This is a genomic window from Xanthomonas sp. F14, from assembly GCF_014199865.1.
Genome location: NZ_JACHOM010000005.1, coordinates 115,012 through 170,825 on the forward strand (window position 1 = coordinate 115,012; position 55,814 = coordinate 170,825).

Below are 55,814 nucleotides of genomic sequence, written 5' to 3' on the forward strand. Positions count from 1 at the left end.
TGCCGGCCTGAGGACCGGTGGGCCTTGCGGCCCCCGCGCACCGCCCGCCATAAAGCTGGCCGGCATGCGCCCGCGACGATGCGGGCGATAAAAAAGCGCCATGCATCGATCGATGGGCGCTGGTGCGCCTCAGGTTACGGGACGCCAATCCCGGTCGCCGAATGTGCGGCGACGTTGGAATACTCGCTCCGCTGCTAGGAGCGTGTCAACGGGAAAATCCGCAACGCTATAGCAATAGTCTTGAGGCAACACACTTCATAGCGGTGGCGGTGCGGAAACGATTGGTGAGTGCCGCGATCCTTAAGGCAGTGTTGGCCGACATAAGCGTATGCCGGCGCGAATTGCGCCGTCGTTCCGTGTAGCAATGTCTCAAGTCCAGCAGTGCCAGCCTGACCGAATTACGCCACGAGCAGCGGCGTAATCTCGTCCCACCGCAAGACCACGCAATGCTCAAGACCCTCCGTTGTGGCGAATGCGCCCGCCTGCTGTGCAAGGCCGGCGTGGATGCACCTGTGGCTGTCCGAGTGCGCGCGCGTGCTCAAGGAAGGCGCGCCGGTGCTGCTGGTCACCGACGCGCTGTAGATCGCCGGCGTTGCCTGGCGCGACATCACTGTGTGGGACAAGACCGAAGGCGTGCGGCCGCAGTTGGGGCGCTGCTGGAACCAAGCCGAACACACCGTGTGGGGCAGCAAGGGCAACATGCCACTGGATCGCCGCGCGCCTGTGCTGCCGGGGGTCATCCGTGAATCGGTGCGCAAGGCTGACAAGCATCACCTGACCGGCAAACCCACCGATTTGAAGCGGCAGCTGGTCAAGATCTGCGAGACAGGCGGACGAATCCTAGACTCCTTCGCCGGCAGCGGCACGACACTGGTAGCGGCCGAGCTTGAGGGATACGGCTGGACCGGTGTGGAGATGACTAGCCACTATGTGGGCTATGCGTCCGAGCGGTTAGGCTACCTGTAAAACTTACTGGAGCTGAGAATTCTCGGCTCCGATTTCGTTGCGCCATCATCAACCTGTTGTGCATCAGTCCAAGCAACCGCCCAGACCATCATTGCGATAGCGGCAGCCAGATCCAAAGCGCGACGAGGGTGACCAATAGAACGGGCGGCGTCAGTATCAGTCCCACCTTCATGTATTGGCCCCACGTGATTCGTTGGCCCTTTCCGGCTAGGACATGCAGCCATAGAAGCGTCGCGAGCGAGCCGATCGGGGTGAGCTTAGGACCCAAATCATTGCCCACGACGTTGGCATAGATCATCAATTCGCGGGTAGCATCGGGAACGTTGGCCCCATCGATGGCGAGCGCGCCCACCAGCGTTGCCGGCATGTTGTTCATGATCGAGGCGAGTCCCGCCACTGCGAAGCCGGTGCCGATCGTGGCCACAAAGCTTCCTTGCGCCGCCAGCCACTCAAGGACCGCACTTGCCGCTTTAGTTAGCCAAGCATTGCCGAGTCCGTAGACCACCAGATACATGCCAACCGAAAACAGCACGATCTGCCAGGGCGCTTCGCGCAGGATCTTCGTCAGCTGCATCGTGGCGCCTCTGCCGCCCGTCGCCCAGCGGCCAGCAATTGCCATCAGCATCAGCGCGGCCGCGCCCGTCACCAGAGCGATGGGTACACCGAGCGGCCCGGTCACGAAATACGCCACAAGTAGCAACGCGAGAAGGGGCAAGGCAGCACGGAAGACCGCCGTGTCACGTATCGCCTCACGCGGCGCTTCGAGATCGCTGACCGGATACGTGCGAGGAATGTCGCGCCGGAACCAGAGCCACAGCACGATCAGTGTCGCTACGACCGACACTAGATTTACCGGCACCATGACCATTGCATAGCGTCCGAATGACACGTCAAAGAAGTTCGCCGTGACAATGTTGACCAGATTCGAGACAACGAGCGGAAGGCTTGCCGTGTCAGCGATGAAACCACATGCCACCGTGAACGCGAGCGCGCCGGCAGGTGGGAAATTCAGGCGCAGCAAAATGGCGAGAACAATGGGCGTCAGCAAAAGTGCCGCGCCATCGTTAGCGAAAACCGTAGCGATCGTGGCGCCTAGCAGAACGATCAGTGGAAACAGTTTCCGACCATTGCCGCCGCCCCATCGAGCCACGTGCAGTGCTGCCCAGGCAAAGAAGCCGGCCGCGTCCAAGATGAGCGAGATGATGATGAGGGCGACGAAGGTAAAGGTCGCATCCCAGACGATCCCCCACACGGTGCCGACGTCGTTCCACCCGACGACGCCGGTAGCCAAAGCGACTGCGGCACCGGCGAGGGCCGACCAGCCTATGCCAATCCCGCGCGGTTGCCAGATGACGAAAACAAGGGTGACGATGAAAATCGCGAGGGAAAGCATGCAGCGCTCCGCAGTGGTCAGATGGAGCGCTGATTTACGCGCTTGGACAATTCTTCAGCGTTTTCAATTCGCTCAGAATAGCGATCGGTCAGATACGCCGAGCGGCCACGCACAAGCCAGGTGAATTTGACCAGTTCCTCGCAAACGTCGACGACGCGTTGATAGTAGGCAGACGGCTTCATCCGCCCGGACTCATCGAACTCCTGAAACGCCTTGGCAACGGATGACTGGTTCGGGATCGTGAGCATGCGCATCCACCGGCCGAGCACGCGCAGCTGGTTCACAGCGTTGAAGCTTTGCGAACCGCCGCAAACCTGCATGACGGCCAGCGTCTTGCCCTGCGTCGGGCGCTTGGCGCCCTCGGTGAGAGGAATCCAGTCGATCTGCGCTTTCATGATCCCTGTCATCGCGCCATGGCGCTCCGGACTGACCCAAACCATACCCTCCGACCAGTAGGCGAGCTCGCGTAATTCACTCACCTTCGGGTGGTCTGGAGCCGCCCCGTCGGGCAGCGGCAGGTCGTGCGGATCGAAGATGCGTACGTCGCAGCCGTACCAGCGCAACAAGCGGCCAGTTTCCTCTGCCAGCAGCCGCGAATAGGAGCGCTCGCGCAACGAACCGTACAGGATGAGGATGCGGGGCGGATGTCTGGGGTCGCCGGGCGTGGCCAGTGCGTTGACGTCGATTGGGGTGAGGTGTGTCGGATCGATGCCGGGTAGATCCATGGCAACGCCACACATCACTTCGACGCTCCGCCTGTTGTCACCGCTTCGCCGTCTCCTTTCGTAAAGGACGCGACCGGGTGGGCCAGCAACGTGAGCACTTTCTCGGATGGCCGGCAGAGCGCCACGCCCCGATCGGAAACGACGATGGGACGATTGATAAGGATTGGGTGCGCGATCATCGCGTCCACCAGCTGTTCGTCAGTGAGGGCAGGATTGTCCAAGCCCAACTCCGCGTACGGGGTTCCCTTCTGGCGTAAAAGATCGTGCGGCGCGATGCCCATGGCGGCAATTAGCTCGACCAGCTTCTCGCGCGTCGGCGGGGTGTGCAGATATTCGATGATCTCAGGGTCCTCGCCAGACTGGCGCATCATCTCCAAGACGTTCCGGGACGTGCCGCAGGCGGGGTTGTGATAGATCGTCAGCATCGCAATGATCTCCTTGAGCTGGGCCGTGTCAGGCCGACGGGCATAATGCTGAGGAAGGCTCAAACGCAGGTTTCCGATGCGCAACGAGTCAGGGCCACACCACAGATCTCTGGGTTGCCCGAGCAGCAGTCCTCGGTGAGAAACGAGAGCAGCTGGCGCATGTCCTCGTAGCTCGCCGCATAAAGGACACGTCGCCCATCGCGCCAGGAGCGCAGCAGGCGAGCACGCTCCAGCGTTGCGAGGTGAAAGCTCATTCGTGTTGGGGGGATCGTAAGCCGCTCGGCAATCTCCCCTGACGGCATGCCGTCTGGGCCTGCGCGAACAAGCATTCGGAATGCGGCCAGTCGATCGGTGTGTGCGAGAGCAGAGAGGGCTGCAACAGCGGAATCGTCTTTCATTGCGCTACTCTACAAATATAGTTGCAAAGTGCAATAGTTGGCTCAGTTTGCGCCTGCACGGCGGAGGCCGGTGCCGCGCACCAACCGCCGTAGGACCAGTGCATCAGGGATTGGCCGGGGGCCACCGGCTGTGGCAGGGGCTTCAGCCACAGCACTTGCGGATACGCTTGAGCACATGCGCATCGACTTCCAGCCTTGCTGGGCGGCAAGGTTGAAGCGCTGCCTACCTAGCGCGCCTGGGCGTCCCACAACCCCATGAGCTGCGTGATCGCGGCATCCATCGCCTTGAAGCTCATGCCATCCCGGGCCAGCGTGGATAGCCCGAGCAGGAAACTGTCGAACACGCAGGTCAGTGAGGCGGCGTCCACGGCGGGCCCGAGTTCGCCGCCGGCGATGGCGCGGTCCACGCAGGCGCGGATGCCGGCGCGCGTGCGTGCGCGCGAGTGCGTCAGCGGTGTGCATAGTGCCGAGAGCTCCGGCGACGGCGCGCTCATCACTCCCAGCGTGACCATGCAGCCTTTCGGGTGGCCGCGCTCGCACTGCATCTTGGCGGAGCGGCGCAGCGCAAGCTCCACCGCCTGCCTGGGACCGAGCGCGGCGTCCCACAAGCAGTGGGTCACCTTGGCGTAGGTCGCCAGGTAGCGGTCCATGCACTCCTTGAAGAGCGCTTCCTTCGAGCCGAAGGCGGCATAGAAGCTGGGCGCGGTGATGCCGCCACCAATCGCGGCCTTGAGCTGGCTCAACGAGGTGGATTCGTAGCCCTGTTCCCAGAACAGGTGAAGCGCTTCTTCCACCGCGGCGTCACGGTCGAAGCTGCGTGGCCGTCCCATTTGCGCCATGGCGCCCTCCGATCTCTACATCAAGACTAATCGATACAGATGTCGTTGACAACGCAGCCAACCTGTAGATATATATATCGAGCGATACATATGTAGGCACTCAGTGGTGCCGCCGGCAGGTCTCAGGACGAAGACCTGTTTTTTTGGTCTTTATGTGTATCGATCGATATATATGTAGAAGCCTGGCCGGCATTCCCCTCCCCAACGAAGGACAGCGTGTGACCTCTCCAACTGCATCCACTGCCAGCGCGATCCCGCCGCCATTGCCCGTCGCCGCGCTGTTGGCGCTGGCCATGACCGGTTTCATCTGCATCGTGACCGAAACCCTTCCGGCAGGACTGCTGCCGCAGATGTCCGCAGGCCTCGGTATCAGCCCGGCACTGGCCGGGCAGACGGTGACCGCCTACGCGCTTGGGTCGGTGATTGCCGCAATTCCGCTGACCATTGCGACCCAGCAGTGGAGGCGGCGTAACGTCCTGTTGCTCACCATCGTCGGCTTCCTGCTGTTCAACTCGGTCACCGCACTGTCGACCAGTTACGCGCTGACCCTGGTGGCGCGCTTGTTTGCCGGCGCAGCGGCAGGCCTGGCGTGGAGCCTGCTTGCCGGTTACGCGCGGCGCATGGTGCAGCCGGACCAGCAGGGCAGGGCCATGGCGATTGCGATGGTGGGCACGCCGGTTGCGCTTTCCCTCGGCGTGCCGCTGGGCACCTGGATGGGCGGCATACTGGGCTGGCGCAGCGCGTTCGCCGCGATGTCCGGACTGACGCTCATTCTGATCGTGTGGGTGCTGCTGAAGGTGCCCGACTACCCCGGCCAGTCCGCAGCGCAGCGGGTGCCGCTGCGCAAGGTGCTCGGCACGCCCGGCGTGCGCCCGGTGCTCGCCACCGTGATGGCGTGGATGCTGGCCCACAACATCCTGTACACCTATGTGGCGCCGTTCGCCGCACACGCGGGGCTGGCACATCGCGTGGACGTGTTGCTGTTGATCTTCGGCGTTGCGGCACTGGTCGGCATCGGCGTGGCGGCAAAGTTGGTGGAGCAGCACCTGCGTGGCACGGTGTTGATGTCGTTGGCGACGTTCCTTGCGATCTCTGTGGTGCTGGCATTGCTGCAAGACGTGCAGCCTGTGGTCTACGTCTGTGTGGCGGTGTGGGGCCTGACCTTTGGCGGCGCGGCGACCCTGCTGCAGACCGCGCTTGCCGACAGCGCAGGCGAAGGCGCCGATGTTGCGCTGTCGCTCAACGTGGTTGCCTGGAACAGCGTCATCGCTGGCGGTGGCGTGGTGGGCGGCGTACTGCTGGACCAATGGGGCGCGCAGACCTTTCCGGTTGCCATGGCCTTGCTGCTGGCAATCGGGCTGCTGATTGCATGGCGTGCCCGACAGCACGGCTTTGCGGCGGGCGCGCGCTCGCCGGTTGCCGGTCACTAGCGCTGCCCTGCCTGATGTCTTCCCGGCTGCGTTCGCCTGGTACCCAGCGAGCGCAGCCGCAGGCAGCTGCCGGCATTGCAGGTGTTTATACGTTTCATATACGATTCGTATATTCACGACATTGGAGCTTGCATGGGCATCGTCAATATCGATGACGAACTGCACGATCAACTGCGCCGCGCGTGCACGGTGACCAGCCGGTCGATCAACGCGCAGGCCACTTTCTGGATCAAGGTCGGCATGCTGTGCGAGATGCATCCGGAATCCTCGTTCCAGGACATCGTGGCGCAGGAACTGCGCGCGGCAGGCGTGCGGCCGCAATCCCTGAAACCGGCGCGGACATGATCAAGCAGCCGGCGGAGATTGCGTTGATGGCCAACGCCGGTGCGCTGCTGGCGCAGGTGTTCCATGCGCTGGATCAGCTGCCGCTGGCAGGCCGCAGCACGCTGGAACTCAACGACTTCGTCGAGCGGATGATTGTCGACGAACTGGGCGCGCGGCCGGCCAGCAAGGGCCAGTACGACTTCCCCTTCGTGCTCAACGCCTCCATCGATGATGTGGTGTGCCATGGCGTGCCCGCGGCCGCGGACGTGCTGCGCAACGGGCAGATCGTCAATCTGGATATCACGCTGGAAAAGGACGGCTATATCGCCGACTCCAGCACGACGTATCTGGTGGGCGAGGTGGCGTATCCGGCGCGGCGGCTGGTGCAGGCCACCTATCAGGCGATGTGGAAGGGGATTGCCGCGGTGCGTCCGGGCGCGCGGCTGGGCGACATCGGTCATGCGATTGCGCGGCATGCGCGCGAGCAGGGCTATAGCGTGGTGAAGGAATATTGCGGGCATGGCATCGGCCGGCAGATGCATGAAGAGCCGCAGATCCTGCACTACGGGCATGCCGGCACCGGGATGCAGCTGCAGGAAGGCATGGTGTTCACCATCGAGCCGATGATCAATCAGGGCAGGGCGGCGATCCGCGCCGAGCCGGATCAATGGCCGGTGCATACGCGCGACGGCAAGTTGTCGGCGCAGTTCGAGCACACCGTGGCGGTCACGCGTACCGGTGTGCGTGTGCTGACCTTGCGCCCCGGGGAAACGCCGCTGTGTGCACTGGGGTGAGCGCGCCGTCCCCCGGCGCGTGGCCTGCGCCCGCTGCCGCCGCTGTGTTCGTTGCGTGCACTGCCGCGGCCAGACTGCGGCAGGTCAGCCAGTTTGCTGCACACTAGGCCGCATCGCTGACGTCTCCCGTGCGCCGGCACCCTGATCCGGCGGAGCGCTGGTCTTCCATGCAGCCACTTCCTCACAACCCCACGCACGCCGTGCACCCGGCGGCAGCATCCTGGCGACGGCCGCTGGAGTGGTTGCGCCGGCAGTTGCGCGCCAACGATCTGTGGTTCATCGGGCTGGCAGCCGTGGTGGGGCTGATTGCGGCGGCACTGATGGTGGTGCAGGCCGGCATGGCGCATGCGCTGCAGGCCTGGCTGTACGCGCTTGCACCGGGCGAGCGGCTCAGTACCGCCGAATCGATCACCGCCACCCAGTTGCTGGTGTTGCCGTTGGGCGGCCTGCTGGTGGGCCTGGTGGCCTTGCTGGCGCGGCGGCGCAAGCGGCCGCTGGTGGATGCGGTGGAAGCCAACGCCCTGCACGGCGGGCGCATGTCGATGCGCGACAACCTGATCGTTGCGGTGCAGACGCTGCTGTCCAACGGCTTTGGCGCATCGGTGGGGCTGGAGGCGACCTACACGCAGATGGGCGCAGGCGCCGGTTCGCAGCTGGGCCGTGTCCTGCGGGTACGCCGGGCCGACATGCGCACGCTGGTCGGTGCCGGCGCGGCAGGCGCGATCGCCGGTGCGTTCGGGGCGCCGCTGGCCGGTGCGTTCTACGCGTTCGAGATCGTGATCGGCGCCTATACGCCGTCGGCGCTTGCGCCGGTAGCTGCGGCGGCGCTGGCCGGCGCGTTCATGGCCAACGCGCTCGGTGCCGCGCCGTATTCGTTGCCGGCGGCGGTCGCCTATCAATTGCAGCCGCGTGACTATGCGATCTACATCGCGCTGGGGCTGACCTGCGCGTTGATCGGCATCGCGGTGATGCGGCTGGTGGCCGGTATCGAACGCGCCGTGGGGCGGATCGAGCTGCCGATCTGGGGACGCCCGGTGGTGGGCGGGTTGCTGCTGATTCCGTTGGCGATGTATTCGCCGCAAGTGCTGTCGTCGGGACATGGCGCCCTGCATCTGGACCTGACCAGCAGCAGCACGCTGCAGGTATTGGCCGGTTTGCTGGTGCTCAAATGCATCGCGTCGGGCATCTCGCTGGGTTTCGGCTTCCGTGGCGGCCTGTTCTTCGCTTCGCTGTTCATGGGCTCGCTGGTGGGCAGCCTGTTTGCGGTGTTCCTGAACCTGCTGGTCGGTGCCGCGGCGGTGGACATCACCAGCGCTTCGTTGGTGGGCATGGCCGCGTTGGCGGCAGCCATTGTCGGCGCGCCGATGACGATGGCCATGCTGATCCTGGAAGGCACGCACGACTTTGTACTGGCGAGCGCGGTGATGGTGGCGGTGCTGGTGGCCAATACCGTGGTGCGCCAGGTGTTTGGCTATTCGTTCTCCACCTGGCGCCTGCATCTGCGTGGCGAGAACATCCGCAGCGCACGCGACGTGGGGTGGGTGCGCAATCTGTCGGCCGGCAAGATGATGCGCAAGGACGCCAACCACACTGCGCACGACACCACGGTGAGCGAGTTTCGCCGGCGGTTTCCATTGGGGTCCACGCAGCGCGTGGTGCTGGAAGACGCCGCCGGCCATTACGCCGGTGTGGTGCCGCTGGCAGTGCTGTATGCGGACAACGTGCAGGCCGATGCGCCGGTGAGCGACTACGCCAAGCACCGCGATGCGGCATTGCTGGCAGACACCGACATCGTGGCGGTCATGAAGGTCTTCGACGCTACGCAGGCCGACGAGCTGGCGGTGATCGATGCACAACGCAAGGTGCTGGGCGTGTTGTCGGAAGGCTTCGTGCGCAAGCGCTATGCCGAAGAACTGGAAAAGCGCGAACGCGAACTGATGGGCGAGCGTGTGCTCGGCGACGACTGAGCCACGCGCTGCCGGCAGCGGCTGAAGCGACGGGGCGCATGCTGGCCCGGTAGATCTACCGCGTGCAGACGGTGTCTTACGCAACGCCCTGCGCCCGCGACGCATGCAGCTTGCCATCGCCAGCGGCAGCATGCGATGCCAGCACGCAGCTTCCAGCGGCCTGTGCGTTGATGTTGCTCATGCATTGGCAGCGTTGCTCGGCTCGACGCGCGTGCGCAGCAGCGCGCCATCGGGTTGTGCAGACCGACCTCAGCGCGTTAGCATGCAGCCTCGTCCAGAGCGATTTCCTCCGACACATGACACCACCCTGACCTAAGGCATCACGCGCTCGCAGTTGCTGCGAAGGTCCAGGTGTTTGACGTTCATGTATTCGCGCCGTGTGTTTGCCGGTGCGCGGAGTCGTTTCAATGTCCAGAGTTTTCTCGTTGCGCCAGCAATGGCTCGGCAACGTGCGTGGCGATGTGCTCGCCGGCATCGTGGTCGCGCTTGCGCTGATTCCCGAAGCCATTGCCTTTTCGATCATTGCCGGCGTCGACCCCAAGGTCGGGCTGTACGCGGCGTTCTGCATTGCGGTGGTGACCTCGATCGCCGGTGGCCGGCCCGGCATGATTTCGGCCGCCACCGGCGCAATGGCGTTGTTGATGGTGGACCTGGTCAAGGACCACGGCCTGCAGTACCTGCTGGCGGCCACCGTGCTGGCCGGCGTGCTGCAGCTGATCGCCGCGGCATTGCGCCTGGGCGCATTGATGCGCTTTGTCTCGCGCTCGGTGATCACCGGTTTCGTCAATGCGTTGGCGATCCTGATCTTCCTGGCGCAGTTGCCGGAGCTGGTCGGCATGCCATGGCCGGTGTATGCGGTGTGTGCAGCGGGCCTGGCCATCATCTATCTGCTGCCGCGCTTCACCACGGCGATTCCCTCGCCGCTGGTCGCCATCGTGGTGCTGACGGCGGTGTGCGCGTACTGGCACATCGACATCCGCAGCGTGGGCGACATGGGCCGTCTGCCCGACAGCCTGCCGGTGTTCCTGCTGCCGGACGTACCGCTGACGTGGGACAGCGTGCGCATCCTGCTGCCGGTGTCGACGACGCTGGCCGTGGTGGGCCTGCTGGAGTCGTTGATGACCGCGCAGATTGTTGAAGACCTCACCGATACCCCGTCGCAGCGCAACCGCGAATGCGCAGGGCAGGGGCTGGCGAACCTGCTGGCCGGGTGCTTCGGTGGCATGGCCGGCTGCGCGATGATCGGGCAATCGGTGATCAATGTGCGCTCGGGCGGGCGCGGGCGTTTGTCGTGCCTGGTGGCCGGTGTCGTCCTGCTGCTGATGGTGGTGTATGGCGCGCCCTGGGTGCGCCAGATCCCGATGGCGGCGTTGGTGGCGGTGATGATCATGGTCAGCATCGGCACCTTCAGCTGGAGCTCGCTACGTGATCTACGCACGCACCCGGGGAGTTCGTCGGTGGTGATGCTGGGCACCGTCGTGGTCACGGTATGGACGCACGATCTGGCCCGCGGCGTGCTGGCCGGGGTGCTGCTGTCGGCGCTGTTCTTTGCGCGCAAGGTCGGGCGCATGTTGCAGGTGCAGGCCAGCGAGCGTGACGACGGAGTGCGCGTGTATGCGGTGCGCGGCCAGGTGTTCTTTGCATCGGCCGGGCAGTTCGTGGCCAGCTTCGATTTCCCGGGCACGCCGCCGAAGGTGCTGATCGATCTGAGCCACGCGCACTTCTGGGACATCAGCGCGGTGGCGGCGCTGGATCGGGTGGTGCTCAAGCTGCGCGCGCACGGCGCCGAGGTCGAGGTGATCGGCGTGAATCAGGCCAGCGATACGCTGATCGAAACCTTAGGAACCCATCGACGCGATGGCGCGCGCCTGCAGCTGGGGCACTGAGCCCGGCTGCTCGTGCGCAGCCAGCGCGGCCGTCGGCGCCGCCGCGTGGCGTGCATGCTCGTCCAGCAACGCGGACAGGCGACGATGGCAGTCGCGGAAGGCCAGCGCGGAGGCGGGCATGTCGCAGGCATCGAAGGTTCCGGCTTCGGCCTTCCAGGCGGCGAGCAGGTCTTTCAGGTCGCTGATCAGGCTCGGCATGCGGGCGACTCCGTGGGCGTTCTCATCACTACGGCCACAGGCGCCGGCCGGATGCAGTCGCGCTCGTTCGCCTCACGCGTGGCCGCACGGGCGCGCTGCCATCGTGCAGGACACACGTGCGCGTCACATCGGCGGGAGGAGGGTGGCCGTGCGGTCTTTTACCGCTGGAGCAGACCATGAGCAACGACGAAAACGGCAACCGCGGCGTAGACGATCCGACCCCGCCCAATGGCATCAAGGCACCGGGCAGCGACAACACACCGATCCAGGAAGGGCCTGCACAGGACAGCGAGATCGATGACGACGATGGCATCGAAGACCCGGTCGAGGACGATGACGACCTGGGCGCGGAAGACGACGAAGACGAAGACGACGACCAGTAAGCGCGTGGCAGCGTTGCACGCGGCCGTGCAACGCTGAACCCGGCAGAGGGCACCGGTTGCGCGGCATGTGCTGGCTGTGGCCGGCCATGCTGCCTAGACTTGCGGATTGCCCATCCTGTGACATCCATGGACACCTCCCTGTCGCCATTGCCCAGCATCGCGCTGGGCCAGTACCGCCACTTCAAGGGCGGCCGTTATGAAGTGCTCGGCGTCGTGCGCTGCAGCGAAACGCTGGCCCCGCTGGTGCTCTATCGCCCGTTGGACAGCGACGTCGGTCTGTGGGTGCGGCCGTATGCAATGTTCATCGAGCAGGTCGAGGTGGACGGCGTTGCGCGTCCGCGCTTTGCGCGGGTCGAGTAGGCACGGCTTGGTCTGCCCGACGTTACTTGGTTGTTGGCGAGTACGTTGGCAATGACCGCCGCCGCCGATGCTGCGCCTGTCACCACGCCCGATGGCCGGTATCTGATCGTGCGTGGCCGGCTCTGGCGTACCGCCAACCCGCATCTGCGCGAAGACGTGCGTGCCGGGCTGGTCGCCGCTTTGATGGACGCGCGACGCGCGGTCAAGGCGGCCAAGCGCGACGAGGATGCCGGGCGGCTGGCTGCAGCGCGTGCGGTGGTCGACCGTGCCAAGACGGCGCTGGGAGAGCGCGGCCCGGTGTGGTGGAGCGATGGTGCCAAAGACTTCAATCGGCATCTGGTCAAGAACACGCCATACGCGGACTGGTTTGCGGCGCTTGCCGCGCCCGAGGCCTGAGTGCGCGTTGCGGCGGGCCAGGCGTGGTGCTGCCTGCAACCAAAAGGCCCGGGAATCCCGGGCCTTGTCTGCTGGATCAACCGCCCAGCGGTGTAGAGCGGCTGAGCAGGCTGCTGCGCTCAGCGCCAGGTGGGCACGGCCGGTGCCCGACATCGGCAAGGGCCATTCGGACACTCCGGTGCCGGACGCGCCGTTCGTACCCACCTGACGACTGCTCGCAACATGGTGTCAGCCGCTCTTGATCGATGTGGCTGGAGAAGCGGGCAGCCGGCCTCAGCCCAGGTCGCAATTGCTCGGCTGCGGCCAGGTGGTGGCGGGCAGCATGGCCTTGACGGCGGCCGGTGCGGTGATGCCGATGGTGCTGGCGCCGTAGAGGTCTTCCAGTTCGTCGATGCTGACGATGTAGCTGTCCAGCGAACCGAGGTTGGCGCTGTTGGGAATCAGCCAGCTGATCGCGCGGGTGCCGCCGCCCGGGTTGGCGGTGATGATCGTCTTCCAGAAGAAGTCTGGGGTGCGGATGCCGTGGCTGCTCAGGAAGTAATCGTTGGTCGTGTCGCTGTAGATCACACCGCCGTAGACCTGCACGCTGGCGATGTCGCGGTAACACTCGGCCACGTTCTCGGCGCGTACCCAGATGCCCTGGTTGAAGCTGGACACCTGCGGGACGATGTTGGACATCAGGTTGGCGCGACGGATGTAGGTCGCGTTGTAGTCCATGTGGTTGGAGGTCACCAGGTGCCCGCGATCGTAGCCGGTGCGCACGCTGGCGTAGGAGGCCGTGGAGGTCTGGCCGGCGCAGCCGCTGGGCAGTTCGGTGTCCAGATTGAAACTGGACGGGCGCGCGGCCGAGCCGGTATCGGCCTGCAGCACGTACTCGTAGCGCAGCGCGGTGTGGTTGGTGCAGTCGTAGCGCAAGGTGTAGCCGCCCTTGTTGAGGGTGACGACCTGGGCATTTGCGCTGGCACTGGCAGCGGTGAACAGCAGAACGGCGAAGAAAGTCCGGAAGCGCATGGGCAGTGAATCTCCTGGAAAATCAATCGGACGCACGACGCCTTCGCCGGCTGCCGGGGGGCAGATCGACGCTCAGCGGAACGCGCGCTGGAAGGGGGACAGTTGGCTCGCTGTTTTTAGCGAGCGCGACAGCTATCGCATGCAAATGTTGCTTGGTGGTGACGTAGGCGTGAGGAATGTGCGGTCACGTCAGTTTTTCCGGCAAAAATGTGACCGGTCTCGCGCATTGGGCGGCATACGGGCTGACAGGCGATAAGCCCCCGGTTATGCCTGGAGCGTGCGGATGTGCTTCCGCGCCAGGGTTTGTGCGATGACGCATAGCTGCGCCATCAGCAGAGCGCGGTTGCTGTTGTCGGACAACCGCCCGCCTCGCGGTCGGGATACGCCAGCACACATCGGCAGGCGACACCGCAAGACGTCAGGTCGGGAGCAGCGCAGTGCCGTTCGTCGGCGCAAGATGCGCGCCTTGCGACGCTGCCGTGCCTGCGCCGCGTTTGCCGCTGGCGGACACAAAAAACCCCCTTCTGCAGTCCACGCAGAAGAGGGCGTCAAATACGTCGCGAGACGATCTGCTGGGTCGACTATGCGACCTCTTTTTCCAGCTGCGGTGCGCTGGCAGGCTGCAGCTGGAACAGCGAGACCAGCTGGGTCAGGGTGCTGGACTGCTTTTCCATCGCCCGTGCCGCGGCCATGGCTTCCTCCACCAGCGCTGCATTCTGCTGGGTGGTTTCGTCCATCTGGATCACCGTCTGGTTGACCTGTTCGATGCCGGCCGATTGCTCGCTGGATGCGGCGGTGATCTCACCCATGATGTCGGTGACCCGATTCACGCTGGCGACGATCTCGGTCATGGTGGTGCCGGCCTTGTGCACCAGCACCGAGCCTTCGGCCACCTTGCCCACCGAGGCGTCGATCAGCTCCTTGATCTCCTTGGCCGCAGCGGACGAACGCTGCGCAAGCGTGCGCACTTCCGAGGCCACCACCGCAAAGCCGCGGCCCTGTTCGCCGGCACGGGCGGCTTCCACCGCCGCGTTCAAGGCCAGGATATTGGTCTGGAACGCGATGCCATCGATGACGCTGATGATCTCGGCGATCTTCTTCGAGGAGGTTTCGATGCCCGACATGGTGCCGACGACCTGGCTGACCACCTCGCCGCCCTTGGAGGCCACACCGGCTGCATTGCGTGCCAGTTCGTTGGCCTGTCGCGCATGCTCGGCGTTCTGCTTGACGGTGGAGGTGAGTTCCTCCATCGAGGCGGCGGTTTCTTCCAGGCTGGCCGCCTGCTGTTCGGTACGCCGCGACAGGTCCTGATTGCCGGCGGCAATTTCACCGGCCGCAGTATCGATCTCCGACGAGGAATGCTGGATGCGCCCGACGATGTCGGTCAGGCGGTCCACCGTGGTGTTGGCATCGTCGCGCATGCGCGCGAACACGCCGGCAAAGTCGCCGTGCATGCGCGTGGTCAGGTCGCCGCTCGCAATCGCCTGCAATACCTGCGACACCGCGCCCAGGCTCTGGTCCGAGCTGCTCATCAGGTGATTGAGGTCCACCACGATCTGGCGGAAATCATGCTCGAACGCGGTCTCGTCGCCACGCGCGCTGAAGTCGCCTGCCGCCGCCGCCGATGCCAGCCGCTTGATCTCGCCATTGATCGACAACAGGCTGGCCCGCACATCGTTGATCGATTGGCTGATCACCGCCTTCTCGCCCGGCAACGGCTCCAGCTGCTGCGACAGGTCGCCGGCGGCATAGCGCTCGGTCAATGCGACGATCTGCATCGTCACCGCGATATGGCTGGACACCAGCGCGTTGCTGGCCCGCACCATGCTGCCGAATTCGCCGGGGAATTCCTGCTCGGCGATACGGTGACTGACCATGCCGGCTTCATGCTTGTCGCCCATGTCGGTCTGCGCCTGGATCACGCGACGCAGCTGGCGCTGCATGCTGTCCATCGCCTGCAGCAGCTGGCCGACCTCGTCGTTGCGGTCGATCGAGATGCTGTTGTCCAGCTTGCCCGACGACACCGCATGCGCAATGCCCACCGCACGGTTCAGCGGCTGGGTGATGGCGCGTGCCACGATCCAGCCGAAGGCGATGCACAGCACCGCACCGACCAGGCCCAGCACCAGCCCGCCGATGCTTGCCGCCACCGAGCTGTCCACCGCTTCCTGCACGGTGCCGCGGAAGCGTGCATCGGCACGCTTCTGCATGGCGGTCAGGGTGGTGCGATAGGTTTCCAGTGCCGGTGCCATGGCGCTCATCTGCGCCGCATCGGGTTCGCGCTGTTCCACGAACGCGGCGGCCACGCCGTGCGCCAGGCTGTAGTACTGATCGAACTCCTTGCCCAGGCGTGCCAGCTCCGTCGCATTGGCGGGATCGGATTTCTGCAGTTTCACGTAGGAGGCGTGGATCTCGTCGGCCACCGGCTTGGTGGCCGCCAACATGTCGGCATCGCCGGCGGCAGCGGCGCCGTTGAGCCCGTTGATGAGCTTGTCCAGCGCAGCCACGTTGCGTGTCATGGCGTCGAGCATCGGAAAATGCACGTCGCGTACCGCTTCCAGGCGGTCGTTGTTGCGGTGAAAGACCAGCGTACTGAAGGCCACATAGCTCGATAGGCAAAGGATCGCCACCGCGGCCGGCATCAGGATTTTCCAGAACAACGGTAGCGACAGGATGCGTCTCATGACTTGAGTCTCGAGCAGGTGGCGGGTCACGGCTTCAGGACGACCTTGACGTTGGCGTCGACTGCGCTGGCACTGATGTAACCGATGGCGCCGGGCGTGGCGGCAACGGCCTTCTTGACCGCATCGTCGCCACTGACACGCTTGGGACGCTGTGCCTTGCCGGTGAACATCAGCTGCGACCAGTACGACTTCAGCTGTGCCGCGTCGCGCGCGGCGACCTTCTTGTAGAACTCATCGCGGGTGGCGACGCCTTCTTCCTGATCGATCGGCACCGCCGCGCCGCCACCGGGCAGGCTGTTGGATTTGGCCAGGAAGATCTGCGACACCTGCGCGGCGCTGAGGCTGTCCGGGCCGCCCTTGGCCGACATCACCACCACGACATCGGCATTGGCGCAGAACGCGCTCAGCGACAACGCGGCAAGCAGGGAGACTGCAAAACACTTGGAAATGGTCATGGGGGCTCTCTTAGAACACGAAGTCGACGGAGGCCGACAGCAGGTTGTAGCTGCCGCCCGGACGGAAGCCCGGCTGGATGTTGTTCAACGATCCGAACGAACCCGCGTTGTTGTTGATGTGGCTGGCCTGCAGCTTGAACGCGACGCTTTCACGCGCGTCCCAACGCAGCGATGCGGTAAAGCTGTGACGGCCGCTTTCGGCCTGCGCCAGTGCGCGCGTCATCACGCCGACCGGATCCTGGCCGGCCGCGATGGTCGGGCCCTTGCGATCGACGTTGGCATAGGTGATCGACGGCGTCAGCGTGCCGAAGCGACCGCCGACACTGAGATAACCGGAGGTGGTCTTGCCGTTGAGCGAGGGCGAGTAATCGGCGCGGATCACTTCGCTGCGCAGGAACCAGTTGCCCGGATCGTAGGCGTAACCCAGGCTGGCAAAGCTGCCGTCCACGCCATAGGTGGTCAGACGATCGGCCAGTGCGGGATTGATGCGCTGATAGACCGAGAACAGGCGATCCAGCGCCGGTGTATCGAAATCGGTGGTGCCCACGATGTAGGCGGCGCGGAACGTGGACGCACCCGATTCCAAGCCCAGCGCCAGGCCGCGCATGGCGTACACATCGGCCTTCTTCGAATTGATGCGGCCGTAGAAACCCTGCACGCTGACCACACTCTCGCCGGCGTTGATGGTGTACACGCCTTCGACGCCGTCCATCGGCAGCAGGTAGTTGTAGACCTCGTACGGCGGACGCACCCACGGGGTGGCGTAACCGACGCGCTGGTACTCGGACAGCATGTACAGCGGCGCAGTGATGCGGCCCAGGCGCGCGGCGAACTGCGGGCCGAACTGATACTTCACATGCGCCAGCGTGACCTTGGGATCGTAATCGCCGCGTTCGGCGTACTCACTGGTCACCTGCAACACGCCGGTGAACTTGTCGGTGAAGTTGGCATTGACCTGGCCGGCGATACGCGAGTCCGGACGTGCCGAGGTGGAGTGGCTGGCACCGGCACCTTCCACGGTCTGGATGTCGGGCGTGAAGTCGGCCTGGTCCTCGGTCGAATGCACCACGCCCAGCGTGCCGAAGCCGCTGAAGGAAAACATCGAGTCCTGCTGCGCGTAGGCGCAGGTCGACGACGCCAGGGCGATGGCGCCACTGAGAAGCTTGACGGTCAATTTCATTGAGAATCTCGGCTGAGTGGGTGATGGACGCAGCGCCATGAGAGGCGCGCGGGCAGAACGGTAATGAGCGTCGCAACGCCCTGGATTGCGGTAGCGGCCGTCTGCATCATTGCTTTAGCGAGATTTTTACAACTTGGAAAAACCGGTTAAGAAAGCAAAGCGCCACAAGAATCTGACGATAGTTTTGCCCTATCGAGGCGCGCGATTTAGGTGCTTTGAACAGCTGGGATGAATATCGGCGGACATAATCGTCCGCATCGCAGGCCTGCCGATGAGTAGCGCAGCCGGTGAAGGGCGAGGTAAGCAAAAAACCGAGTTTTTCCCGGGGGAAATTGACAAAGAGGCGTTTGCTCCGAAGTGCGCGCGCAAAAAAAAGCCACGCACTGGCGAGCCAGGCGTGGCGTTCTCTGAGTTATTTCGCGTGGGTGTGCCAGTTACTTTATCGCCGGTGCGATGCGGCCGGCGAAGATTTGCTTCGGCTGCATGCAGACGCGACGAGATACAGTCGGCAAGTTACTGGAAACGTTTACTGCTGCCGTGTCGGGAGTTTCACCACGACCTTGATCTCGAACCGGAAGCCGGCCAGCCAGGTCACGCCCACTGCGGTGACGGTGGGGTAGGGCGCCGGGCCCCAGTAGCTCACCCATCTGTCCCACATGGCCTCGAACACCACGTCGGGGTCGAGCATGAACAGCGTGACGTCGACGACGTCCTGCGTGCTGCAGCCGGCTGCGGCGAGGATGGCATCGAGATTGGCGAAGGCACGGGCGATCTCTGCCTCCAGCTCCGGCTCCGGCGAGCCGTCTTCGCGGCTGCCGACCTGGCCGGCGACGAACAGCAAGCCATCGGCGCGGACTGCCGGCGAATAGCGGTGGCGCTCGTACAGCGCGTGCCGCCCCTGCGGAAAAACTGCTTCACGTGTTGCCATGGTGACCTCCATCGGGTGGCGAATCGGAACAGGCAGGCAGCGTAGGTGCTTGCCTGCGCGCGATAAATCGGCGATGCCGACCAGCACTGTTTGTAGAATCCAAACAATCTTGGAGTCGGGAGTGGCGATGGACCGGTTCGACGCGATGCAGGCGTTTGCGCGGGTGGTGGAGACCGGCAGCTTCACCAAGGCGGCCGAGACCTTGCACATGAGCCGGGCCAGCGTGACCCAGCTGGTGCAGCAGCTGGAGGCACGCCTGCGCGTGAGGCTGCTCAACCGCACCACGCGGCAGGTGCATGTCACCGCCGATGGCGCGGCGTACTACGAACGCGTGCTGCGGCTGCTGGCGGACATGGACGATGCCGAGACCAGCCTGTCCGATGCGTCGGCGCTGCCGCGCGGCCGCCTGCGCGTGGATGTGCCCAGCCCGCTGGCGCGCCTGATCCTGATGCCGGCACTGCCGGCCTTTCATGCGCGTTATCCGGATATCCAGCTGGACATGGGCGTGAGCGATCGCCGCGTGGACCTGATCGGCGAGCACGTGGATTGCGTGGTGCGCGGCGGCACCATCACCGATCAGTCGCTGATCGCGCGCCGCGTGGGCGACCTGCAGGCGGGTGTGTACGCGGCGCCGGTGTATCTGCAGCGGCTGGGCATGCCGGCACATCCGCGCGAGCTGGAAAACACCCGGCATCGCTGTGTGGGCTTCATGCGCTGGCGCAGCAGCAAGACCGTGCCCTATGTCATGCAGCGCGGCAGCGAGGCGGTGCACCTGCAAGGGCGTTACGTGGTGGCGTCCGACGACGGCAATGCCTATCTGGCCGCCGGGCTGGCCGGCATGGGCGTGCTGTGGTTGCCGGTGTACATGGCCAGGGCGCACGTGGCCAGTGGCGAACTGGTGCCGCTGTTCGAGGACTGGCGGATGGAGTCGATGCCGCTGTCGATCGCGTTCCCGCCCAACCGGCATGTCAGCGCCAAGCTGCGTGTGTTCATCGAGTGGGTGAGTGCGTTGATGGCCGAGCATGCGCCAGTGGAAGCGCCGGCGCTGCGCTGAGCGCGCTGCGTGGCGTGGCTGATGTGGTCGTGGTCGTGCACGCAAGACACGGGGGCACGCACGCATGATGGAGTGCGCAGTGCGTGGTGAAGCGTCCTGTCTGCCGACATGCAAGCGACGTTGCTGCCGGTATCGATGCCGATGCCGATGCGGTTGCGGTTGCGGTTGCCGTTGCCGTTGCCGTTGCCACTGGCCTTGCGCAATGCGCGATACGAAAGAGGCTCAAGCCGCATTGCCGATCCCACAGCGTGCAATCGGCAATGCGCAGGGTCACTCCGCCAGCTGGCGCCGCACCGGATAACGCCAGCCGTTGATCGCCGCATACGGCGAGCGCGCATAGATCCATTGCAGCCGCGCATCGCCATCGGCGCGGAATGCGGCATCGTCTGCGAGCTTGCGTTCGAAGGCGGCGCGCAGGGCGGCGTCGCTGCGCAGCACGCGCTCGCTGAAGTCCACCAACTCGGCGCCGTACAAGCCGCTGTCGGGGCTGCCGGCATTGCGGAAACGTCCGCTGGCCAGCAACGAGTCGCTGCTCTGCGGCTCCAGCAATGCGGCCGCCAGCATGCGCATCGGTTGATCGGCAGGCACGCGGACGCTGCCGGCGGCGAAGGTTTCTTCCACGGGCCCGGCGTGCGGCGTTTGCGTGCCGGCATCCTTCACTACGCGGATCTGCTGCACCTGGAGCTGGCGCGGCTGCTGCAGGCGTTCGTAGCGGATGCCGTGCGCCTTGAGCAGTTCCACCACATCGTCGTTGCCGGGCGGGATCCACCAGGCGAGCGGGTAGCGCACCGCCTGGGTCTGGCGATAGCCGATCACCGGCAGGGTCCAGGTTTCATCGCGGCCCTCCCAGCGCAGTTCCTGCCGCCCGGATACCGGCGACAACGCGCGGGTGTAGCTCACGCCCTTGAACGGCACCTGGGCGATCGGCTGTTGCAGGCGTTCCCAGGCCACCATCAGTTCCTGCGGGCGGGCGGCGCGATCGGCGCGCTTGGCCGCATCGATGTTGCCTGCATCGCGGGCAACCACGCGCAGTGCTGCTTCCAGCAGCACATAGTCGCCCAGCACGCGCTGCCGGTACGACTTCAGGCGATGGTTCTCCACCAACACGGTGGGGATGCCGGCGAAGTCGCCGTAGCCGGTGGAATAGCGCGGGCCTTCCGGCGCGTAGCGCAGGCCCGAGCGCGGCTCGTCTTCGTCGATCAGGCTCGGGTAGATGGACGGTTCGTGGCCCTGGCTGCGCAATGCGGTATTCACCGCCGGCGTGAAGCGTTGCTGCAGCCAGTCGGCAGTGGCACGCGAGCGCGCATAGGTGCCCCAACCGGCGAAGGTAAAGGTGATGTCGTACTGGTGATCCAGCCCACCGCTGACATGCAGGTCGATGTAAAGCGCCGGATCCAGGCGATGCAGCAACGCGACCATCGCGCGCGTTTCCGGCGCTTCCAGGTTGAGGTAATCGCGGTTGAGATTGATGCCGCGCGTGGTGGTGTTCCAGCCCATCTGCTGCGGGCCACGCAATGCGGCGCCGATCAGCGGGCCGCGCTGCTCGTGACCGTCGGCATTGAAGATCGGCACGAACACCAGATCCACCTGGTCGAGCAGGTGGTCCTTGCCGCGTTGCGCGATATCGCGCAGCAACATCAGGCCGGCATCCTTGCCATCGATCTCGCCGGCGTGGATGCCGGCCTGCGCCAGCACCACCGGCTTGCCGGGCGCGCCCTTGTGCGCGCGGACCAGCAGCAGGTCACGGCCCTCGCTGCTCTTGCCGAACACCTCCAGCGACAGCAGCGGCGAGGCGGCGACCAGGCGTTCCAGCCACGCACGCGTTTCGTCATAGCTGGGGGTGCTGGCGAAATCGTTGCGCTCTGCCGGCGTGCTCCACGGATCGTCCGGTGTGACGATCAACGCCTCGCTGGCCCCATGCCAGGCGCGTACCGGCGGCAGCGGTGCGCTGGTATCGATGGACTGCGCGCTGGCCTGGGCGGCAGTCAACAGGGTTGCGGCGAGCAGGCCGGCAGCGGCACGTATGGTGCTGCGGCTGGCAGGTCCGGCGGCGTTGCCGGAAGCGGGTGCGGGAGGGGGCGAGGCGTGCGGGGCAGAGGGGCGCGTATCGGAAGTCATGTGGGACGTACGGGATCTCGATTGCAGGGAGAACGTGGCAAGGCTTGCTGCTCCTGGGTGGCCGTACCGGCGGCGGCGTTCGACGGCGCGATGCCGCATCGACGCGTTGCACCAGGCTGCGTGCGTCGGAGGGCTGGTCCCTGGGCGCGCGGTGCAGGGAGTTCCTGCTCCGGTACTGCAGCAACCAGCAGGATATTTGCGTAATACAGTAACATTTGACGGGCCGCGTTCGCGTCGACGGTCGCGCAGCCGCAGCGGCCAGCCTGCTTCCTGTGGTGCTGTCGTCCAAGCGGGATCGCACCGCGCGTCGCCTCTTCGGCGGGCGCTTGCGCGGCGTCGCCCGGTCCCCTGCAAGCGTTGAAAGCAATGTGATAACGTATCATTTCGTTAAGCCATTGCCTTGCCATGCTTTCCAGTTCTCAAGCCGCCCCCGCCATTTCGATCAGCAACCTGCACGTGGCCTACCGCGACCGCGCCGTGCTGCAGGGGCTGGATCTGCAGGTCGCCGCCGGCAGTGTCTACGCCTTGCTGGGCGGCAATGGCGCTGGCAAGTCCTCCACGCTTTCCAGCTTGCTCGGCTTCGTCAAACCCACCTCCGGCAGCCTGCGGGTCGATGGCATCGACCCGGTCGCCGACCCTGGCGGCGCGCGTGCGCGGCTGGCCTATCTGCCGGAAAACGTGGCGCTCTACGAGCACCTGAGCGCGCTGGAAAATGCCGACTATCTGCTCGCGCTGGCCGGCCAGCGCCGCAGCCAGGCCGAGATCGGCCAGGCGCTGGCCGCTGCCGGCCTGCAGCGTGAGGCCTGGCGCCAGCGGCTGGCTGGGTTTTCCAAGGGCATGCGCCAGAAGGTGGCGATTGCAGTGGCCACGCTGCGCCAGGTGCCGGTGTTGCTGCTGGACGAGCCCACCTCCGGCCTGGACCCGCGCGCTATCGGTGACTTCAACCGCTTGGTGAGCAGCGTGCGCGAACGCGGTGGCGCGGTGTTGATGGTGACCCACGACCTGCTCGGCGCAGTGGATGTCGCCGACCGGATCGGGTTCCTGGAACACGGGCGCATTGCCGAAGACATCGGTGCCGGCGACAGCGGCTTCGACGTGCGCAGCTTGCATGCGCGTTTTGCGCGTGCGCAGGATCGGGCTGCGTGAGTCCGGTGCTGTTGGTCGCGCGCGAGGAACTGCGTTTCATGGCGCGCAACCGTTCCGCTGCCATCGGTGTGGTGCTGCTGATGCTGCTCACGCTGGTGGCGGCATTGACCGCCGCGCATCATCAGCGCGAGGTTGCCGAGTTCCGCACACGCCAGCAACTGGCCGCGCAGCAGGCCTTCGAAGCGCAGCCGGACCGCCACCCGCATCGGGTGGTGCATTACGGCCACTTCATCTATCGCCCGTTGCCGGCGTTGGCCGCCTTCGATGCCGGCGTGGACGCGTTCACCGGCAACAGCATGTTCCTGGAAGGCCATCGCCAGAACACCGCCAACTTCGGCGATGTGCGTCAGAGCTCGCTGCTGGTGCGCTTCGGCCAGCTCACCCCCGCGTTCGTGTTGCAGGTGCTGGCGCCGCTGCTGCTGGTGTTTCTCGGCTATGGCGCGGTGGCGCGCGAGCAGGAGACCGGGACCTTGCGCGCGCTGTTGCTGCAGGGTGCCACGCGTGGGCAATTGTTCGGCGGCAAATATCTCGCGCTCGCGGTGGTGGCCGCTGCCTGCCTGTTGCCGGCCCTGGTCGGGTTGCTGCCGATCGCGTCGTTGCCGGGTCAGGCGCTGCGGGTCGCGCTGCTGGTGCTGGCGTATGCGGTGTATCTGCTGGTGTGGTGCGCGTTGGTGCTGTCGGTGTCGATGCTGTGCCGGCGCGGCCGCGATGCGTTGCTGGTGTCGCTGGCGGTGTGGGTGTGGCTGGCCCTGCTGGTGCCGCGCGTGGCGCCGGATGCGGCCAGTGCGGCGTACCGCCTGCCGACGCGGCTGGAGACCGATGTGGCGATCCAGCGCGACCTGCGCACGCTCGGCGACAGCCACAACCCGGATGACCCGCACTTTGCGCAGTTCAAGCAGCAGACACTGGCGCGCTATGGCGTGCAGCGGGTGGAAGAGCTACCGGTCAACTACAAGGGCCTGCTGGCGCTGGAAGGCGAGCGGCTCACCGCGAGCCTGTTCGAGCGCTATGCCGCGCGTGATTCGGCCATCCAACAGCAACAGAATCTACTGGTGCGCACGTTCGCCTTGCTGAGCCCCACGGTTGCGCTGCGCGAGCTGTCGATGACGCTGGCAGAAACCGACCTGCGTGCGCACGAGCGGTTTCTCGACCAGGCCGAGCATTACCGCTACACGCTAGTGCAGCAGCTCAACCAGCTGCAGGCCGATGCGGTGAGCATGGCCGACGACACCGCGCAGGATGCCGGTGCCGACCAACGCAAGCGCATCTCCTCCGCGCATTGGCATGCGATCCCGGTGTTCGCATTCCAGCCGCCGGCCACCACCGAGGTATTGCGCGCCGCGGGCGCGGCGCTCGGCCTGGTCGGTGCCTGGCTGCTGGCGGCGCTGTGCATGCTGGTGGTGGCCGGCCGGCGTGTGGGAGTGGCGCGCTGATGCTGCTGTGGAAATACGAACTGCTGCTGTTGCTGCGCGCACGCGCCGCGCTGGCCGGCCTGCTGTTGCTGGCGGTGTTGACCGTGTGCAGCCTGCTCTCCGGCCAGCACCTCATCGCTGCGCAACGTGCCAACATCGCGCGCATTGCAGCGCTGCAGCAGGAGGACATCGCAGCGGTGCAAGACTATGTGGCGCGCTCCAACGACGCCGGCAGCGCGGCCTACTACAGCTTTCATCCGACCTGGGATGTGCCCACACCACTGGCATTTGCTGCGGTGGGCATGCGCGATGTCTCGCCGTACATCCTGCGTGTCCGCGCGCTGGGCCTGGAAGCGCAGATCCACGATGGCGACAGCTACAACCCGGAGCTGGCACTGGCCGGGCGCTTCGACTACGCCTTCGTGCTGGTGTTCCTGTTGCCGTTGTTCGTGATCGCGCTGCTGTTCGATCTGCGTTCGGGCGAACGCGAGGCCGGGCGTGCGCGCATGCTCGCCGCATTGCCGGGTGCGGGCACCGCGTTGCTGGTGCGGCGCGTGGCGGTGCGTGCCGCTGCGGTGCTGGTGTGTCTGAGCGTGCCGTTTGTGATTGCCGCAACCCTCAATGCGGTGCCGCTGCTGCAACAGCTCGCGGTGCTGGCATTGACCTGCGCCTATCTGCTGTTCTGGGTGCTGCTGTCGGTGCTGGTCGGGCGCCTCCACTGGCGCCCCGCCGCGCATGCCACCGCCCTGGCGACCTGCTGGGTGGTGCTGGCGCTGGTCGCACCGGCGCTGGCGCATGTGGCGATCAATCAGGCAGTGCCGGTCAACCAAGGCAGCGAGATCGCGCGGTTGCAGCGCGAGGCGGTCAACCACGCCTGGGACATTCCGCGCCAGCACACCATGCGGGCCTTCTACGCGCAGAACCCGCAGTGGGCGGACTCGGCGCCGCTGACCGGCGCGTTCCACTACAAGTGGTATTTCGCCTTCCACGAAAACGGCGACCAACAGGTGGCCCCGCAGGTCGGGGCGTATCGCCAAGGTTTGCAGCGGCGCGAGGCACTGGCGCAGCGCGTGGCCAGCGTGTTGCCGCCGGTGGCGTTGCAGGCTGCATTGACGCGCCTGGCAGGCACCGATCTGCGCGCGCAACTGGCGTACCAGGAACGCATCCGCGCCTACCACCAGGCACTGCGGACGTTCTATTACGGCTATCTGTTCCGCGACCGCCCGTTTACGCGCGAGGACTTCGGGCGCGCGCCACGTTTCGATGCAAGCGCCGATCCTGCGTCATAGCGGCAGCTGCGATTCACCCTCCGCCTGCGTTGTCCACGCTGCGTCGCTGGCTGACGACACCGACTGGCGACAGTCGCCCCTGCGCGTTTGATGGACCGCGCCAGCGCCGGGCGGATGCGAACGACCCGCGCACTGGCTGCGATCATGCTGGACAGGTGCGCCATGCTGGTTTCAGCCAGCCGCCGTGTGCGTGCAGCGCCAGCGCGACTGACTGGTTGCGCTAGCTGCGCCGCGTGGGGGCACGCTTGCTGCGCTTCTTGCCCGGCGCCACCGGCGCGGCATCCTCGCTGGCCAACGCGCCACCGCTGTGCAGCTGTTCCAGCCACGACAGCGCGTCGACATAGCCGAGGAAGTGCTGCAGATAGCCCGGTGAGCACTCGCGCATCAGGCTGATGCAGCGATGCACCAGCACGCTGGAATTGAGCGGGCCGGCGTCCTTGGGGGCGTCCTGCAGCGACTGCCGCACCTGGCTGGCAGTGCGCACCGTGGTCCAGGTGCGGCGAAAATCCTCCAGCGCCGGCAGCTCGGGGAACTGCGTGGCTTCGGCGCTGGCGGTCTTTCTGCTGTCCACTTCCATCAACGCGGCGTGGCCTGCCATCCGGTCGGCTAACGCGCCAAGCGCGCTGCGTTGCGACGGCTGTGCGGCAGCGCTGGCGACACGGCGGCGCGCGGCCTGCTTCACCGTCGCCGCGTACGCATCGACCAGCTTGCCCAGTTTTTCTTCCAGCACCTCGCGCACCGGCTCGGCCTGTGTGCCGGCACGCGCGGCCAGCGTTTCCATCAGGTGGAAACGCACCGGATCCAACTGGTCGGCGCCCTGGCTGCGCCAGCGCTGCAGGCGCGCGTGCGCGGATGTCGCCTGCGTGCTCATCGCGTGCCTGTGGCCGCTGTCGGCTTGGCGGCAGAAGACGCACGCGAGGTGGACGGGCGCGCAATCGGTGCGATCTCCACACGGCGGTTCCTGGCGCGGCGCGTTTCATCGGCATTGGAATCCACCGGCTGTTGCGAGCCGAAGGCCGCGGCAAACACCGATGCGGCCGGCACGCCTTCGGCGATCAATGCACGCGTCACCGTGAGTGCGCGTTGGGCCGACAATTCCCAGTTGTCGGCGTAGCGCCGGTTGCCGCCCAGCACCGGGCGGTCGTCGGTGAAGCCGCTGACCATCAGGATCTCCTCGCGTGCCGCCAGGTATTCGGTCAACGGCGCGGCCAGCGTCTTCAGCACCTCACGGCCTTCCGGCTGCAACTGATCGGAATTGAAGGCGAACAGCACATTGCCGCGGATGCCGATGCGGCCGTCGACCAGGGTCACCCGGCCGGCGGCCAGCGGCGCCGCCAGTGCCTGCTCCAGCGTCTTGCGGCGCTGCGCTTCGGCCTGACGCTGTTTGACCTCTTCGTCCAGGCGGCTGGATAGCTGCAGCTGCACGCCGATCACCCCGACCAGGATCAGCACGAACGCGCCCAGCAGCACCGACATCAGGTCGCCGAAGGCGGCCCAGATCGGTGTGCCCGATTCGCCGTCGATGTCGATCTCGTCGCTCATGCCGCGCTGGCCTCGCCGGCAGCGGCCTCACCGGCATCGCCGCGACCGCGATCGAGCTGGCGCAGTTCTTCGATGATCTGCTTCTGCGACAGCATGCTGAGGTCGACCACCTCGCGCGCCTGCGCCACGTAATACGCCAGTTGGTCGTCGCTGCGGGCCAGCGAGGCATCCAGTGCGCTGGCAACGTGCTGCAGGCGCTCGTTGAGCTCGCTGGTGGAGCCGCTGAACAGCTGCACCGCCACGCCGAAGGCTTCGCCCAGGCTGGCCACTTCCACCGCGCTGCCGCTGACATGTGCGGCCACCGCGCCGAGCTTGCCGGTCTCGCTGCCGATCTGCTCGGTGAGCTGGGTGCCCACGCGTTGCAGCAGGTCGGCCGAGGTGGTGACCAGCGCATCCACCGCTGCGCGTTGTTCGGTGGAGGCGTGGTTGACCGCGTTGAGCAAGGTATCCAGGGTGGCGAGCAGCTTGCTGCGCTCTTCCAGCATCGCGGTGTCGCGCACCATGCTCTCGGACAGGTTCTGGCGCAGCTCGGCCACCACATCGGCGGCCGCCTTGGGCGCTTCGGAGGCGATCTGCATCAGGCGCGCCACTTCGCTGATGGTGGCACTGGCCTGTGCCTGCGCCTGCGTGGACAGCTCGCTGGCGGTGCTGGCCAGGGTGTCGCAGATCGCCTGCTGTTGCTGGGTGACGCGCTCGCCGGTGCGCTCCCACTGCGTGCTCAGGTCTGCGCTCATCGCGCTGAAGCGCTCGCTCCACAGCGCCAGGCGCTGGGTGTCGCGGGCTTCCAGTGCGGCCTGCAGCTCGGTGTGCGATTGCTGCAGGGTGCCGACCAGGGCGGCGGCATGCGCGTCGAAGCTGGCAGTGGCGGCTGCCAGTGCGCGCTGGTGCTGGTCGGCCAAGGCGGCGCTGGCGTCCTGTTGCTGCGCCAGCGCGGCGTTCCAGGCGCTGGCAGTCTCGCTGCTGGACTGATCCATGCGCCTGGACACCGCATCGACCAGGGCGCTGGAGCGTGCATCGAAGGTGCTGGCGAACTGGGTCAGCGTGCCCTGCAACTCCTGCGTCAGCGCGTGGTTTGCACGTTGCTGTTCGGCCACCGCCGCGGTCCAGGTGGCGGCGGCAGCAGCGGTGCTGCTTTCGAAGCCGTTGCTCAGTCCATCGAGTTGCTGCTGTACGGCCTGCTGCACGCCGTCCTGCAGCGCGCTGCTCTGCTGGGCGAGCTGTGCGAGCGTGGCCTGCAATTGCGCGTTCAACGCCGCGCCTGCGCGCTGCTGCTCGGCGAGCACCGCGGCCCAGTGCTCGGCCGTGGCGGCGTTGCTGCGTTCGAACCCGTCATTGAGCGCGGTCAACTGCTGCTGCACCGCGTGGGTCACGCCATCCTGCACCGCGATGCTGCGCTGATCGATCTGCGCCAACGTGGTCTGCAACTGCTCGGTCAACGCGTGCTGCGCCCGGTCCTGCGCGGCCAGCACGGCCTGCCAGTGCTCGGCGGCCGTCTGCGCACTGTGCTGGAAGCCGTCGTTGAGCGCGTGCAACTGCTGCTGCACGGCGGTGCCGACGCCGTCCTGCACGTCAGCGGTCTGCTGTGCGATCTGCTCCAGCGTGGTCTGCAACCGCGTGTCGAGCGCTTGCTGCGCGCGTTCCTGTGCGGCGAGTGCGCTGGTCCAGTGCGCGGCCGCGGCACTGGCGCTGTGCTGGAAGCCGCTGGTGATGCCGTCCAGTTGCTGCTGCACGGCATGGGTGAGGCGCTCGTGCAAGGCGGCGGTGTCGCGCGCGATGCTGGTCATGGTCGCTTCCATCGCCGGCTGCAAGGCCGCGCCCACCGCGCGTGCGCTTTCTGCCACGCCGCTCTGCAGCGATTGCTCCATCGCCGTGGCTAGGCGCGCATACGCCGCCTCGCTCCGGGCGTGGAATTCGGCCTGCTGCGCGGCCAGGCGTTCATCGGCGGCGATGCTCTGCTGCTCGATGCTGTGCATCAGCGTTTGCAGGCGATCGATCAGCGTCGGCATCAGCGCGCTTTGCTGCTGCTGCAACTTGAACACTTCGCCACGCTGGTGCGCGTCCGAGTGCGGATGCAGTTCGGAGGCGATCTTCAGGTCCAGCCGCTGCACTGCCTGCAGCCGCTCGCGCCGGCACAGTGCCGACAACAGCCCCAGCATCGCGGAGGTTGCAACGCCGGCGATGGAGGTGCCGAACGCAAACGCCAGGCCTTCCACCGGCGCGGCCAACGAGCCGCGGATGGCCTGCAGGTCGGTGGCGCTCTGCAATGCGAAGCCGGTGCCCTTGAGCGTGGCCATCATGCCGAGCAGGGTGCCGAGCATGCCCAGCAACACCAGCAGGCCGACCAGATACGGTGTCAGCACCGGTGCCGGCAACGCCACCCGCTCGCCCTTGATGCGCAGGCGCACCGCATTGCGCAGGCTCGGATGCAGGCGCTCCAGCCATTCGCCCAACGCCGATGGCGCGGTGGTCAATGCGGTGACGGCATCGTCCAGCGTCGCGCTGGCCTGGCGATAGCGGTACAGCTCCAGCGCGCCGGCCACATAACAGGCGCCGATCACTGCCGCGACGCAGGCGCCGAGCGGATTGGAGCCCAGATAACCGATGCCGACCCAGCAAACCGCCAACAGGCCGACGACAAACACACACAGGTGGACAAGAGTTCTGAACATGAGGTCCCAGTTAGCGGGTACGAAGCGCTGCGAGCAGGCCTTCGATCGGGTGAAAACGGACATCCAGTTCGGCGAGCAACACGCTCTGCATGTCTTTGCGAAACACATCCAGCCAGCCGTCGGAGAGCGCGCGTGGCGCGGCCTCGCCGTCGGGTGCCGGGTTCTGCGCCCGCGCGGCATCGCGCAGGCGCTCGAAATGCGCGCCGAGCAGGTTCGGCACGTGATTCAGCAGGGTCTGCTCGCGCGGGCTCAAGGTCAGCTCCATCACCGCATCCACCTCGGCCAGCCGCGCCATCGGCGCCGATTCCAGCGCCAGCATGTCGCGCAGGCGGCCACGCAGGTCGCCGGTGGCGGTGCGCATCGCGCGCTGCATTGCCAGGTAGTGCTGGCGGAACGGGGCATAGTCGAGCGCGGGCGCCGCTGCCGCTGCCGCCGCGTCGATGTCGGCAGCGGTGGCGCTGCGCGCATCGCGACGCACGCGCGCAAGCACGGCATCCAGCTCGACCACGCTGCTGGTCGCCAGCCCGGTGCGCACGCGGGCGCAGGCCTCGGTGTCGAGTCTGCGCGTGTCGGGCAGCGCTTCGATCTCCGGCAGCTTGCCATCCAGCGCCTTGGACACGGCGACCGCGCGCGTCCAGTCGATCCATTGGCTGAGCCGGTCGGCAAGCGCATGGTTGGACTGGGCCACGTGGGCATCGGTGAGGCGAGCAAGCAGGCGAATGAACGCCGGGCCCGACAGGGGCGCCCGTGGAGAAGCTTTCGCCATTGTTCCGGTCAAAGACCGCGCATTTTACACGGGAAGCCGCGCGGTTCGGCGCTTTGCCCGGCAGCTGCGGGCTTGCCGCGCAGGCCGGCCCTGGCGGCATTCAGCCGGCCTGGTGTGGGGGTGTGCGCGCGATTGCAGCGTGCAGCGCAGCGATTCAGCAGGCGCAGCGCCCAAGGATCAAGTCCATCTGTAGCGGTATCTGGCTTGCGCTCCCGTGGTCGTGCGCAGCGAGCGCGACCAACGCTGCGGGCCGGATGTGCCTGGCCCGCAACGCGACATCTCAGCCTCGGGCGCGATGTACCAACGGAATCAGCACCACCCCCAGCAGCGCCACCGCCGCGGCCACATAGCCGATGCTGCCCAGCCCCCAGGCCGGAATCACCAGCCCGCCGATGATGGCGCCGATGCCGATGCCGGCATTGGCCGCCGACACGTTGGTGGTGCCGGCCAGTGCCTGCGAGTGGGTCACCGAGTTCATCACCCGCACCTGACTGATCGGAAACAGCGCGGTGTAGGCAATGCCCCAGACCGCCAGGGTCAGATAGAGCAGCACGCCGGTCTTGGCCACCGGCACGCACAGAGCCATGCCCAGCGCGAGCAGCAGCAGGAACACCGCCGTGGCACGCAGCGGCGAGCGATCCACCACCCGCCCGCCCAGCCAGTTGCCGATCAGGCCGATCGCGCCGAAGCCCATCAGCCACCAGCCCACATTCGCCGCCGGCACGCCCACGCTGCGTTCCAGCAGGTCGGCCAGATAGGTGTAGGCGGTGAACATGGCGGTGAAGACCACCACCGACAGGATCACATTGGCCAGGAAGAAGCGCTCGCCGAAGATGCCGGCCTGCTGGCGCAGATTTACCCGTTCGCTGCGGGCCACCGTCGGCATCCAGAGCGCCAGCGCCGCGGCCATCGCCAGCGACAGGGCAGCCAGGATCCAGAACGCGCCACGCCAGCCGATGCTGTTGGCGGCCACCGTGCCCAGCGGAATGCCGAACAGCAGCGCCGCCGAAATGCCCAGATACACCCGCGACACGGCACGCCCTGCGTGCTGCGGCCCGGCCAGTTGCCCGGCGGTTTCGCTGGCGGTTCCCCAGAACACCGGCAGCGCCAGCGCCGGTACAAAGCGGGCAAAGGCCAGCACCCAGATATTGGGCGCCAGCGCGGCCACCGCGTTGGAGACCGCAAACACCAGCAGGATCATGACAAACAGGCGCTTGCGATCCAGATGCGACAGCCACGCGGTCAGCGGCGGGCCGAACAGCATCACGGTGAAGGCGAACAAAGTCACCAGCTGGCCGGCCGCGGAGATGGAAATTTCCATGTCGCGTGCAAGGCCGGGCAGCAGCCCGACGATCAGGTACTCGGTGGTGACGATCACGAACGCGGCAAACACCAGGATGAAGATCGCCAGGCCGCTGCGAGCAGCGGCCGGTGCCGCGGTGGCGGAAACGGGAGAGGAAGTAGAGCCGACAGCAGACATGGCATGCGTCGCAGTGTGGGCTGGCCATCATAGGAAAGAATTAAGATCGTATATCGGGAGTATTTTCCGTACATTGCGGACTTCAGTTCTTGAATGTATACCCATGCATCCCTCTGAACGCGTCAAAGGCATCGATATCTTTGTCAGCGCCGCCGATGCCGGCAGCTTCACGGCCGCCGCCGAGCGGCTCAGCCTGACCAGCTCGGCAGTGGGCAAAGCCATCGCACGCCTGGAGACGCGTCTGGGCGTGCGCCTGTTCGCACGCACCACCCGGCGGCTGGCGCTGACCGACGCAGGCGCGGCGTTCTACCGGGTCTGCGTCAAGGTGCTCGATGAGCTGGAGGAGGCCGAGCACGTGCTGCGCGCCGAAGGCCAGGCGCCCACCGGCCGGCTGCGGCTGGACCTGCCGGTGAGCTTCGGCCGGCACAAGGTGTTGCCGGTGTTGCTGCCGTTCTTCCAGCGTTATCCCGGCCTGCAGCCGGTCATTTCGTTCACCGATCGCTTCGTCGACATGGCCGAAGAAGGCATCGACATCGCGGTGCGCATCGGCGGTCCGGATCAGTGGCACAGCAGCCTGGGGCACCGCTATCTGGGCCATGAAAAACGCGTGTTCTGCGCCGCACCGCAGTACCTGGCGCAGCGCGGCACGCCCGACAGCATTGCCGCCTTGCTGGCGCACGATGCGGTGCTCTACGGCAAGGCCGACGGCAGCAGTAGCCCGTGGTTGCTGCGGCATGGCGCAGGGCCGGTGGAACAGCGTGCGATGGACGCGCGGGTGGTGTTCGGCAATGCCGAGGCGCAGGTGGACGCGGTGGTGGCCGGGCTGGGTATCGCACAGCTGCCGACCTGGCTGATCGATCAGCACCTGCAGCGCGGCAGCCTGGTCGCGGTACTGCCGCAATGCGATACCGAAGGCCTGCCACTGCATCTGGTGTGGATGCGCGCGCGCCAGTTGCTGCCCAAGCTGAGCCGGTTGCTGGAATGCCTGCAGCAGGGCTTGCAGGATGCGGCGTGAGTGCGGCGCCTGGCGTGGGGTCGTGCATGATCGCGGCAGCGGTTGCGCATGGTGCACATCGACGTGCCGCAATGCAGCGCCAGGTTCGGGTCAGCGCACATGCCAGCACACGCAGCAGCGGGCCCGATCAAGCGCAATCACGCCGGTCTGCGCCTGCTCTCTGACCAATTCAGCTCCAACTGCGCTGTCTCACGGCCGACCCTGTTTTGTAAGGTGAACGCGTGTAGGCTGCCGGTCCGGGGACGACTCCCCAACGAGGTGACCACAATGGACCGCTGCGACATGCAGGTGTCCGATCTCATGGTCCTGGAGTTACAAGGGTTCCACGACGCCTATGGCAGTGGACCGGACTTCTGGGACGCGTATCAACGCATCATGACTCTTGCCGCGCAAGCCGGCGGCGATCTGATCACACTGGCCAACGAGATGGCTTCACTGGCACAGGGACTGGGCGCGACCAAACACGCGCAACTGCTGTAATCCGCGCTTGCCTGTTGGCGACGCGGGTCTGCGTGCCGGAAGGCGGTCATTTTTTCGAAGCCGACGATGCCGGCGCTGTGGGTTCAGCCGGCTGCGGTGTGTGCACGCAGCGCGGCATCGATCGCCCAACTCCAACTCCAACAGCGACAGCCACAACGCAGGTGTGCTGCCACTGCGACGCGCTTACTCGGCGTCGGTTGTTGCGGTTGTCGCGGTCTCTGCGTCGGACGCGTCGGTTGCCTTGGCAGCGGGTTTTTTGACTGCCTTGGCAGGAGCGGCCTCGGGCTCGCCGCGCTTCTTGTCGCGACGCAGCGGGGTATCGCCCAGGCGCTCGATCGCGCCACCGGATTGCTGGAACGCCTCCAGGTCGGCAGCCAGCCGTTGCTCGGACAAGCGCGGCTTGCCTGGCTGATTGCTCACGGTCATCGACTGACGGCGGGAGTTGTTCATGGCGAAATCCTCATGCGTTGTACAGCGTCAAGGGAATGCCCCGCCGGCGTTGGTCGTCGTAGGTGGCACGCACGTCGCGGCAATACGGCCCGGACATGACGAAACGCCGGCAGATTGCCGGCCGCGTCTCGTAGATCGAACAACACATGCGCGCCGCATCGATGGCCACGCACCAGCCTTCCTCGTCACGCGCCATCACGTGCCAACCTTGCGGTGTCACGCTGGTCAAGTGGTTGGGGATGCGGTCGGATGGATCGACCATGACGGTGAGCCGGCAACAGACGGCGTCGCAACGTTCGCAGAGATTCTTGATGGAGAAGGCCAGATAGAGTGAGGGCGACACCGGAGTCCGGCCGCCCTTGCACCATACACCCTGGGCGCGCCGGGGTGTGAACCGGTCCCCGCCGTGGCGGCAGCAGCCTGTTTTCTCGCGGCGCGAAAACGCAATGATCACATTGCCGGCAGTGCCGTGTGTTGCGTGGGTGCGTGTGGACGCAAGCACGGCATGCTGCGCGCTCGATCGTGCTGTGGTCCGCGTGCGTACGATTGCGACGTTGCGACAACCTGCCGAGGCATCAGACGTTTGCCTAAACGGTTGCCTTTGTCACGCCGATGCGAAGACCTCTTTCACCTGTGCCGCCGGCAGGCCACCGTAGCGTTGGGTGGTCCGCATCAACGCGACAGGAGATCCCATGAATACTGCCCATCAACACGCAACTGCGCCCGATCTGGCCGGCGATCACGAAGACCAACGCAGCGAGAAGGAAAAACAGGACGCCTTGCAGGACGATGCGCTGGAAGAAACCTTTCCGGCCAGCGATCCGGTGTCGCCGTTCGTGCCGGCCAAGCCGCTGGACTGACCAGGCCACACGAGCCAGCAACGCAAACGGCGCGGTCATCGACCGCGCCGTTTGCGTTTGCAGCGTTGCTGGCTGTTACGGCGTCAACACCACCTTGCGGCAATCGTCCTGCTTCTTGTCGAACAGCTCATAGCCGCGCGCTGCATCGGCCAGCGGCATGCGATGGGAGATGATCGCGCTGGGCTTGAGGTCGCCATTGCCAATGCATTCCAGCAAATGCGGCATATGCTTCTGCACATGGGTCTGGCCCATCTTGAAGCTCAGCCCCTTGTCGAAGGCATCGCCGAACATGAAGGCGTGGATGAAGCCGGCATACACGCCCGGCACGCTGACCACACCGCAGCGGCGCGTTGCCGCGATGCATTGGCGGATTGCAACACCGCTGCTGCCTTCCAGCTTCAAGTTGGTCAACGCGGTTTCGATCGCGCTGCCTTCGGCCTCGAAGCCCACCGCTTCGATGCTGGCATCCACGCCGCGGCCATCGGTTTGCGACACGATGACATCGGCCGGGTCGTCGACCTCGTCGAAGTTGATCGGAATGATGCCGTAGGCCTTGGATGCAAAGTCCAGCCGGTAGGCATGCCGGTCGACCATGAAGATGCGCTCGGCGCCCAGCATGCGGCAGCACGCCGCCGCCATCAGGCCCACCGGGCCGGCACCGAAGATCGCCACCGTCGAACCCTGCTTGACCCCGGCATCGATGACGGCCTGATAGCCGGTCGGCAGGATGTCGGACAGGAACAGCACCTGCTCGTCGTGCAATGCATCGGGTACCACCAGCGGCCCGACATTGGCCTTGGGCACGCGCACGTATTCGGCCTGCCCGCCGGACAGACCGCCGTACAGATGACTGAAGCCGAACAGCGCCGCCGGCGGCCGCATGTCCTTGTGGTTGAGCGCCGCGCCCTTGCCGGTGTTGGTGGTCTCGCAGGCGGAGAATTCCTGCAGCATGCAGTGGAAGCAGCGTCCGCAGGCCACCACGAAGGGGATCACCACGCGGTCGCCGCGTTTGACGGCGGTGACGTCGGGGCCCACGTCTTCGACAATGCCCATGAACTCATGGCCGAGGATATCGCCGTGCCGCAGATCCGGAATCTTGCCGCGGTACAGATGCAGATCCGAACCGCAGATGGCGGTGGCGGTCACGCGCAGGATGAGATCGTCGCGTTCGACCAGGACCGGGTCCGGCACGGTTTCGACCCGGACATCGCGTGAGCCGTGGTAGTTGAGGGCGAGCATGGGGGTTCTCCGGAAAGGCCGTCGATGTGCGGCAACACAGCCAGTGTCGGCAGCGCGCCGTTAAGTCCGTCAGCACGGCACGTGCGCACGGTGTGGACGCGTTCGATTGGCGACGCGGCGTTGATGCGTGTGTCACGCCTGGATAACCCGCGCGCTCGCACTCTCGAATGCCACGCTGAATCGTTCGCAGCTCATGCGTACAGCGACCATGCGACCCCGACAATCAACGATCGTGCCTTGCGCGATCAACCAGGAGACAACGATGGGAATTTTCAAGATGGTGACCGCCGGTGCAGTGGGCTACGTGGCTTACAAGGCATGGCAGCGTCGCCAGAACGAGTCCGGTGAAGCGGCCAGCCCGAAGAACAACGATCGCGATATTCAACCGCAGACGCTGAGCGCGCCGGCCAATGCGGGCAGCACGCCGCCGCATGGCGACCCGTTGCGTGATGCCGCTGCAATCTCCGGCGATCGCAAGCAGGCGCTTGGTGCGCTGGTGGTGTTTAACGAGCAGGAGCGCACGCTGGCGCAACTGGCAGTCGTCAAGGGACTTGGCGGCGAGACCTTGCAGTTTGCACGCAAGATGGACGAGGCCCACAGTGCGGCGCTCACCGATCTCAGCCGGTTTGCACCGGATCGCAGCGGCACGCTGGCGCAGGCTGCAACCACCCGCGCTGATGGCACCCGCAAGCGTCTGGAAGGCTTGAACGGCAAGGAGTTCGAAACGCAGTACCTGCAGGCCAGCGTGACCAGCCATGAGCAAGCGTTGACGTTGCTGGATGCGCAGCTGGCCAGCGAGCCGGGTTCGAGCGATCTGGGCAAGGAACTGCAGCGCGCACGCGAGACCGTCGCCCAGCATCTGGAGCATGCCAAGTCGCTGCGTGCCAAGTCGAACCAGCCGCACTGATCAGGCAGCGATGTGGATCAGGCACCGCGTGACGCGCGGTGCGATGCAGGCAACAGGCAGCTTCGGCTGCCTGTTGTCGTTGTGGGCATGCGTGGGGCGTGTCTACTCGATCTGCTGCACACCTGCAGCATGCTCGGCCGGTACCGGGCGATCGCATCGCAAGGCCGTCTTCATGACGCATCAGGCGCAGCCCGCTCGAATCCCGCCGCCTGGCGTTGCCACAGACCATCGAACACGCCACCGTGACCACGCAGCTGTGCCGGGTTGCCGTCTTCGACCACGCGGCCTTCCTGCAGCACCACGATACGATCGAAGCCGATCACCGTGGACAGGCGATGCGCCACCGCCAGTGCGGTGCGTTCGCGCATCAGGTGATCCAGCGCGGCCTGGATTTCCGCTTCCGATTCGGTGTCCAGTGCCGAGGTGGCTTCGTCCAGGATCAGGATCGGCGGGTCCTTCAGGAACGCGCGTGCGATGCCCAGACGCTGGCGTTGACCACCGGAGAGCATGACCCCGCGTTCGCCGACCTGGGTGTCGTAGCCCTGCGGCAGCTGCCGGACGAAGCCATCGCAGAATGCGTGCCGCGCGGCGTCCTGCACTTCCGCATCGCCGGCCTCCGGGCGGCCGTAGCGGATGTTGTCGGCAATGCTGCGATTGAACAGCGCGGTTTCCTGCGGAACCACCGCAATCTTTTCGCGCAGGCTGTCCTGGCTGAGGCTGCGATGTCCTGGCCATCGATCAGCACGCGTCCGGATTGCACATCGTCCAGGCGCTGGATCAGCGCGATCAAGGGGGACTTGCCGGCACCGGAGGGCCCGACGATGCCGACCTTCTGGCCGGCAGGGATGTGCAGGTTCAATCCATCCAGCACCGCCGCCCGCTCCGGATAGGCAAAGCGCACCTCTTCGAACCGCACATCGCCCTGGGCCAGGGCCAGCGGTGCGTCCGCGTCAACGATGGTATGTGGCTGCAGGATGATCTGCAGCGTGTCGGCGAGGGCGCCCAACTGCTGGGTGGTGTCCACCAGCGTCAGCGCCAGGTCGCGCGAGCCGGGCAGGATGCGGAAAGTCAGCGCGCTGACCAGCACCACGTCGCCCGCGCTCACCGTGCCGGCGCGCCGCATGCTGATCGCCCACATCAGCATGCCGCCGGCCATCACCGACAGGCAGATGTCGTGGATCACGCGGGCCTTTTCCACGTACATCCAGCTGCGGCGATGGGCCACCGCCTCGTCGCCGATCTGCTCGGCCAGCCGCGCGCTTTCGCGATCGCGTGCGGCAAACGCCTTGATCTTCCACACAGTGGACACCGCATCCACCAGCTCGCCGCCCACGCGCGCGGCCTGCCGCCTCGCTAAGCAAGCGAGGCGGGCTTTGCGAGCAGCTGCAGCGCTGGACGGCGTTACAGCGTGACCGCGCCACCGGCAATGGTGAGCAATGTGCCCGAGGTGTAGCTGGCGGTATCGGCTGCCAGCATCACGTACGCCGATGCCAGCTCCACCGGTTGCCCGGGGCGTCCCATCGGTGTCTGGCCGCCGAAGTTTTCCACCGACTCCTCGTCCATGCCGGCGGGAATGAACGGCGTCCAGATCGGGCCCGGCAGCACCGCGTTGACGCGGATGTGCTTGTCGGCCAGCACGCCTGCCAGGCCAATCGTCAGGTTGGCCAGTGCGCCCTTGGTAGCGGCATACGGCAGGATGTTCGGCGTCGGCTTCTTGGACTGCACCGAGGCGGTATTGATGATGGAGCCGCCGTCTTTCATCAGCGGTACCGACAACTGCACCAGGTGGAACACGGCATGCACGTTGGTGTCGAAGGTCTTGCGCCATTCGTCCAGCGTGATGTCTTCGAAGTTCTCAAAATACTTCTGATAGCCGGCGTTGTTGACCAGGATATCCAGGCCGCCGAGCGTGCTGTTGACCTGTTGGATCAACGTAGCCGCCTGGGACGGGTCGCTGATGTCGCAGCCCACCAGCAAGGCCTTGACGCCGGCCTTTTCGATCAATGCGCCGATTCTGGCGGCGTCTTCCTGCTCGTCGGGAAGATAGGCGATCGCCACGTCGGCACCCTCGCGTGCATAGGCGATCGCCACGGCCGCACCGATGCCGCTGTCGCCGCCGGTGATCAGGGCACGCTTGCCGGTGAGCTGCCCATGGCCGACATAACTGTCTTCGCCGTGATCCGGGCGCGGGTCCATCTTCTCGGTACGCCCGGGAAAGTTCTGCTGCTGCGGCTTGAATGGCGGGCGCGGGTAATTGGGTACGGGCATTTCAGTCTCCTGGCGGTGTGACGCATCACGATGAACGGCAGTGTGCGTGCGCAGACGTAAACGGGCGGGCTAGGCGATGTCGGCGGCGTGTGTGTTGACGATGTCGCCGCCTGTGCATGCGGCGATTGCTTCACGCCATCGCGCAGCTTTGTTCACTGCTGTGCAATGCACGCCGGCCTAGCGTGGGCTCACGACCACAACGCAGGAGAACGATGATGGGCAGCGAACCGAAAAAGCCATGGGGCCCGGACGACGACCAGCAAAAGCCGTTTACGCCGCAGGAACAGCGCAACGAGGATGTCGAGTGGAAGGTGCACGACATGCCCGACGAAGACCGCGATGTGAACAAGGCCGACCCCGAGCACGATTACGAGCGACCGGACGGCTCCGAGAAGCGCTGAGTCGCGCTCGACGCTGCAGTTCCGGCGTTCGCGATGCAGGCGCATGCAACTCTGCCGTCGTGTCACAGCGCCGGCCTTGGCCGCTCCATGCACGTTTTCTCCACGGCCGGTGCGTAGGCTATTGGCAACACAGCGCACCCGACGGCTCGCGGCCGGGCGTGCACAAGGCATCCACCGGCAATGATCCACGTCGGCGCGAGCCGACAGTCCAGCAGGCGCGTCGTAGCGCAGGCCAAGCGAGCTGATCCGTCAGCTCAGTCCAACGGTACCCGTGTCCGGGTTGCCCTCCATCTCCCGCAAACCTTGCGCTCCTTGGCGTTTCGCCCAAGACGACGCGCTGACCGACCCCGACCATGACGCTTGGCACTGGCGTAATCCAGCGCCGCCATGCGTACTTCGGTCGACCATTTACGGCGAGCTCGACTTGGGGGGAAGCGGGCGCCATACGGCCGGATGGCCGTGACACGGATGTGCCATCTCGTGGTGACGTACAGGCGCGTTTTTCGCGCAGCCGTCACAATTCTCAACTGAACATGTATTAGTCATTGCGGACAGAAGCGCCCATGGACCGTCTTTCCTGCGCCATCATCGACGACGACGTGGAGTTCTGCGATCAGGTGGTTGAGTTAGCCACCGATAGCGGCTTCCGTGCCAAGGGCATCCACACCCTTGGCGAAGCCAGCCGTTGGCTGGACAGCAACTTCCCCGACCTGTTGGTGGTGGACGTTGGTCTGCCCGACGGTAGCGGTTTCGATCTCATCGAACGGCTCGACCCGGATCACACGCCGCAGATCGTAGTGGTTTCGGGCGATTACGCCTACGAAACCCAGGGCCGCGCGCAGCAGTTCGGCGTCAGTGAGTTCCTCACCAAGCCGTTTGCGCCCGAGCGGCTGGAGCGCGTGCTCGGCGGCCTGCGCGACGCGCAGCAGGGCAATCTGGGCATCATCGGCAACAGCGACAGCATCGTGCTGCTGCGCAAGGACATCCTGCGCGTGGCGCCGACCGATTTGAATGTGCTGGTGACCGGCGAGACCGGCACCGGCAAGGATCTGGTCGCGCGCGCGATCCACCGGGTCTCCGGCCGGCGTGGTCGCTTCGTGCCGGTCAACTGCGGTGCCATTCCCGAGGAGCTGCTCGCCAGCCAGTTGTTCGGCCACGAGCGCGGCAGCTTCACCGGTGCCGATCGTCGGCACGCCGGTTTCCTGGAGCAGGCCGCCGATGGCACGCTGTTCCTGGATGAGATCGGCGAGATGCCGACCCGGCTGCAGGTCTACCTGCTGCGCGCGATCGAGTCGCGCAGCTTCATGCGCGTGGGGGGCAGCGAGGAGATTCCACTGGATGCGCGCGTGGTCGCGGCAACGCACCAGCATGTGCAACGCGAGCACGGCGTGCTGCGCGAGGATCTGTTCTATCGGCTCAACGAGTACCCGATCCAGGTGCCGCCGCTGCGCGAGCGTCGCGGCGATGCGCGGCTGCTGGGCCTGCGCGTGATCGATGAGCTCAACGTCAAGTACGGCACCCGCAAGCTGCCGACCAAGTCGTTGCTGCGCTATCTGGCCTACCACACCTGGCCGGGCAACGTGCGCGAACTGCGCTCGTTCATCCGCTATCTGTACCTGCGCGCAGACGGCGATCTGCTGAGCGCGCCGGATGTGGTGCAGACCGTGCCGCAGGCCGACGAAGACGGCTTGCTGATTCCGGCGGGATGGACCATGCGCCAGGCCGAGGACGCCATGATCGAGGCAGCGCTGGCGCGCACGCGTTTCAACAAGAAGGCGGCGGCGCGCGAGTTGGGGATCAGTGTGCGCACCTTGCACAACCGGCTCAGCGACAAGGACGCGTAGTGGGCGATGCATCCCAGGGGCGGCGGCGCGAGCTGCTGCATCAGTTGCGCAACCGCCTCAATGTGATGGGCTTTGCGTTGTATGCGTTACGCAACGAGACCTCCAAGCCCATGGAGACCCTGCGCACCACCCATCAGTCGGCGGTGGAGTTGCTCAATCAACTGGGCGAAGAAGAGCGCGCCCTGCGCCAGGACGATGCGATGTCCACCGACAGCGCCGATCAGTAATGCTCGGCAGGCTGGGTCTGGTTGCTGAGCAGGGCGGTGATGGTGCGCGGGTTGTAGGGCTTCATGCAGTACGACAGGTGCGCAAACCGCGGCGGTAGCGTGTAGCGGTCGTAGCCGGAGCAGAACGAGAACGGCACGCCGCGCTCCAGCAGTGCGTCGGCAACCGGAAACACCGGTTGACCACGCACATTGACGTCGAGCAAAGCGCCGTCGATGGTCTGGCCGGAGGCCACCAGCGACAATGCCTCCGGCACATTGCCCACCGGCCCGAGTACATAGACGCCGGCTTCCACCAACAGATCGTTGAGCGATTCGGCCAGCAGATAGTCGTCCTCGACCACGAGGATGCGACGGCCGTTGAGTGGATTGTCCTGCATGGCGAGCTCCTGGAGCGGTGGCGCTGTCTGGCGACGCGCAAGCCATAGTGCGCGTCGCGTCGGTTAACGCCGCGCGTAAGCAGGCGCTTCCAGAACCGGTTGTGCAAGGCAGCTGTACCGCTCAGACGCCGCGTAGCAGTAGAGGCGGGTTTGCGCCATCATTGACGATTGCGCCTCACACCCGACGCGATCGATGCGATGACTGACGACGACACTTCCTGCGACGACACCACAGCGACCCCTGTGCACGACGCCGTGGCGCCACCGCCGTTATTCGTTCTCGGTGTCGGCGCCGATGGCCTGGATGCCACCCGCCTGGCCGAGCTGCTCGACGCGGTCGCCGGGGCGCCCAATCTGGTCATCATGCTGTTGCTGCGCGATCGCCACTTGCTGGACGAGCCGCGCCTGCGCGAGTTACTCGGCCCGCAATCCAGCCTGCTGCTGGCGCCGGAGGACGGCGATGCGCTGCATCCCGGGCGCATTTACCTACCGCCCAGCCAGACCCTGGTGACCCTGGAAGAAGGCCGGCTGCGGCTGCGCCCGTTGGAGGAAGCCAGCGATCACGGCTTGATCGACAGTTTCTTCGTTTCGATGGCGCACGACCAGGACGGCAACGTGATCGGCCTGATCATGGGCCGCTTCGATGGCGACGGCACCCTGGGCACCGCCGCGATCAAGGAATGTGGCGGTCTGGCGCTGGCGGTGGACGACCCGTCGTTACATGGCATGGATCTGCGCAGTGCCGGCAACCCGGCCGCCATCAGCGACGACATCCTGCCGCTGCCGCGCGTGGCCGCACGCATCGCCGCGCATATGCAACGCCACCATCGCTTCGGTCATCCGGCACCGGTGGGCGTGCGCAACGGCAGCGAGAACGATCAGCTCAGCCAGGTCGCCAGCATCCTGCGCAATGCCACCGGCCATGATTTCCACGGCTACAAGCGCGCCACGTTCCTGCGCCGCGTGCAGCGACGCATGCAGGTGGTGCAGGTGGACACGCTGGAACAGTATCTGGAGCAGCTGCGCAGCCGCTTCGACGAACCGCTGCTGCTGTTCAACGATCTGCTGATCGGCGTCACCCAGTTCTTCCGCGACCGCCGCGAGTTCGAGTTTCTGGAACAGCAGGTGATTCCGCGCCTGTTCCAGGGCAAGCAGCCGGGCGATCACCTGCGGGTGTGGGTGCTGGGTTGCTCCACCGGCGAAGAGGCCTATTCGTTGGCGATGCTGTTGCGCGAGCATGCGCAGACGCTGGACGTGGCGCCGCGCATCCAGATCTTCGCCAGCGACATCGACGGGCGGGCGTTGGCCATCGCACGGGTGGGGCGTTATTCGTCCAGCATCGTCGCCGACGTGGGGCCGGAGCGCCTGCAGCGCTGGTTCGTCAAGGAGGGCGATACCTATGTGGTGAGCAAGCAGCTGCGCGAGCTGTGCGTGTTCTCGCAGCACAGCATCGTCAAGGACCCGCCGTTCTCGCGGCTGGATCTGGTGTCGTGCCGCAATCTGCTGATCTACCTGGACGCCGAGCTGCAGAACCGGGTGATCCCGGTGTTTCACTTCGCCCTCAAGCCCGGCGGCTATCTGTTCCTGGGCAACGCCGAAAACGTCTCGCGGCATGCCAAGTTGTTCGCACCGGTGGAGCGCAGCTTCCGCGTGTTCCAGAAGATCGATGCCGACAGCCGCATGCATGCGACCTTCCCGTCGTCTTCGCTCGGACTGGATGGCCATGCACCGGCGGCCAACCGCCAGCAGCACAGTGTCAGCAATGCACTGGTGCGCGCCGGCGAGCGCATCGCCGATCGCTATGCCCCGGCCTATGCGGTGCTGGACGAGCATTTCGACGTGCTGCATTTCTCTTCCCAGGCCGGGCGTTTCATTCGTCCCGGCGGCGGCGCACCCAGCCTCAACCTGCTCAACCTGGTTCACCGCGACCTGCGGCTGGAGTTGCGCAGCGCGCTCAGCCGTGCCGAAGCGGACATGACGCCGGTGCAGGCCAGGGGTATCCAGATGCACGAGGACGCGGCGACCCTGGCGGTGGACCTGTTCGTGGAGCCGACCTCCGATTCGGACGTGCCGCGCGGCTATGTGGTGTTGTTCCAGGAAGTGGAAGCGCGTGAACTGGCCGAGCTGGCGCCGCCGAGAGATACCGTGTCCGACAATGCGCACGTGCAGGCGCTGGAGAACGAGCTGCGCATGACCCGCGAGCGTCTGCAGTCGATGATCGAGGAGCTGGAAAGCACCAACGAGGAGCTCAAGTCCTCCAACGAGGAGTACCAGTCGCTCAACGAAGAACTGCAGAGCGCCAACGAAGAGCTGGAAACCTCCAAGGAAGAGCTGCAGTCGGTCAACGAGGAGGTCACCACGGTCAACGGCGAGCTGGCCCACCGCGTGCAGGAACTCGCGCATGCCAACAGCGACCTGAAGAACCTGCTGGAAAGCACCCAGATCGCCACCGTGTTCCTGGACAACGAGCTGCGCGTCACCAACTTCACTCCCGCGGTCACCGACATCCTGCCGCTGGTGGAAAGCGACATCCACCGGCCGATCAGCAACATCAAGCTGCACGTGGCCTACGACGAGCTGCAGGACGATGTGCGCCGGGTGATCCGCACGCTGGCGGTGCTGGACCGCGAGGTGGAAAACCCCGCCACGCGCGCGCGCTACATGGTGCGCGTACTGCCGTACCGCACCGTCAATAATTTCATCGGCGGTGCGGTGTTGACCTTCATGGACGTCACCCCGCTGACACGCGCCGAGCGCGCGTTGCGCAGCAGCGAGCAGCGCCTGCGCACCTTGATGGAAGGCATTCCGCAACTGGTGTGGCGCTCGCTCGATGGCGGCCGCTGGACCTGGTCCAGCCCGCAATGGTCCAGCTACACCGGCCAGCGCGATGGCGAGAGCCTGGAACTGGGCTGGCTGCAGGTGGTGCATCCGGACGAGCGCGAGCTGACCCTGAACGCCTGGCACGACAGTGCGCGTACCGGCGGGCTGGATGTGGAACACCGCCTGTTCAACGCAGCCGAAGACGGCTACCGCTGGTTCCATACGCGCAGCGCGCCGGTGCTGGACGAGCGCGGCCAGGTGCTGGAATGGCTGGGAACCTCGACCGAATCGGACAATTTGCGCCGCCTGCAGGACGAACAGCGCGTGCTGGTCAGCGAATTGCAGCACCGCACCCGCAACCTGATCACCGTGGTGCAGTCGGTCGCCAAGCAGACCGTCCAGACCAGCCACAGCATGCCGGAATTCGCCGGCAGGTTCGACGACCGGCTCTCTGCGTTGTCGCGTGTGCAAGGACTGTTGTCGCAGTCGGACAACGAGCCCACCACCATCGGTGCGCTGCTGCGCATGGAGCTGGATGCGCTCGGCGCCGAGCCCGACCAACAGCGCATCGTGGTGGAAGGCCCGGATGTGGCGCTGCGCAAGTCCACGGTGCAGACGCTGGCGCTGGCGCTGCACGAACTGGCAACCAATGCGCTCAAGTACGGGGCGCTGGCGGTGGAGACCGGCACGCTGTCGGTGCGCTGGGACGTGGTGTCCACCAACGACGCCTCCGCGCGTCTGGTGCTGTCGTGGATCGAGGAAGGTGCCAGCCAGCAGCGGCGCGACGACCGCGACCAGGCGGGCGGATTCGGCCGCCGTCTGATCGAAAAGGCGCTGCCGTACAGCCATGGCGCACAGACGCGTTACGAGCTCAGCGATACACGCCTGGAATGCGAGATCCAGTTGCCGTTGACCTCGCTGCACGAGCGCTAGAGACCTGCACGCGCGCGTGCAGTCCGTGCGCACTCCGGCAGGCGCGGCCATGCCGATGTGCAAAATGCTGCGCATCCCGACGCGCCCCTCACGGAAATTCCTGCGCGTGCGTGCACATGTTGCGACGGATTCGCACCTCGCAACGATGCCGATGCCACGGCCATCATGCAGGACCATTGCGGTGCATCAGTGCGCGGCATCCCTAAAACTTGGCGCGTATTGTGCGTAGCTCCCGCTGTCATCCAGATGCACAGTGGAGTAAACATGATTACGCGCATTCTTCAGTTGTCGGGCCGCGTTGCGAGCAATGCCTGGGTCGAGATCGGTGTGGGTGCCGATGCCGACATCCTGGTTGCCGACCGCGGCGGCAAGCGCGAAGAGCGTGCAACCTTCGGTCGACGCGCTCCGGGACAGCAGCGCTCGATCAATACCCAGGAGCCGGAGTGGCTGGGGCGCGTGGACCTCGCCATCTGGGAAACCCAGCGCTGCCTGATCCCGCTGTGTGGCTTTGTCTGCGCCGCATCGGCTGATGGTGCCACGTCGGCGACCTGGCTGAGTCAGGATGGCGGCGCGTTGTATGCCGCGGGCCTGCGCAATGTCATGGACATTGGCGGCCGCCTGCAGATGGGGTTCTCGCTGCTGGTCGCTTCCTCGACCAGCCTGCCGACACAGCGCCCACTATGCGTCGCAGGCGATGCCACGCACTGGTTGCAAGTCAGTGGCGAGGAGGCGATGCGTCATTTGATGCCGTGGCGGCTTGAGCGTTGCACCACGGCAGCAGGCGTGCGGCCGGAGTGGGCCAGCGAAGCGCATGCCACGCACACCGCGCCGGTATGAGCGGCGCGGGCACGCGCTGATACCAGGAGGCCTGTCGGGGCCTCTTTTCTTTTCAGTCGTTCGGTAACACCTTGCGCACGCGTCGGCGTCTTGTATCGAGCCACATCCGTGCTGCATGGTCGTCGCAGGTGATACGCCGACGTCGCCGCGATGCCGACCGGCGCCATCTCGCCGGCCATCCGCCGCAGTTGCGTGCATCAAAAAGCCCGGGTCGCGAACGACCCGGGCCAGTCTCAGCAACTGCTAGCGCTGAAGATCAGCGTTGGATGTCGCCGGTGGTGGAGCCGGCACCCGGGCCTGCGCCCAGGTCCGCACCGGTCACCCGATCCAGTTCTGGATTGGACAGCAGGCGCAGCGACATCGCGTCCAGCGCTTCGGTCTGGGTCGCATCCAGCGCAACCGTGGCCGAACCATCGCCACCGTCGACTGCGGACTGCAGCTCACGGTCTGCCACCACATCCCACTGCTCGCCGGCATTCCACGGGCCGACCGTATCGCCTTCGCCCTGCGACATGTTGTAGTAGATGTCGGTGAAGCGCGGGTCGCCCGGCAGCTTGCCCGGCGGGAAGTTCGGCTCGATCGAATACAGCGCCTTCTCGAACGACTTCTGGTGCGCCACCTCGCGCGTCATCAAAAAGCGCAGCGCATCCACGATGCCCGGATCATCGGTGACGGTAATCAAGCGCTCATAGACCAGCTTGGCGCGTGCTTCTGCAGCGATGTTGGAGCGCATGTCCGAGGTCGGGCAGCCGATCGAATCGACATAGGCCGAGGTCCACGGCACGCCACTGGAGTTGACCAGGGCCGGGCCACCGCCGTACAGGATCTGCTGGGTGTGGCTGGTGCTGTTCTGGGTCATGGAGCGCATCTCCATGGCCTCTTCCATGCCCTCGGACAGCACGGCCTTGGGGCCCTTGTTGAGCATGGCGATGATCGAGCCGATGATTTCCAGGTGGCTCAGTTCTTCGGTAGCGATATCGAACAACAGATCCTTGCGGCCCGGATCGTCTTCGCCCAATGCCTGGGTGAAGTACTGCATTGCTGCAGCAAGCTCGCCTTGCGGTCCGCCGAACTGCTCGAGCATCAAGGTGGCCAGATCCGGATTGGGTTCGGCCACGCGAACGGTGTACATCAGACGCTTGTTATGCATAAACATTGATGGTATTTCCTGGCTGGCGCCCGACGACGACTGCAACGCGGCATGCGCGCAGAAACCTGAGGCTGGCTATGGGTGGGGGTTGCCCGCGGGATGCGGACAAACGCAGGCGGCAGCGCCGCCCGCGCGATGCATCAGGCCGCTTTGCTGGCCTTGGATGCCTTTTGATTACCGCCTTGCTCGGCGAGCAGGGTCAGCTTTTCATCGGTGGCCTTTTCTTCTTCCAGCGTCGACAGCAGCAGGCTGACCGCATCGGTATAGCCCAGCTGCTTCGCAATCGCAGCGATGGTGCCGTACGAGGCGATCTCGTAATGCTCTACCTTCTGCGCGCCGCCGATCAGTGCCGCATCGCGTACCGGACCTTCTTCGATCTCGTCGATCACCTCGCGGCTTTCCTCGACCAGGCCTTCCATCGCGGCACACTTGATGCGCTTGAGCTTGATGCCGAGCAGTTCGACGATCTGGTCGATGCGTTCGATCTGGCCCTGGGTTTCTTCCAGGTGCAGCTTGAACGCTTCCACCAGCTTGGGTTCAGTGGCCGCACGCGCCAGGCGCGGCAGCGATTTGGTCAACTGCTTTTCTGCGCTGTAGATGTCCGACAGCTCGTGGACGAAAAGCTCTTCAATTGTCTTGATCGCCATGGGCGGCTCCTTTGGATGGATAGGTAGATAAACGATGCGGTGCAGCGTGTGTGCGTCTTGCCTGCGCTTGCGTGCGGACCAGCTGCATCGTCACTGCGGCATCGCAGTGCCTGGCGTGGCGCCAAGCCCGCAATGCAGCGTTGTTGTCGTGCTTGCTCACGCTGTCTCGCATGGTGGCTACGCTAATCGTCGGCGTGTTAGCGCGATCGGTGGATGCGGTGACGCCAAGGCGATAACGACCTGTGCCGTGAGCAGCGCGGTGATGATGCGCAGGTAATCGATTCGCCAGCGCCGAGCCGCGGCAACCGCACTGCAACCGACCGAAATTGATGCCGGCTTCTCGAGATGCATGCGCAACGCGTATGACCGCGGCCGTGCGTGCGGCACCGGTGCGCCTGTGCCGATGTCGATGCCATTGCGCGGATGTCGATGCGCACGCGCAGCGATTGCACCGGCACCGTGCGGCATGCACTGCCGGGAATGCACGCCGTTGCAGACCGATGCGCTACAACCGATGGCTGGTCCTTGCCCCTGGAGCTGCCATGACGCCGTTGGACAAACCGTTACGCCGCGAGCTGCAGATCGGCGAGCAGGTCTATACCCTGGTCATCGACCCGCAGGGCTTGAAGCTGGTCGAAAAAGGCCGACGCAAAGGCGTGGCCTTGCGGTGGGACGAACTGGTCAGCGGCGATGCCGCCCTGGCCCGCGCGCTGCAGGCCTCGCTTGGCGAGTCCTGAGCGCAACGCGCGGGAAAACCGATTCAGCGCGCAGGAAACAATCGTGCCAGCTCGCGGACCGCTGCTGCGGACGCGGCGTGATCCGGCGTGGCATCGGGGTTGTTGAAATCGTGGGCACCTTGCGACTGCACCAGCAAGCCATCGCGACGCGGCACCACATTGAGATTGTGGCCGCGCCAGACCAACCCGTAGGTCACTTCCGGTTGCGGAATCAGGCGTGCGGTCTGCCCACGTACCGGGATGACGCTGTCGTCGCCAAGCAATGCGCGCGCGCCATATCCGGTGGCATTGACCAGGATCTTCTCGCGCAGCTGGCCGAACTGGCGCGGATGCTCGAAGTTGCGCGTGTACAGCTCGCCGCCGGCCCGCAGAAAGTCGTCCATCAGCAGGCGCGCGTAGGCGCTGAGGTTGAAGGTCAGCTGGCTGTAGCGGCGCACGAACGGCACCGGAAACGGATGACTGCCGGGCGCAACCGGTTGCGAGCGTGGGCCGAGATCGTCGAGCAGGTCGCGCTCCAGTGGCGGGTAGTCCGGCTCGTGCGCTTCGGCCGACGCGCTCGGTTGATCGAACGGCACATCCGACAACGCATAGCCATCGCGCCATTCGATCGGCTCGCCCGGCAGGCCCAGCAGGGTCTGGTAGCGGCGAAACGAAATGCGCGCCATCTCTTCCCAGCGGGTCCTGAAATCGGCGCTGGCGTGCTCGCTGGTGCACACGCGCGAGTCCGGCGACCACACGCCGGTGGCGTAGAACGAGCGCACGTCCGGCAGGCGCTCGCGCGCATAGATGCGCACGCGCAGGCCCGCACGTTGCGCCACCAGCGCGGTGGTCAGCCCGATCGCGCCGCAGCCGATCACCGCCAGCTCGCGCGCATCCGCACCGGCGGCCTGCACCAGCCGCAGCGCATGCTCGGCCGCGCCCCACGACAGCGACCACCCGCTGCCGCCATGTCCATAGTTGTGCACCACCGTCTTGCGGCCGATGCGCTCGGCCTCGATCCGCGGCCCCTGCGCACGGAACGGGCGGGTGCAGCCGTTGATCGCAATGATGCGATCGACCGCCGCGCGGATCGGCGCCAGCGGCGGCGCTGCGGCGAACTGGTCGGGCGAGGCGCCCGGCGACGTGGCGGGTAGCGGCGAGGACGGCGCAGCGGCCGCCTTGCCGGTCGTGGCCCAGCTTCCGGTGGAAGCGGCCGCGAGCGCGAGGCCGGCGCTGTGCAGGAAATGACGACGGTGCATGCGGCTCCTGAGCGATGTAGAGAAGGTGATTGGGATAACGGCGCCCGCGCGGCCGGCCACGCGTAGCGCGCGGTGCAGTACCGGTAAACGCCAGGCCCTGCGCTGCGCGCCAGCGACCTGCACCCCGCAGCATCGTCGGTCGCGCACGCCGAGCATACCGCGCGCATCTGTGCCTGCCACCGTCGACCAGGCCGGTTTCGCACCGCGATCCGGGCAGTTGAAGCCGCGCCAGCGGCCATTCGTCGCCCGGGGGCGTTCGCCCGATCGCTTGCCGGCTATGCTCGCCGCGTCCCAACCCAACGAGCTCCCACCCGTGTCTGCCAGCGTCTTCCTGATCGTGCGTATCGTGTTCGCCTGGGCTGCCGCGTTGCTGGTGGCCGCGACCATGTGGGCGCAGCTGTTCGGCTCCACCGGCGCGTTCTTCGGGCTGATCTGCGTGGTGCTGCTGACGCTTGCCCTGATGAGTGCGATCACGCATGTGCGCCGGGTGCGCCTGATCGCCGGGCGGCTGGATCACGACACCTTGTCGACCCGCCAGCGCCGCCAGATCGAGGTGCCGCTGGACGTGCAGGCCAGCTTTGCCGTGGTCGAAGAGGCCGTGCGCGCGTTGCCGCGCGTGCAGGACATCGAATGCGCGCCCGGCAGCCTGCTGATCCGCGCCAAGGTGCGCCGCATCGACCCTTACGAAGGACGTCAGCCCTCGCGCTGGAACCTGTTCGCGCGTTTTGCGATCAAGCGCAACCAGGTGCTGGTGACGATCACGCCGGGGCAGGGCACCAGCAGCGTCACGGTGTTGTGCGAACCCGACGCCGGTGCCTGGGTGGATCTGTTCGCGGTGGACGAAGGCAGCAATTACGAGAATGCCGAGGCGATCAATCGCGCGGTGGTGCGCCGGGTCGGCGAGCAACGTCGCGACGAGCAGGCCGCGGCCGAGCAATCGGTGATGGAAAAGGAACTGGCGGTGGCCCGCCTGAACCTGCTGCATGCGCAGGTCGAGCCGCACTTTCTCTACAACACGCTGGCCAGCGCACAGGTGCTGGCACGCACCGACCCGCCGCGCGCGGAGATCATGATCGGGCACCTGATCCAGTACCTGCGCAGCTCGCTGCCCAGCGCCGACGGGGCCATCTCCACCCTGGGCGAGGAACTCGAACGCACCCAGGCCTATCTGGAAATCCTGCGCATCCGCATGGGCACGCGGCTGGTCCTGCAGGTGGAGGTGCCGTACGAGCTGCGCGCGCTGCAACTGCCGTCGATGATGCTGCAAACCCTGGTGGAGAACGCGATCAAGCACGGGCTGGAACCCAAGCCCGGCGGCGGCACGATATGGATCCTTGCGCGTCGCGTCGACGACCACGCCACGCTGACCGTGGCCGACGATGGCCAGGGCTTCGGCACCCACACCCAAGGCACCGGCATCGGCCTGAAGAACCTGCGCGAGCGGCTACAGTTGATCTACGCCGGCAAGGCCAGCTTTGCCATCGTGTCCAATTTCCCCAGCGGTGTGGCCGCCACCATCAGCCTGCCGCTGCCGGCGCAGATGACCGCCACACGCATGCCGCCGCCCTTGCCCGGCGCGCACAGCTCCACCGCGCAGGTGCAGGCATGAGCGCGCTGCGTGCGGTGATCGCCGAAGACGAAGCGTTGCTGCGGCAATCCCTGCTCGCGCTGCTGGCCGAGGTGTGCCCGCAGCTGCAGGTGGTGGGCGAATGCGAAGACGGTGCCAGCGCGCTGGAGACCATCGCCACCCAGCAGCCCGATGTGGTGTTCCTGGATATCCGCATGCCCGGGCTCACCGGCATCGAGGTGGCGGGTGCGCTGCGCGAGGTCAGCCCGCGTACCCAGGTGGTGTTCGTCACAGCCTACGACCAGTACGCCATCGATGCGTTCGAACACGGCGCGGTGGACTACCTGCTCAAGCCGATCAGCCGCGAGCGCCTGCAGGCCACCTGGCAGCGCGTGCAGCAGCGCGCCGCCGCCGGTCAGCCGGATGGCCAATTGCTGGAGACCTTGCTGAAGCGCCTGTCAGCACGCCCTGCTGCCCCCAGCGCCGCGCCGCCACTGGCCTGGCTCACCGCCAGCAGCGGCCGCGAGACGCGCCTGATCGCGCTGGACGAGGTGGCGTATTTCCAGGCCGACCAGAAATACACCACGGTGATGACCGCCGCCGGCGAGGCGATCCTGCGCACGCCGCTGCGCGAGTTGCTCGACGTGCTGGACCCGCAGGTGTTCAAGCAGATCCACCGCTCCACCATCGTCAACATGAAGGCGGTCGCCTCGGTGGTGCGCGAGGACACCGGCAAGGGCCGGCTGGCGCTGCGCGGGCGCAGCGAAACGCTCACCGTCAGCCAGCCCTTCATGAGCCTGTTCCGCGGCATGTAATTCCCCCGATCGCATCGACTGAAAGGATTGCTGATATGCGCCTGATCGCCTCCCTCGTGTATTGCCTGCTTGCCTTGGCCGGTTGTCACGACCGCAACGGCACCACCTCCATCACCCGCGCCACCAGCAATGGCCAGGACGTGATCTTCAGCAAGACCCTGGCCACCGCCACCGACCTCAATGTGCACTGCCTGGCCAGCAGCAGCGGTCGCTGCCATTACCTGGTGTACGAGGAACACTGCGCCGCGCCTGCCGCAAGCAACACGACGGGTACACCAGCCTGCGCACGCAGGACGCTGGACAGCTTTGCGCTGACACCCGGGCAGGTGCGCGAACTGCGTGGCATTCCGCGTCAGGCGCACACCTGTGTGGATACCAGCGCGCCCAGCGCCGACTGCCATGGCTGAGCGGGCGTTGCCGGCCTGGCTTGGCCGAAAGCCCTTTCGGCTATGTCGCAAGCCATGCAACCGGACGCAAGCCTGAATACGCACTGACGATCAGCGGCCGCTTCTGCGATGATTGCCGGCTTGTTGCCGGTTCACGGCGTCCTCACTGCCAGGCTTCTCATGTCCGAACAATCGCTACGCCGCGACGTTGGCCCCTTCGCCCTCATGCTCACCGGCCTGGGCTCGATCATCGGTTCCGGCTGGCTGTTCGGTGCCTGGCGCGCCGCCGGCCTGGCCGGCCCCGGTGCGATCTGGGCCTGGATTCTGGGTGCAGCGATCATCACCACCATCGCGCTGTCCTACGCGGAACTGGGCGCGATGTTCCCCGAGTCCGGCGGCATGGTGCGCTACAGCCATTACTCGCACGGCTCACTGGTGGGCTTCATCGCCGGCTGGGCCAACTGGATCGCGATCGTGTCGGTGATCCCGGTCGAGGCCGAGGCCTCGGTGCAGTACATGGCCTCCTGGCCATGGGCCTGGGCGCAGGGCCTGTATGTGCAGGCACCCGGCGGGGCGGGGGAGTTGTCGGTGCCCGGCCTGCTGATCTCGGCGGTGCTGGTGCTGGTGTATTTCTTCCTCAATTTCTGGAGCGTCAAGCTGTTCGCGCGCTCCAATACGCTGATCACCGTGTTCAAGCTGGTGGTGCCGGCGGCGACCGGCGTGGCCTTGATCGCCAGCGGCTTCCACAGCGAGAACTTCAGCGTCGGCATCCACGGCGATGCGCACGTGATCGACCTGGCCGCGGTGCTGACCGCGGTGGCTACCGCCGGCATCGTCTTCAGCTTCAACGGCTTCCAGAGCCCGGTGAACCTGGCCGGTGAAGCGCGCAACCCGGGCCGCAGCATTCCGTTCGCGGTGCTGGGCTCGATTGCGCTGGCCACGGTGGTCTACGTGATCCTGCAGGTGGCCTACATCGGCGCGGTGCCGCCGGACCTGCTGGCCAAGGCCGGCTGGCACGGCATCGATTTCCGCTCCCCGTTCGCCGAGCTGGCCATCATCGTCAACCTGCATTGGCTGGCCATGCTGCTGTACATCGATGCGTTCGTCAGCCCCAGCGGTACCGGCATCACCTATACCGCCACCACCGCGCGCATGGTCTACGGCATGGAAAAGAACGGCACCATGCCGTCGGTGCTGGGCAAGCTGCACCCGGTCTGGGGCGTGCCGCGCATGGCGATGTTCTTCAACCTGGCGGTGTCGTTCGTGTTCCTGTTCTTCTTCCGCGGCTGGGGCACGCTGGCGGCGGTGATCTCGGTGGCGACCATCATTTCCTACCTCACCGGCCCGATCAGCGCGATGGCGCTGCGCCGGCACGCGCCGGAGCTGCATCGCCCGCTGCGCATCGCCGCGCTGCCGGTGCTGGCCGGCGTGGCCTTCGTGATGGCGACCGAGCTGCTGTACTGGGCGCGCTGGCCGCTGACCGGCGAGATCATCCTGCTGATGGTCGTGGCGCTACCGGTGTACTGCTACTACCAGGCCAAGCAGGGCTGGCCGGACCTTGGCCGCAACCTCAAGGGCGCGGCCTGGATGATCTGCTATCTGCCGACGATCGCGCTGCTGTCCTGGGCCGGCAGCAGCGACTTCGGCGGCCATGGCTATCTCAGCTACGGCACCGATCTTGCGGTAGTGGCTGCAGTCGGCGCGGTGTTCTACATCTGGGGTGTGCGCAGCGGTTGGCGCACCCCGTCGGTGGAGAAGGCCGTCGCGCAGGCGTGAGCGCCTGATCGCTGATTGCTGCTGAAACAAGGCGTCTGTCTCCGGACGCCGCAAACAGGAACGGCCGGTGCACTGCACCGGCCGTTTTTTGTTGGTCGTCACGCACGCGATGGAGTGCAGCGACCGGCGCCGCCTGGCAGCGCACGCCGTGTTGCGATCGGACGTCGGGCAGATCAATCAGAACGTTTCGTCAGGCGCGCGGCCTTGCCGATGCCTTGCGGCAATCACCGCATCCATCGCCACACCGCTACGCCAGCGTCCCCGCCGCCGCGCTGTGGGGAGCGGTATTGGTCACCAGCCGCGGCGCACCATCGAAGCGGTCCAGATCACGCAGCAATTCGGTGTAGCGACGCAGCCGCCCCATCTCGCGCATGTTGACGATGTCCTCGTGGCGCAGCTCGCGCTTGGAACTGACCTCCTGCTTGTAGCGCAGCACTTCTGGATAGCGGCGGGTCATGTCCAGCGCATCGGCCACGCATTCGACCGAGTCGGCATCCGGGGTGACCCGTGCACGGCTGTTGAAGGCGCGCAGCCAGCGTTCGAAACCGGCGCTGTGGTCGAACAGATCGGCGATGTACCACATGACGAACAGGATCGACGCCCACGAAGTAAAGATGATCAC

General features: G+C 65.9%; 51 protein-coding genes, 1 other RNA gene and 3 pseudogenes (1 of these 55 running past the window's edge). 28 read left to right on the forward strand and 27 right to left on the reverse strand.

Features of this window, described 5'->3' with window-relative positions; all coding sequences use genetic code 11:
• Positions 1–501: 501 nt before the first annotated feature.
• Positions 502–966 (forward strand): annotated as a pseudogene (locus GGR73_RS17130) (DNA methyltransferase); the annotation flags it as partial.
• Positions 967–1,054: 88 nt separating this feature from the next.
• On the opposite strand, the gene GGR73_RS17135 reads toward GGR73_RS17130, so the two are convergent.
• The 5 genes from GGR73_RS17135 to GGR73_RS17155 all read right to left on the reverse strand — a co-directional run bounded on the left by GGR73_RS17135 (position 1,055) and on the right by GGR73_RS17155 (position 4,746).
• Positions 1,055–2,359 (reverse strand): arsenic transporter, encoded by a 1,305-nt coding sequence (locus GGR73_RS17135; RefSeq protein ID WP_184458072.1) that lies wholly within the window; start codon positions 2,357–2,359, stop codon positions 1,055–1,057.
• A gap of 17 nt (positions 2,360–2,376) precedes the next feature.
• Positions 2,377–3,084: an arsenical resistance protein ArsH gene (gene arsH, locus GGR73_RS17140; protein WP_184458074.1), complete on the reverse strand. Its 708-nt coding sequence runs from the start codon at positions 3,082–3,084 to the stop codon at positions 2,377–2,379.
• A 14-nt stretch (positions 3,085–3,098) separates the two neighbouring features.
• Positions 3,099–3,509, reverse strand: a complete 411-nt coding sequence (gene arsC / locus GGR73_RS17145) for an arsenate reductase (glutaredoxin) (RefSeq protein WP_184458076.1) — start codon at positions 3,507–3,509, stop codon at positions 3,099–3,101.
• 59 nt (positions 3,510–3,568) lie between these two features.
• The gene (locus GGR73_RS17150; RefSeq protein WP_102580468.1) at positions 3,569–3,907 is read right to left on the reverse strand and encodes an ArsR/SmtB family transcription factor; all 339 of its coding nucleotides are present in this window, start codon (positions 3,905–3,907) and stop codon (positions 3,569–3,571) included.
• Between the two features lie 227 nt (positions 3,908–4,134).
• On the reverse strand, positions 4,135–4,746 hold the full coding sequence (locus tag GGR73_RS17155; RefSeq protein ID WP_184458078.1) for a TetR/AcrR family transcriptional regulator: 612 nt from the start codon (positions 4,744–4,746) through the stop codon (positions 4,135–4,137).
• A 293-nt stretch (positions 4,747–5,039) separates the two neighbouring features.
• Between GGR73_RS17155 and GGR73_RS17160 the strand changes: the two genes are divergently transcribed.
• The 5 genes from GGR73_RS17160 (at position 5,040) to GGR73_RS17180 (ending at position 11,147) form a co-directional block, all read left to right on the forward strand.
• On the forward strand, positions 5,040–6,176 hold the full coding sequence (locus GGR73_RS17160) for an MFS transporter (protein ID WP_221234250.1): 1,137 nt from the start codon (positions 5,040–5,042) through the stop codon (positions 6,174–6,176).
• Between the two features lie 132 nt (positions 6,177–6,308).
• The gene (locus tag GGR73_RS17165) at positions 6,309–6,521 is read left to right on the forward strand and encodes a ParD-like family protein (protein ID WP_024938505.1); all 213 of its coding nucleotides are present in this window, start codon (positions 6,309–6,311) and stop codon (positions 6,519–6,521) included.
• Positions 6,518–7,294 (forward strand): type I methionyl aminopeptidase, encoded by a 777-nt coding sequence (map, locus tag GGR73_RS17170; RefSeq protein WP_046344586.1) that lies wholly within the window; start codon positions 6,518–6,520, stop codon positions 7,292–7,294. The genes GGR73_RS17165 and map overlap by 4 nt, the downstream gene beginning before the upstream one ends.
• Before the next feature lie 167 nt (positions 7,295–7,461).
• Entirely contained in the window at positions 7,462–9,261 is a 1,800-nt protein-coding gene (locus tag GGR73_RS17175; protein ID WP_054592654.1) for a chloride channel protein, read from the forward strand.
• 407 nt (positions 9,262–9,668) lie between these two features.
• The gene (locus tag GGR73_RS17180; RefSeq protein WP_221234238.1) at positions 9,669–11,147 is read left to right on the forward strand and encodes a SulP family inorganic anion transporter; all 1,479 of its coding nucleotides are present in this window, start codon (positions 9,669–9,671) and stop codon (positions 11,145–11,147) included.
• On the opposite strand, the gene GGR73_RS17185 is transcribed toward GGR73_RS17180, so the two are convergent.
• Complete coding sequence (locus tag GGR73_RS17185) at positions 11,100–11,345, reverse strand: hypothetical protein (protein WP_102251170.1); 246 nt, start codon at positions 11,343–11,345, stop codon at positions 11,100–11,102. The genes GGR73_RS17180 and GGR73_RS17185 overlap by 48 nt on opposite strands.
• A 176-nt stretch (positions 11,346–11,521) precedes the next feature.
• Here GGR73_RS17185 and GGR73_RS17190 point away from each other — a divergent pair, with 176 nt between their 5' ends.
• The 4 genes from GGR73_RS17190 (at position 11,522) to GGR73_RS17205 (ending at position 12,718) form a co-directional block, all read left to right on the forward strand.
• Positions 11,522–11,728 (forward strand): hypothetical protein, encoded by a 207-nt coding sequence (locus GGR73_RS17190; protein WP_024938500.1) that lies wholly within the window; start codon positions 11,522–11,524, stop codon positions 11,726–11,728.
• Between the two features lie 126 nt (positions 11,729–11,854).
• Complete coding sequence (locus GGR73_RS17195) at positions 11,855–12,088, forward strand: DUF1653 domain-containing protein (RefSeq protein ID WP_047129433.1); 234 nt, start codon at positions 11,855–11,857, stop codon at positions 12,086–12,088.
• A gap of 51 nt (positions 12,089–12,139) precedes the next feature.
• Positions 12,140–12,484 (forward strand): hypothetical protein, encoded by a 345-nt coding sequence (locus GGR73_RS17200; RefSeq protein ID WP_184458082.1) that lies wholly within the window; start codon positions 12,140–12,142, stop codon positions 12,482–12,484.
• 157 nt (positions 12,485–12,641) lie between these two features.
• A non-coding RNA gene (locus tag GGR73_RS17205) (sX9 sRNA) lies at positions 12,642–12,718 on the forward strand.
• A 39-nt stretch (positions 12,719–12,757) separates the two neighbouring features.
• Here the strand turns inward: GGR73_RS17205 and GGR73_RS17210 are convergent.
• From GGR73_RS17210 to GGR73_RS17230, 5 genes are all read right to left on the reverse strand, one after another.
• Positions 12,758–13,495, reverse strand: a complete 738-nt coding sequence (locus GGR73_RS17210; RefSeq protein ID WP_039518674.1) for a DNA/RNA non-specific endonuclease — start codon at positions 13,493–13,495, stop codon at positions 12,758–12,760.
• Between the two features lie 581 nt (positions 13,496–14,076).
• Positions 14,077–16,209 (reverse strand): methyl-accepting chemotaxis protein, encoded by a 2,133-nt coding sequence (locus tag GGR73_RS17215; RefSeq protein ID WP_102251168.1) that lies wholly within the window; start codon positions 16,207–16,209, stop codon positions 14,077–14,079.
• Positions 16,206–16,634 (reverse strand): substrate-binding domain-containing protein, encoded by a 429-nt coding sequence (locus GGR73_RS17220; protein ID WP_184458084.1) that lies wholly within the window; start codon positions 16,632–16,634, stop codon positions 16,206–16,208. Before GGR73_RS17220 ends, GGR73_RS17215 begins: the two co-directional genes overlap by 4 nt.
• A 10-nt stretch (positions 16,635–16,644) precedes the next feature.
• Positions 16,645–17,814, reverse strand: a complete 1,170-nt coding sequence (locus GGR73_RS17225; RefSeq protein ID WP_184458086.1) for a hypothetical protein — start codon at positions 17,812–17,814, stop codon at positions 16,645–16,647.
• Between the two features lie 526 nt (positions 17,815–18,340).
• Complete coding sequence (locus GGR73_RS17230; protein ID WP_184458088.1) at positions 18,341–18,742, reverse strand: Rid family hydrolase; 402 nt, start codon at positions 18,740–18,742, stop codon at positions 18,341–18,343.
• Positions 18,743–18,869: 127 nt separating this feature from the next.
• Here GGR73_RS17230 and GGR73_RS17235 point away from each other — a divergent pair, with 127 nt between their 5' ends.
• Complete coding sequence (locus GGR73_RS17235) at positions 18,870–19,796, forward strand: LysR substrate-binding domain-containing protein (protein WP_456362997.1); 927 nt, start codon at positions 18,870–18,872, stop codon at positions 19,794–19,796.
• A 270-nt stretch (positions 19,797–20,066) separates the two neighbouring features.
• On the opposite strand, the gene GGR73_RS17240 is transcribed toward GGR73_RS17235, so the two are convergent.
• Positions 20,067–21,914 carry a M14 family metallopeptidase gene (locus GGR73_RS17240; RefSeq protein ID WP_456362998.1) on the reverse strand — a complete coding sequence of 616 codons (1,848 nt, stop codon included), beginning with the start codon at positions 21,912–21,914 and terminating at the stop codon, positions 20,067–20,069.
• A gap of 405 nt (positions 21,915–22,319) precedes the next feature.
• Here GGR73_RS17240 and GGR73_RS17245 point away from each other — a divergent pair, with 405 nt between their 5' ends.
• Genes GGR73_RS17245 through GGR73_RS17255 form a run of 3 tightly spaced genes read left to right on the forward strand, consistent with a single transcriptional unit; the run spans position 22,320 to position 25,761 of the window.
• Entirely contained in the window at positions 22,320–23,060 is a 741-nt protein-coding gene (locus GGR73_RS17245; protein ID WP_184458092.1) for an ABC transporter ATP-binding protein, read from the forward strand.
• The gene (locus GGR73_RS17250) at positions 23,057–24,493 is read left to right on the forward strand and encodes a DUF3526 domain-containing protein (protein WP_184458093.1); all 1,437 of its coding nucleotides are present in this window, start codon (positions 23,057–23,059) and stop codon (positions 24,491–24,493) included. The genes GGR73_RS17245 and GGR73_RS17250 overlap by 4 nt, the downstream gene beginning before the upstream one ends.
• Positions 24,493–25,761 (forward strand): DUF3526 domain-containing protein, encoded by a 1,269-nt coding sequence (locus GGR73_RS17255; RefSeq protein ID WP_184433321.1) that lies wholly within the window; start codon positions 24,493–24,495, stop codon positions 25,759–25,761. The genes GGR73_RS17250 and GGR73_RS17255 overlap by 1 nt, the downstream gene beginning before the upstream one ends.
• 220 nt (positions 25,762–25,981) lie before the next feature.
• Here the strand turns inward: GGR73_RS17255 and GGR73_RS17260 are convergent, their stop codons facing one another.
• From GGR73_RS17260 to GGR73_RS17280, 5 genes are all read right to left on the reverse strand, one after another.
• Complete coding sequence (locus tag GGR73_RS17260; protein WP_184433324.1) at positions 25,982–26,632, reverse strand: DUF2894 domain-containing protein; 651 nt, start codon at positions 26,630–26,632, stop codon at positions 25,982–25,984.
• Entirely contained in the window at positions 26,629–27,303 is a 675-nt protein-coding gene (locus GGR73_RS17265; RefSeq protein ID WP_024938486.1) for an OmpA family protein, read from the reverse strand. Before GGR73_RS17265 ends, GGR73_RS17260 begins: the two co-directional genes overlap by 4 nt.
• The gene (locus tag GGR73_RS17270; protein WP_184458095.1) at positions 27,300–29,972 is read right to left on the reverse strand and encodes a DUF802 domain-containing protein; all 2,673 of its coding nucleotides are present in this window, start codon (positions 29,970–29,972) and stop codon (positions 27,300–27,302) included. Before GGR73_RS17270 ends, GGR73_RS17265 begins: the two co-directional genes overlap by 4 nt.
• Before the next feature lie 10 nt (positions 29,973–29,982).
• The gene (locus GGR73_RS17275; RefSeq protein WP_184458097.1) at positions 29,983–30,738 is read right to left on the reverse strand and encodes a DUF3348 domain-containing protein; all 756 of its coding nucleotides are present in this window, start codon (positions 30,736–30,738) and stop codon (positions 29,983–29,985) included.
• Between the two features lie 280 nt (positions 30,739–31,018).
• On the reverse strand, positions 31,019–32,218 hold the full coding sequence (locus tag GGR73_RS17280) for an MFS transporter (RefSeq protein ID WP_184458099.1): 1,200 nt from the start codon (positions 32,216–32,218) through the stop codon (positions 31,019–31,021).
• A 103-nt stretch (positions 32,219–32,321) separates the two neighbouring features.
• On the opposite strand from GGR73_RS17280, the gene GGR73_RS17285 reads away from it, so the two are divergent.
• Both GGR73_RS17285 and GGR73_RS17290 read left to right on the forward strand, forming a co-directional pair.
• Positions 32,322–33,233: a LysR family transcriptional regulator gene (locus tag GGR73_RS17285; protein WP_024938482.1), complete on the forward strand. Its 912-nt coding sequence runs from the start codon at positions 32,322–32,324 to the stop codon at positions 33,231–33,233.
• Positions 33,234–33,500: 267 nt separating this feature from the next.
• Positions 33,501–33,713, forward strand: coding sequence for a hypothetical protein (locus GGR73_RS17290; protein ID WP_024938481.1), 213 nt, complete (start codon positions 33,501–33,503; stop codon positions 33,711–33,713).
• A gap of 183 nt (positions 33,714–33,896) precedes the next feature.
• On the opposite strand, the gene GGR73_RS17295 is transcribed toward GGR73_RS17290, so the two are convergent.
• Both GGR73_RS17295 and GGR73_RS17300 read right to left on the reverse strand, forming a co-directional pair.
• The gene (locus tag GGR73_RS17295; protein WP_024938480.1) at positions 33,897–34,163 is read right to left on the reverse strand and encodes a hypothetical protein; all 267 of its coding nucleotides are present in this window, start codon (positions 34,161–34,163) and stop codon (positions 33,897–33,899) included.
• A 10-nt stretch (positions 34,164–34,173) separates the two neighbouring features.
• Positions 34,174–34,506 carry a YkgJ family cysteine cluster protein gene (locus GGR73_RS17300; RefSeq protein WP_226427509.1) on the reverse strand — a complete coding sequence of 111 codons (333 nt, stop codon included), beginning with the start codon at positions 34,504–34,506 and terminating at the stop codon, positions 34,174–34,176.
• 349 nt (positions 34,507–34,855) lie between these two features.
• Here GGR73_RS17300 and GGR73_RS17305 point away from each other — a divergent pair, with 349 nt between their 5' ends.
• On the forward strand, positions 34,856–35,023 hold the full coding sequence (locus tag GGR73_RS17305; protein ID WP_164738933.1) for a hypothetical protein: 168 nt from the start codon (positions 34,856–34,858) through the stop codon (positions 35,021–35,023).
• 75 nt (positions 35,024–35,098) lie between these two features.
• On the opposite strand, the gene GGR73_RS17310 is transcribed toward GGR73_RS17305, so the two are convergent.
• Positions 35,099–36,262 (reverse strand): zinc-dependent alcohol dehydrogenase, encoded by a 1,164-nt coding sequence (locus GGR73_RS17310; protein WP_024938479.1) that lies wholly within the window; start codon positions 36,260–36,262, stop codon positions 35,099–35,101.
• A gap of 262 nt (positions 36,263–36,524) precedes the next feature.
• Between GGR73_RS17310 and GGR73_RS17315 the strand changes: the two genes are divergently transcribed.
• Positions 36,525–37,169: a DUF4142 domain-containing protein gene (locus tag GGR73_RS17315; protein ID WP_184379407.1), complete on the forward strand. Its 645-nt coding sequence runs from the start codon at positions 36,525–36,527 to the stop codon at positions 37,167–37,169.
• Between the two features lie 170 nt (positions 37,170–37,339).
• Here GGR73_RS17315 and GGR73_RS17320 read toward each other — a convergent pair.
• Together GGR73_RS17320 and GGR73_RS17325 are read right to left on the reverse strand one after the other, a co-directional pair.
• Positions 37,340–38,373 (reverse strand): annotated as a pseudogene (locus GGR73_RS17320) (ABC transporter ATP-binding protein).
• 197 nt (positions 38,374–38,570) lie between these two features.
• Complete coding sequence (locus GGR73_RS17325; protein ID WP_184458101.1) at positions 38,571–39,437, reverse strand: SDR family oxidoreductase; 867 nt, start codon at positions 39,435–39,437, stop codon at positions 38,571–38,573.
• A 215-nt stretch (positions 39,438–39,652) separates the two neighbouring features.
• Between GGR73_RS17325 and GGR73_RS17330 the strand changes: the two genes are divergently transcribed.
• The 3 genes from GGR73_RS17330 (at position 39,653) to GGR73_RS17340 (ending at position 41,909) form a co-directional block, all read left to right on the forward strand.
• Positions 39,653–39,838, forward strand: coding sequence for a hypothetical protein (locus GGR73_RS17330; RefSeq protein WP_016900925.1), 186 nt, complete (start codon positions 39,653–39,655; stop codon positions 39,836–39,838).
• 563 nt (positions 39,839–40,401) lie between these two features.
• The gene (locus GGR73_RS17335) at positions 40,402–41,682 is read left to right on the forward strand and encodes a sigma-54-dependent transcriptional regulator (protein WP_046344551.1); all 1,281 of its coding nucleotides are present in this window, start codon (positions 40,402–40,404) and stop codon (positions 41,680–41,682) included.
• Complete coding sequence (locus GGR73_RS17340; protein ID WP_024938476.1) at positions 41,682–41,909, forward strand: hypothetical protein; 228 nt, start codon at positions 41,682–41,684, stop codon at positions 41,907–41,909. The genes GGR73_RS17335 and GGR73_RS17340 overlap by 1 nt, the downstream gene beginning before the upstream one ends.
• Here the strand turns inward: GGR73_RS17340 and GGR73_RS17345 are convergent.
• Complete coding sequence (locus tag GGR73_RS17345) at positions 41,903–42,286, reverse strand: response regulator (RefSeq protein WP_024938475.1); 384 nt, start codon at positions 42,284–42,286, stop codon at positions 41,903–41,905. The genes GGR73_RS17340 and GGR73_RS17345 overlap by 7 nt on opposite strands.
• Positions 42,287–42,484: 198 nt before the next feature.
• Here GGR73_RS17345 and GGR73_RS17350 point away from each other — a divergent pair, with 198 nt between their 5' ends.
• The gene (locus GGR73_RS17350) at positions 42,485–46,039 is read left to right on the forward strand and encodes a CheR family methyltransferase (protein WP_184458103.1); all 3,555 of its coding nucleotides are present in this window, start codon (positions 42,485–42,487) and stop codon (positions 46,037–46,039) included.
• 264 nt (positions 46,040–46,303) lie between these two features.
• Entirely contained in the window at positions 46,304–46,876 is a 573-nt protein-coding gene (locus GGR73_RS17355) for a hypothetical protein (protein WP_046344548.1), read from the forward strand.
• A 256-nt stretch (positions 46,877–47,132) separates the two neighbouring features.
• Here GGR73_RS17355 and GGR73_RS17360 read toward each other — a convergent pair whose 3' ends face one another.
• Complete coding sequence (locus GGR73_RS17360; protein ID WP_024938472.1) at positions 47,133–48,032, reverse strand: manganese catalase family protein; 900 nt, start codon at positions 48,030–48,032, stop codon at positions 47,133–47,135.
• A 134-nt stretch (positions 48,033–48,166) separates the two neighbouring features.
• A complete protein-coding gene (locus GGR73_RS17365) occupies positions 48,167–48,673 on the reverse strand; it encodes a YciE/YciF ferroxidase family protein (protein ID WP_016900918.1) in 507 nt (168 codons plus the stop codon).
• A 542-nt stretch (positions 48,674–49,215) separates the two neighbouring features.
• Here GGR73_RS17365 and GGR73_RS17370 point away from each other — a divergent pair.
• Complete coding sequence (locus tag GGR73_RS17370; RefSeq protein ID WP_024938471.1) at positions 49,216–49,410, forward strand: hypothetical protein; 195 nt, start codon at positions 49,216–49,218, stop codon at positions 49,408–49,410.
• Positions 49,411–49,433: 23 nt separating this feature from the next.
• Here GGR73_RS17370 and GGR73_RS17375 read toward each other — a convergent pair whose 3' ends face one another.
• Entirely contained in the window at positions 49,434–50,648 is a 1,215-nt protein-coding gene (locus GGR73_RS17375) for an FAD-dependent oxidoreductase (RefSeq protein WP_184458105.1), read from the reverse strand.
• Positions 50,649–50,961: 313 nt separating this feature from the next.
• Between GGR73_RS17375 and GGR73_RS17380 the strand changes: the two genes are divergently transcribed.
• The 4 genes from GGR73_RS17380 (at position 50,962) to GGR73_RS17395 (ending at position 55,192) form a co-directional block, all read left to right on the forward strand.
• Positions 50,962–52,257, forward strand: a complete 1,296-nt coding sequence (locus GGR73_RS17380) for a histidine kinase (protein ID WP_184458107.1) — start codon at positions 50,962–50,964, stop codon at positions 52,255–52,257.
• On the forward strand, positions 52,254–53,030 hold the full coding sequence (locus GGR73_RS17385; protein ID WP_039525156.1) for a LytR/AlgR family response regulator transcription factor: 777 nt from the start codon (positions 52,254–52,256) through the stop codon (positions 53,028–53,030). The genes GGR73_RS17380 and GGR73_RS17385 overlap by 4 nt, the downstream gene beginning before the upstream one ends.
• Before the next feature lie 35 nt (positions 53,031–53,065).
• Positions 53,066–53,437, forward strand: coding sequence for a hypothetical protein (locus GGR73_RS17390; RefSeq protein WP_065032928.1), 372 nt, complete (start codon positions 53,066–53,068; stop codon positions 53,435–53,437).
• Between the two features lie 159 nt (positions 53,438–53,596).
• On the forward strand, positions 53,597–55,192 hold the full coding sequence (locus GGR73_RS17395; RefSeq protein ID WP_024940772.1) for an APC family permease: 1,596 nt from the start codon (positions 53,597–53,599) through the stop codon (positions 55,190–55,192).
• Positions 55,193–55,439: 247 nt separating this feature from the next.
• Here the strand turns inward: GGR73_RS17395 and GGR73_RS17400 are convergent.
• A pseudogene (locus GGR73_RS17400) lies at positions 55,440–55,814 on the reverse strand (hypothetical protein) (it continues 347 nt past the right edge of the window).

What these genes read in the sequence shown, in the direction of transcription:
- GGR73_RS17375 (WP_184458105.1), bottom strand. Translation starts at nt 50,648, where the DNA reads ATGCACCGTCGTCATTTCCTGCACAGCGCCGGCCTCGCGCTCGCGGCC.
- map (WP_046344586.1), top strand. Translation starts at nt 6,518, where the DNA reads ATGATCAAGCAGCCGGCGGAGATTGCGTTGATGGCCAACGCCGGTGCG.
- GGR73_RS17305 (WP_164738933.1), top strand. Translation starts at nt 34,856, where the DNA reads ATGAATACTGCCCATCAACACGCAACTGCGCCCGATCTGGCCGGCGAT.
- GGR73_RS17315 (WP_184379407.1), top strand. Translation starts at nt 36,525, where the DNA reads ATGGGAATTTTCAAGATGGTGACCGCCGGTGCAGTGGGCTACGTGGCT.
- GGR73_RS17180 (WP_221234238.1), top strand. Translation starts at nt 9,669, where the DNA reads ATGTCCAGAGTTTTCTCGTTGCGCCAGCAATGGCTCGGCAACGTGCGT.
- GGR73_RS17190 (WP_024938500.1), top strand. Translation starts at nt 11,522, where the DNA reads ATGAGCAACGACGAAAACGGCAACCGCGGCGTAGACGATCCGACCCCG.
- GGR73_RS17395 (WP_024940772.1), top strand. Translation starts at nt 53,597, where the DNA reads ATGTCCGAACAATCGCTACGCCGCGACGTTGGCCCCTTCGCCCTCATG.
- GGR73_RS17230 (WP_184458088.1), bottom strand. Translation starts at nt 18,742, where the DNA reads ATGGCAACACGTGAAGCAGTTTTTCCGCAGGGGCGGCACGCGCTGTAC.
- GGR73_RS17245 (WP_184458092.1), top strand. Translation starts at nt 22,320, where the DNA reads ATGCTTTCCAGTTCTCAAGCCGCCCCCGCCATTTCGATCAGCAACCTG.
- GGR73_RS17330 (WP_016900925.1), top strand. Translation starts at nt 39,653, where the DNA reads ATGGGCAGCGAACCGAAAAAGCCATGGGGCCCGGACGACGACCAGCAA.
- GGR73_RS17325 (WP_184458101.1), bottom strand. Translation starts at nt 39,437, where the DNA reads ATGCCCGTACCCAATTACCCGCGCCCGCCATTCAAGCCGCAGCAGCAG.
- GGR73_RS17275 (WP_184458097.1), bottom strand. Translation starts at nt 30,738, where the DNA reads ATGGCGAAAGCTTCTCCACGGGCGCCCCTGTCGGGCCCGGCGTTCATT.
- GGR73_RS17165 (WP_024938505.1), top strand. Translation starts at nt 6,309, where the DNA reads ATGGGCATCGTCAATATCGATGACGAACTGCACGATCAACTGCGCCGC.
- GGR73_RS17265 (WP_024938486.1), bottom strand. Translation starts at nt 27,303, where the DNA reads ATGAGCGACGAGATCGACATCGACGGCGAATCGGGCACACCGATCTGG.
- GGR73_RS17210 (WP_039518674.1), bottom strand. Translation starts at nt 13,495, where the DNA reads ATGCGCTTCCGGACTTTCTTCGCCGTTCTGCTGTTCACCGCTGCCAGT.
- GGR73_RS17225 (WP_184458086.1), bottom strand. Translation starts at nt 17,814, where the DNA reads ATGAAATTGACCGTCAAGCTTCTCAGTGGCGCCATCGCCCTGGCGTCG.
- arsC (WP_184458076.1), bottom strand. Translation starts at nt 3,509, where the DNA reads ATGCTGACGATCTATCACAACCCCGCCTGCGGCACGTCCCGGAACGTC.
- GGR73_RS17175 (WP_054592654.1), top strand. Translation starts at nt 7,462, where the DNA reads ATGCAGCCACTTCCTCACAACCCCACGCACGCCGTGCACCCGGCGGCA.
- GGR73_RS17385 (WP_039525156.1), top strand. Translation starts at nt 52,254, where the DNA reads ATGAGCGCGCTGCGTGCGGTGATCGCCGAAGACGAAGCGTTGCTGCGG.
- GGR73_RS17350 (WP_184458103.1), top strand. Translation starts at nt 42,485, where the DNA reads ATGACTGACGACGACACTTCCTGCGACGACACCACAGCGACCCCTGTG.
- GGR73_RS17290 (WP_024938481.1), top strand. Translation starts at nt 33,501, where the DNA reads ATGGACCGCTGCGACATGCAGGTGTCCGATCTCATGGTCCTGGAGTTA.
- GGR73_RS17185 (WP_102251170.1), bottom strand. Translation starts at nt 11,345, where the DNA reads ATGCCGAGCCTGATCAGCGACCTGAAAGACCTGCTCGCCGCCTGGAAG.
- GGR73_RS17255 (WP_184433321.1), top strand. Translation starts at nt 24,493, where the DNA reads ATGCTGCTGTGGAAATACGAACTGCTGCTGTTGCTGCGCGCACGCGCC.
- GGR73_RS17200 (WP_184458082.1), top strand. Translation starts at nt 12,140, where the DNA reads ATGACCGCCGCCGCCGATGCTGCGCCTGTCACCACGCCCGATGGCCGG.
- GGR73_RS17280 (WP_184458099.1), bottom strand. Translation starts at nt 32,218, where the DNA reads ATGTCTGCTGTCGGCTCTACTTCCTCTCCCGTTTCCGCCACCGCGGCA.
- GGR73_RS17195 (WP_047129433.1), top strand. Translation starts at nt 11,855, where the DNA reads ATGGACACCTCCCTGTCGCCATTGCCCAGCATCGCGCTGGGCCAGTAC.
- GGR73_RS17390 (WP_065032928.1), top strand. Translation starts at nt 53,066, where the DNA reads ATGCGCCTGATCGCCTCCCTCGTGTATTGCCTGCTTGCCTTGGCCGGT.
- GGR73_RS17235 (WP_456362997.1), top strand. Translation starts at nt 18,870, where the DNA reads ATGGACCGGTTCGACGCGATGCAGGCGTTTGCGCGGGTGGTGGAGACC.
- GGR73_RS17310 (WP_024938479.1), bottom strand. Translation starts at nt 36,262, where the DNA reads ATGCTCGCCCTCAACTACCACGGCTCACGCGATGTCCGGGTCGAAACC.
- GGR73_RS17295 (WP_024938480.1), bottom strand. Translation starts at nt 34,163, where the DNA reads ATGAACAACTCCCGCCGTCAGTCGATGACCGTGAGCAATCAGCCAGGC.
- GGR73_RS17285 (WP_024938482.1), top strand. Translation starts at nt 32,322, where the DNA reads ATGCATCCCTCTGAACGCGTCAAAGGCATCGATATCTTTGTCAGCGCC.
- GGR73_RS17135 (WP_184458072.1), bottom strand. Translation starts at nt 2,359, where the DNA reads ATGCTTTCCCTCGCGATTTTCATCGTCACCCTTGTTTTCGTCATCTGG.
- GGR73_RS17335 (WP_046344551.1), top strand. Translation starts at nt 40,402, where the DNA reads ATGGACCGTCTTTCCTGCGCCATCATCGACGACGACGTGGAGTTCTGC.
- GGR73_RS17260 (WP_184433324.1), bottom strand. Translation starts at nt 26,632, where the DNA reads ATGAGCACGCAGGCGACATCCGCGCACGCGCGCCTGCAGCGCTGGCGC.
- GGR73_RS17360 (WP_024938472.1), bottom strand. Translation starts at nt 48,032, where the DNA reads ATGTTTATGCATAACAAGCGTCTGATGTACACCGTTCGCGTGGCCGAA.
- GGR73_RS17365 (WP_016900918.1), bottom strand. Translation starts at nt 48,673, where the DNA reads ATGGCGATCAAGACAATTGAAGAGCTTTTCGTCCACGAGCTGTCGGAC.
- GGR73_RS17160 (WP_221234250.1), top strand. Translation starts at nt 5,040, where the DNA reads ATGACCGGTTTCATCTGCATCGTGACCGAAACCCTTCCGGCAGGACTG.
- GGR73_RS17150 (WP_102580468.1), bottom strand. Translation starts at nt 3,907, where the DNA reads ATGAAAGACGATTCCGCTGTTGCAGCCCTCTCTGCTCTCGCACACACC.
- arsH (WP_184458074.1), bottom strand. Translation starts at nt 3,084, where the DNA reads ATGGATCTACCCGGCATCGATCCGACACACCTCACCCCAATCGACGTC.
- GGR73_RS17270 (WP_184458095.1), bottom strand. Translation starts at nt 29,972, where the DNA reads ATGTTCAGAACTCTTGTCCACCTGTGTGTGTTTGTCGTCGGCCTGTTG.
- GGR73_RS17155 (WP_184458078.1), bottom strand. Translation starts at nt 4,746, where the DNA reads ATGGCGCAAATGGGACGGCCACGCAGCTTCGACCGTGACGCCGCGGTG.
- GGR73_RS17240 (WP_456362998.1), bottom strand. Translation starts at nt 21,914, where the DNA reads ATGACTTCCGATACGCGCCCCTCTGCCCCGCACGCCTCGCCCCCTCCC.
- GGR73_RS17370 (WP_024938471.1), top strand. Translation starts at nt 49,216, where the DNA reads ATGACGCCGTTGGACAAACCGTTACGCCGCGAGCTGCAGATCGGCGAG.
- GGR73_RS17345 (WP_024938475.1), bottom strand. Translation starts at nt 42,286, where the DNA reads ATGCAGGACAATCCACTCAACGGCCGTCGCATCCTCGTGGTCGAGGAC.
- GGR73_RS17355 (WP_046344548.1), top strand. Translation starts at nt 46,304, where the DNA reads ATGATTACGCGCATTCTTCAGTTGTCGGGCCGCGTTGCGAGCAATGCC.
- GGR73_RS17220 (WP_184458084.1), bottom strand. Translation starts at nt 16,634, where the DNA reads ATGACCATTTCCAAGTGTTTTGCAGTCTCCCTGCTTGCCGCGTTGTCG.